This is a genomic window from Rarobacter faecitabidus, assembly GCF_006716265.1.
Classification (GTDB): domain Bacteria; phylum Actinomycetota; class Actinomycetes; order Actinomycetales; family Cellulomonadaceae; genus Rarobacter; species Rarobacter faecitabidus.
The window spans coordinates 115,344-173,014 of record NZ_VFOS01000005.1 but is presented as its reverse complement, the minus strand read 5'-3'; the positions used below and the strand labels follow the sequence as shown (position 1 = coordinate 173,014).

The following is a 57,671-nucleotide window of genomic DNA, read 5'->3' as shown; positions in this document are numbered from 1 at the left end:
CCGTCTGCGTCCAGCTCGATCACTGCGACATCCACCTGGGGCGTATATGCAGTGGTCGATTTCGTCTGGAAGTCGTAAGTCGAGTTGAAGTCCGCTTCTCGAGCGGCAGCGAGAACATCCGCCTCCAGATCAGTGAGCGTGCCGTCGGTTCCCGGGAAGGTCACCTCGGCGGGCTCGGCGTTCACTACGGATGAGGTGAGCATGCCTGTGGCTAGTAGGGCAATCACGGCGAACGGCGCGGCCCAACGAATGCGACGCAAGGTGCCCCTAGCGAGTGGGTTTGTTTGCAAGATGATCTCTCTCATGAGCAAGTGGGCGAACTGCCACGACGGGGTCATCCGCACGGCAGGACGGGCCGCTTCTGCAGGCGCCGCCTCTGGCAGACTAGGAGCCGATTTCGACCGTTTCGGCCGCGGCAACAACAAATTCGTAGGATGTTTACACGGGCGAAACGTTTCGTCACTTGTTTGGAAGCGACGCGACCTCACGCTCTCCCATTCGACTCTGATCTCCCGGGGCCGCGCATGCGGCCCTGCCGTCCCTACGCGGCAGTCACGAAGAAAAACACGCGACCGCCACTTCGCGCAGCGCCCCTCGCACCCCTCGCGCCCCTCGCGCCCCTCGCACAGACAATGCCAGTTCGCCGCCTGGCTTGGCAGGTCTAGGCTGGAAAGCGACGGAGCACTCGTCCGAAAATCACCGAAAGGGGCAAATCGCAATGCGCGCAACTATTTTCTACGGGCCTGGCGACGTGCGCGTCGCGGATCGCCCCGAACCCACGGTGCTGGACCCCACCGACGTGGTCGTGGAGGTCACGGCCGGCTGCGTGTGCGGCTCGGATCTGTGGGACTACCGCGGCGTGCGACCGACGGCGAAGCCCCGGCACATCGGGCACGAGCTGGTCGGAGTGGTGACTGACGCCGGCCGGGAGGTCAAAACCCTGGGCATCGGCGACTTCGTGATCGCGCCATTCGATCTGTCGTGCGGCCACTGTCAGGCGTGCCGCCACAGTTTCTACTCGGCATGCGATCAGGTGACGTTCGTGGGTGGGACGGACCGGCAGGGTCGCGTCGTTGACGGCGGGCAGGGTGAACGAGCGCGCCTGCCGTTTGCGGACCCATCGCTCGTGAAGGTGCCCGGGCCCATCGACCCCGAGTTGATCCCGAGCCTGCTGACGCTTTCCGACGTTTTCCCCACCGGGCACCACGCAGCCGTCAGCGCGGGCGTCGGACCTGACACCACTGTCGTCGTCGTGGGTGATGGCGCGGTCGGGCTCTGCGCAGTGCTCGCTTCTGCGCGGCTCGGCGCACCGCGGATTATCGCGATGTCCCGGCACGCCGACCGGGCGGCCCTGGCGCGTGAGTTCGGGGCCACGGACATCGTTGCCGAGCGCGGCGCCGAGGGAATCGCCGCCGTGCGCGACCTGCTGGGCGGCGACCTGGCCGACACGGCGCTCGAATGCGTGGGAACCGACCTGGCCATGGAGCAGGCGCTCGGGTCGGTGCGCGGCGGCGGACGCGTGGGATTCGTGGGCGTCCCCGCCGGCGGTTCACAGGTGCCCATCGGCACGCTGTTCTCCCGCAACATCACCATTGGGGGCGGAATGGCCCCGGCTCGGCGCTACATCCCCGAACTGCTCGAGGATGTCCTGGCCGGCACCGTCAACCCCGGCATGGTGTTCACCCAGACATTCGCGCTCGATGACATCGCCGCTGCCTACGAGGCCATGTCGAACCGCTCGGCGATCAAGTCGCTCGTGCTGCCCTAGGGAACTCGTCGGTCGCAACGCGAGCGGACATCCGGCAGCAGAGTAACGGCGCATCAACCGCCAGAGCTGGTATGCGCAGCATCACCCCTCGCGGTGCGGTAGGTGACCCTTGGGGGCCGGTTGAAGCAGCGCACTCCGGGGGCCAAACGCCGCCAAACGGAATGGGTGGGCCGACCCCCGGGATCACTCCCGGCGACCGGCCCACCCAGCAGTCGTATGCGAAACGGCTACTTCTTGACTGCCACCTTCTTGATCTTGCTCTTGGCCGCCTTCGTGACAGCCGATCCGGCATAGGTGGCGCGGACTTTAGCCTTGCCCTTCTTCAGCTTGGGCAGCTTGATGCTGACCTTGCCCTTCTTGAGGGCGACCGTCTTCACCTTCTTGCCGTTCACGCGGACCGTGACCTTGCCGCTGACGGTCTTGACGCCCGACGCCTTGACGGCGATGGTCGCCTTGATGCGCTTCTTGGTCGTCGTCTTCTTCGCGACCTTGAGAGTGACTTTCGCCCTCGTCTTGGCGACGGTGACGACCGCCGGAGTGGCCGTGCGGGCGGCGCCGTTCGAGGCGCCGGGCAGCAGTCGCGCAGTGAGCGAGTGTTTGCCGACGGCCAGGCCGGGCACCTTGATGGTCGCCTTACCGGCCGCCGGGATGGCCACTTCGGTGACGGCCTTGGCGCCGTCATACACGATGGCCGTCCCCGCGAGCGGCTTGCCGCCCGTAGTGGCGGCCACGGTCACACTCGCCACCGTGCCGTAGGTCAGTGACGCCTTCGCCGTGGAGATGGCGATGGACGAGTCTCCCGCCGTCACCGCGAGCTGCGCCGCGGCGGAGCCCGCCGCGACCTTGACGGTGCCTGCATAACCTGCCTCAACGAGGTGGGTTCCCACGCCGAGCGTCGAGGGCAGCGAGACAGTTGCCGAACCATCGACCAGCGTTCCGGTGATCGAGGTGCCATCGACCTTCACGGTGACGGTACCAGTGGGTTCGTTCGCGCTCACAACCTTGACCGTCGCCTTCGCTGCCGTGCCGAACTTGACCGCCGAACTGTCGAGAGTCAGCGACACGATCGAATCGGCCGGACCGGAGTACTGCAGCGCCGGGGCGTACTCGCTGTGGATCGCCGCCTGCGACTGCTGCTCGGCCGCGTAGCCGTAGCCGAGGATGCTCGCGTCATCCCAGGCGCGGCCGACGATCTGGACCGAGTTGGAGTAGCCCGCACTCGTCGTGGTGATCGGCAGGATGACGGTCGGGACACCGAAGTTCGATGTCAGGACACCGGTTGCCCGGTCGGAGCTGAGGGCTGCGGACGAGGCGTCGTTGTTGCCGACCTCGGAGATGAAGCCCGCGTACACGACTGCGTCGACGGGCTCCGCGTCGGCAGCTCCGCTGTCCATCCAATCGGCCACTCGTTCCTTGTAGACGTCACGACGCTGCAGGTAGAGGTCCGTATTGGCGTCGTCCATGCCCACCGAGGTGTAGTTGGAATAGACGTTGTATGGCAGGTTGTCCTTCGACTCGAGCAGTCCCTTGGGCGTCGCAAACGGGAATCCCGGGTTCTCCTCGATGTAACGCTCCCAGCCCTCGGCGCCGCCGCTGCCGACCGGGTTGATGCCCGTGCCCGACGTGGACGGAGCTCCGGTCATCGGCACGAGCGTGGCTCCAGCGGCCTCGAAGACCTCCCGTATCGCCTCGAAGGTCTCCGCTCCGGTCGTGTCATCGCTGAAGGTGGACGACTGGAACGATGCTGCCGAATAGCCGATGCGCTTACCCTGCAGCGCGTCGATGTCGAGCGCGGTCTTCCATTCGGTCGGACGCTTGGAGTTGTCCACGCGGCTGGTCAGGATGTCGTCCGGGTTGTTGCCCGTTTCCTGGGTCGCAGTGGCGTCGAGCAGCACTGCGAGGTCGGACACGGACTTGGCCATCGGGCCGGCGTAGTCCTGAGCCCAGGTGAGCGGCATGACACCGGAGGTCGAGGTCAGGCCGTCAGTGCCGCGGAAGGCCGCGATCGAGGCGCCGGTTGAGGGGGCGTACAGCGAGACACCGGTCTGTGAGCCCATGGCGCCGGCGGCGAAGTCCGCGGCGAGCGCGGTGGCGGAACCGCCGGAAGAACCGAACGAGCTCTTGGACGGGTACAAGCCGTTCCAGGTCTGCTTGAAGCCGGATTCGCTGAAGGAGCCCGAGTTGGCGAACTCGGACAGGTTGGTCTTACCGATCAGGACGGCGCCTGCGTCACGCAGTGCGGCGACCTGGAAGGCGTCCGTGGACGGCTGCCAGTCCTTGAGCGCGCGAGTACCGCCGGTGGTGATCTGGTCCTTGGTGTCGTACAGGTCCTTCAGGGCGATCGGAATACCGAGCAGATCGGAATCGGCGCCGTTCTTGCGCGCGGCATCAGCGGCCGCGGCCTGCTCGATGGCGTTGTCAGCGACGGAGATGAACGCGTTGAAGCCCAGGGCCCCAGAGTCGTACGCGCTGATGCGGTCCAGGTAGGCCTGGGTGATCTCCACTGAGGTCACCTCGCCTGCGCGCATCGCTGCCTGCAATTCCGTGATGGTCTTTCCCGTGACGTCGTAGGCGACGTCGGTGACGGCGGGGGCCTCGTCCTGCGCCGGAGGGAGGACGAGCGGCTCTGTGCCAGCGCAACCGGTCGCGCCCAGGAGGGCGGCCACGTCCCAGTTCTTGACGGTGCACAGTTCGTCGAGCGTCAATGCGCTGACGATGGGGCTGGCCGCGAGCGCCGCCGTGTTGGCCGCGATCGTGGTGGTGTCGTTCCGGTCGCCCACGACGACGTAGCGCAGCAGGGACTGGGTCTCACCGGGGGCGATGTCGAGGGATTCGACGAAGCCCGGGTAGTTCGCGGCGCTCCCGGCGGTCACGTAGTCGGTCGTGAACGGGTCGCGCTGCTGGTTGCCGACGCGGTCCGAGCCGGCATCACCGACGACGACGCCGACCGCGCGCCGGTTGCTGCCGCCCGCCGCCTGGGACAGGGTCCAGGAGTCGGTGGCGTCGATCACCTGATCACCGCTCGAGGTGGCGAGAATCGACGCTGCGGAGTTGGCTGTGCCGTAGCCGAGCGCGCCGCCGAAGGAGACCTCGACCTCGCGATCCCCGATGGCCGTGTTGGTGAAGGTGTCGAAGAAGGTCGCGACGTTCGTAGCGGTGTCCAGCGACAGTTTGCGGGTGACGAGGATGTCACCGAGTCGTACCGAGGCGGATGAGGTGTAGGTGGTGCCGGAGGTGGCTGTGAGGCCGAACCCGCGTAGCATCTGACCGTTCATACGCGGTTCGTCGGCGCCGCTGACCTGGGCAAATATGGAGCCGAACGCCTCGACGCTCGAGTTGGAGATGTTGCGGATGGACCCCGTGTCGATGCCGGGGCGGCGAGCGTCGTTGATGTTCCACGAGGCGCTGTCCGCGCCCACGGGAGTGGTGATCGCGGATGCACTCGTCCCCGCGACTACCGCGAGGGGCAGCGCTCCGAATCCTAGGGCCAGCGTGAGGGCACCTGCGGATGCCCGTTGCGCACGTAAGTGTCGTCTCATGTATCGATTCCTCTGAGTTGTGTCTGCTCGCGGGCCTACCAGGCCTAGCGATGAACGGAGCCATCGCCATAAGCATGGGATGTTTCCCGCCTCTCAGCCTGCCGTGCGCGGAGAAGCCGATTGGCGCATTTCCATCGCAATTTACAGTCGCGCAACAGGGGTTTTACTCGGGAATTTGCGGTGGGAGTCTAAGGCGCTCTTCACAATGCAGGGTGTAGTTGTGGTCTGAAGTCAAGTCTCAAGACATCGTGGACGGTTGGGTCTGCTGCACGGTTAGGTGACAGGTTGTAGTCACGCCGCCAGTGCGACGGTCGTGTTCATGATGGTCTCGAACTCGATGGGCGTCAAACGACCCAGGCGTGCCTGACGGCGTCGCCGGTGATAGGTTCGCTCGATCCAGGTGACGATCGCGATGCGAAGCTGCTCGCGGGTGGTCCAGGAGCGGCGGTCGAGGACGTTTTTCTGTAGGAGCGCGAAGAACGATTCCATGGCGGCGTTGTCCCCGCTCGATCCCACTCTTCCCATGCTCCCGACCATGCGGTGCCGGGCCAGGGCGCGGAGCATCTTCCGACTGCGGAATTGACTGCCTCGATCGCTGTGGACGATGCAGCCGGCGACGTCGCCCCGCGCATCAAGGCGGCGTTCTCGAGCGCCTGGACGGCCAGCCGGGACTTCATCCTCGAGTCGATCGAGTAGCCCACGATCCGGCCGGAGCAGGCGTCTTTGATCGCGCAGCAGTAGAGCTTGCCTTCCGCGGTCCGGTGCTCCGTGATGTCCACGAGCCAGAGCTGGTTCGGGGCTTCGGCGGCGAACACGTGCCGGGTCCTTCCGTCCTCGTCGAGGACCGCGCACAGGTCGTCGTGGACCGGCGGGCCCGGCTTCTTGCCGTTACGTCCCCGCTTCTTCCCGAACGCGGACCACCAGCCGTTTGCGGAGGCGATCCGCCACGCGGTCCGGTCCGACATCGCCTCGCCCGCGTCACGGGCCTCGCCGGCGAGGAGCCGGTGCCCGAACTCGGGGTCATCCTTGTGCGCGTTGAACAGCGCGTTCGCGCGATACGCCTCCACCACCTCGCTCTTAGTGATGGGGGCATCCAGCCACCGGTAGTAGGGCTGGCGGGAGAGCTTGAGCACCCGACACGTCACCGTCACAGGGATCCCTGCTTCGGCGAGCTCTGTCACGAGCGGGTAGAACCTTTTCCTTAGCTGTTCGCCTGCGACAGATACGCCGCCGCCCGCCGCAGAACCTCGTTCTCCTGCTCGAGCAACCGGTTCCGCTTCTTCAGCTCACGGATCTCGGCCGCCTCGGTCCGGGACTGGCCAGGCTTCGCACCCTCGTCGATATCAGCGCGACGCAGCCACTTCTGCAACGTCATCGGGTGGACCCCGAAATCTTATCCGACCTGCTCGATCGTGACTCCAGGTTCACGGTTCCGCGCGACGCGCACAACGTCGTCACGGAACTCGGACGGGTAAGGCTTGGGCACAGCAACATCCTTCCAGGCCAACCCCCAAGGGCAAGCCAGATCAGATGTCACCTACCCGTGCAGCAGTCCCCATCGCTCGTGAAGGTGCCCGGGCCCATTGACTCCGAGTTGATCCCGAGCCTGCTGACGCTTTCCGACGTTTTCCCCACCGGACATCACGCAGCCGTCAGCGCGGGCGTCGGACCTGACACTACTGTCGTCGTCGTGGGTGATGGCGCGGTCGGGCTCTGCGCGGTGCTCGCTTCTGCGCGGCTCGGCGCACCGCGGATTATCGCGATGTCCCGGCACGCCGACCGGGCGGCCCTGGCGCGTGAGTTCGGGGCCACGGACATCGTTGCCGAGCGCGGCGCCGAGGGAATCGCCGCCGTGCGCGACCTGCTGGGCGGCGACCTGGCCGACGCGGCGCTCGAATGCGTGGGAACCGACGTGGCCATGGAGCAGGCGCTCGGGTCGGTGCGCGGCGGCGGACGCGTGGGATTCGTGGGCGTCCCCGCCGGCGGTTCACAGGTGCCCATCGGCACGCTGTTCTCCCGCAACATCACCATTGGGGGCGGAATGGCCCCGGCTCGGCGCTACATCCCCGAACTGCTCGGGGACGTGCTGGCCGGCACGGTCAACCCGGGCATGGTGTTCACCCAGACATTCGCGCTCGATGACATCGCCGCTGCCTACGAGGCCATGTCGAACCGCACCGCGATCAAGTCGCTCGTGCTGCCCTAGGGGCGAGCCTGGGGCGACCGCGGCGCGGTCGGCATCGCGCCAGGGGCTTAGCGAGCGCGAGTGACCTTGAGTTTCAGCTTCTTCTTAGTTTTGGCTGATTTGAGAGTCTTGTTGCCCGAGTAGGCTGCGCTGATCTTGTATGGCCTTTGCTTTGCCTCGAGCTGGGGCAGTCTAAGGGTGACCACGCCCCTGTGTTTCGCCTTCAGCGTGCGCACGAACGTGCGTTTGCCGACTTTGAGCGTCACCTTGCCAGTAGGCCGCGCCACACCCTTGCCCTTAACACGGATCGCGACCAAGACTCGCTTCCTTGTAGTGGTCGTCTTTCGAGAGAACCTCACTTTGAGGGACGAGGCTACGGTGCCAGTTTTGACCTTGATGACGTAACGACTCTTGGCTGAACCCGCTCGGTTCGTCGCTATTACATCAAATTTGTAGGTTCCCTTGGTCGTCGGTTTGCCAAATATGACACCGGTTGATGACAGCGTTAGGCCTTCCGGAAGAACGCCAGCTTTCAGCTTCACCTTGGCAAATGGGACGCCGCTGATTGGAAGCCTATGCATATAACGACCTCCAACCACTGCTTGATGCGGCACTGAGGGGACGATCCTAGGTGGCGTTGGTGTTAGCGCTATAATTGCAAGAGATCGGTAATTACCTGCCTGTATCGCGATGACATATGAGCTATTCAACGTCGAGGCAATATCAGTTTGCCCGTATCCATTGTGCCCCCAAGAGATAATTTTTCCGTCAATCGTCAGTGCGAGTGAGTGCTCATATCCTGCGGAAATGGCAGTTATGGTCTTACCCTTCAGCGAGGAATGCGGTATTTGAATTCCGCCATTCAAGCGTCGCCATTCGACGACTTCTCCGGAACTCGTCAGCGCCATCGAATGTTCAAACCCAGCCGCAATGGCCGTAAAAATCTTGCGACGGAGAAGCCGCGGAAGGCCCTTCGAATCGACAATTCCTCTTCCCCACTCGGTTATACTTCCGTCGTTGGCAAGCGCCATGAAGTGGTAATCTCCTGCTGCGATGGCGGTAACTGTCTTGCCACCTAGCCTTGAGGGAACTTTGTCTCTTTCGGCGAGGTCACTTCCCCAGACCGCGACCTCTCCATCGCTAGTTAGCGCCATCGAGTTCTCGGCACTTGCCGCGATTGCGATTACCGCTTTGCTACTTAGCGATGAGGGAATGGTGCTCCGACGGCGGATATCGGTCGACCATTCAGTGACTTTGCCATCATTGGTTAACGCAAGGAAGTGGGAGTGGCCCACTGCGATTGCAGTGACCTTCTTGCTCTTAAGTGACACGGGAATATTGATCTGACCAGGCCCGATAGATTTCCATCCGATAACTTTGCCATCACTGGTGAGCGCTAGCGAATTCTCAGCGCTTGTTGCTACGGCAGTGATGGATTTGCCGGAAAGTAAAGCAGGGAGACTGTTGCGAACCTCGAAAGGGGATCCCCATTCCATGATTTTTCCGTCACTGGTCAGCGCCATGGAATAGAAGGAATTCGATGCGATTGCGGTTACCTTCTTGCCATTCAGCGATGCAGGGGGGAGCATCATATTCGAATACGAATTGCCCCATTGGATTACTTTGCCATCGATGGTCAGGGCGACGGAGTGGCACATCCCGGCGGCTATTTGAACCACGGTCTCGTCCAATAGTGACAACGGAGTGGTCGACTGTGAACAGTAGTTGTCGCCCCAGCCCAAAACCCTACCGTCTTTTGTTAGTGCGAGAGAATGACCGTATCCGGCGGCGATAGCCGAGATGACCTGATTGTTGACGGCATCGGGCACCTGTGTTTGCCCAAACGTGTCATCCCCCCATGCAATGACCTTCCCGTCACTCGTCAACGCCATGGCGTGATAATCACCCGCGCTGATTGCCGTGACTGTCTTGTTCCTTAGGTAGTCAGGAACGCCGATTTGCCCCTGCCCGTTGTTGTCCCACGCAATGACTTTTCCGTCTCTGCCAAGGGCGAGGTCAAAGTTAAAACCTGATGCAACAGCAGTAAAAGTCTTATTCTTCACGGCATTGGGCAATTCTAGCGGCAGATCATTTACCGCGTCCCACTGGGTAATTTTTCCGTCACTAGTTAATGCTAGAGAGTGAGAGTTTCCGGCTGATATGTCAATCACGGTCTTCCTGGCAAGAGATTGAGGTACGCCTGTATACCATGCATGCCCCCACCCCACAACTTTGCCATCCCTAGTTAAGGCGAGCGAGTGGCCGCTTCCGGCTGAGATTTTGACGAATTTTCCATTTCGAACACGGTCCGGCAACGGTCCCGATTCGACAATTCTGCCTCCACCGCCAGGAGGGATTTGAGGCTCGCCCGCATCTGCGGTATAAGTGGTCGGCGTGGCTAGTGGCGCCAGTAGCGCTATTGCGACGCATAGCATCGTCCAACACGCTCCACGTGTGTGTTCAAGCAGGGTTCGGGTCACGATGATGACGATCCCTCATATTTGGAGTGGTATCTACTGACTTCGCTATCATAGACGAAAGGACGTCTAGGAGCCTGAGTATTAAATATGGCTGTGGTGCGGGGACTTTCAGAGAACCTATGAATTCGGGATGGATCTGCCTACGATCGCTGGGGTTGATCAACAAAACCTCCTGCCAGAGCCCTTCGGGGAAACCGGTGAACCTTAGGATGTCCGCTCAACCGCCTCGTGGTGCTCGACCGCGTCGGGCACTTTCCGGTCGACGTCGTCCAGGGGCAGGTCGAACTGGGCGTTCACACGAGACTTTAGGCAATTCGCAGCTCACTTCGGCTGCCGCGAGTCCGGACCATCCGACGAGCGTCCGCGCGCCCACTCCGTTTAGCGAAACCACCCAGGCGCCACGTCAGTCAACCTGCGCGGCCGTGGATCGAATCATTTCCAGCATGGACTCGTCATCCGCGAGCGCAGTTTCCCAGTTGTCGTGCGTCACGACGACGGGCTCGATGGCGACGAGCGGCACCGGCGTCGCGAAGTCGCCCACGAGGGTGGGCAACTGGTTCGCCGTTCCTGACGCGAGGGCATCGAGGGCGCTCCCCACGCCCTCGACGAGTTTGGACGCGCTCACGTACACCGTTGCGCGGGCCTCGCTGCGCACCACCGATTCCACGCCGTCGAAGGTGCCCCCGAGCCCAACGATCGGCAGTTTCTCAGGTCCGTCATACATCAACCACGTGCTGGCAGAATCCGCGAGAACAATCCCGGCAAGATCGGCCTGCTCATCAATCCATCTGAGCGTGGCGGCCTTCGATGCCTTGGTCTCCTTCGCGGATTGGTAGTCGTGAACGATCACATCGCCGGCGTCGGCGAGCACACCGGCCTCAACCAATTCCGCGATCGCGCTCTCATTATCGGCGGCTCGGCGCACATCAGTCCCACGTTGCAAGTCCCCGTCACCCAGTTCCGCAGATGTGCCAATGTTCGCGATATGCCACGGCTTCGGTGTCCCGGCACCTTCCAGCATCTCAACCAGCGTCTGCAACTGGGCGCGCGCATAGGCGCCGTCCTGGACTCCGACGTGCGCGTCGACGGGCACCGATGGCGCGGGCCGTTTGACGTAGGAGATGAATCGAACCCCTGCCTCGCGCGCCTGAGCGACGCTGGCGGCGTCCTCGTCCCATCGCTGGGATTCCACGACGATGGCCGCCGCTCCCCGCCGCGCCCACTCGTCAATCTTCTCCGAGAAGGTCTGGTCCTCCGAGATGTTCCGAACACCTTCGAAATCGAATCCGCGCTCCCGCAGCAGGTCGCTGAGGAGCACCTCATCCTCGTCCCACGAAGTTGCCACGAAGGAGTACTGAATCACGCCCACGAGTGCGCCCTCATCAAGGGGCCGTGGGTCCGCCGCCTTAGGCTCGCCGACCGAGGTTTGCGGCGCAGGGTTTTGGCTTGATGTGGGAGCGGCCCCGCAGCCGGCGAGGATCAGCGCGGCGGCAACGGCGGTAGCGACGGCGGCGGCGCCCGCGAATGATGGTGAGAATCTCATTACCGAAGCCTAAGGCAACGATGGATCTCGCGTACCTAACTGTTGGCGACCCGCTTCGCCTTCGACATCACCTTCACGGTCGCGTAGCCCGTCTTCTTTCCGGCTACGCGCACCGCGATCTTGGCACCCCGATCCCGCTTCGTCACCTTGTATGTAGCCTTCGTCGCGCCCGTGATCTCCTTGCCACTGCGGTACCACTGGTACTTGAAAGTGACTCCGGGAGTCCACGCGCCGGTCTTGACGGTAAGCCGCGCCCCGCGCGTCGCTGCGCCCTTGATCCGGGGCGCCGCTGAGGCGAGCTTGCCCGGTACGATGGCGGCCGTCGCGGCCGACTTCTTGGTGGCGGTCCGGTATCCGGGTCGCGATGCGACAACAACCACCGAGAGCCGCTTGCCCTTGTCCGCGGGCTGCGCCAGGTACTTGCGGGTGGTCGCACCCTTGATCGGCGTCCCCTCGCGCCACCACTGGTAGTCGAGTGCGACGCCCTCAGGCCAGTCGGCCGCCGCGGCCTTCACCTTGGCGCCGACGCGCGCCTTGCCAGCCAAGGCCACGGTGCCCGCCTTGATCGCCAGCGGTTTCGTCACGGTCACGGTCCTGCTGCCAAGGAGCACCGCCCGTCCCGGCGTTCCGGTCACATTCTGTGCGTACACGTACACGGGCAGCTTCCCGCCCGTCTGGGTGTCGACGGTGACATCGAAGTCCACGGTGGCGGAGATCGCTCCCGTCGCGTCGTCGCCCGCGGGGATCCCGCTCGGCGAGGCCGGGTTGGTCGGCGAGCCCTGCGCCCCGTTAGCGCTCGGGGTGGCGGCGACGGAGATCTCGTCCGCAATCACACCCGCCCCACCCGCCGGCGCCCCCACGACGACGCGGATGCCCAACGGCGCCCCCGCGGAGTCGGGGTCGACGGCCCAGCCCGTCACCCGGATCTGCCCGCGCACGGGTGAGGTCGCGCCCGTCAGCGCGCCCGTCGGATTGCCGGCCGCGTCGGCAGTGAAGTGGATGAAGCCGCTTGGCCACACCGAGCTGGCGCGTTTGATGCGCTTCCAGTGGAAATCGCCGGACCAGTTGTCCTCGGAGATGATGACCTCGTCGTTCGAGACGACCTTCTCGACGTAGGCGACGTGGCCCGCCGAACCCATGCCGCCAGCGCCGCCGAGCCACCATGCGATCGCGCCGACCCCCGGGGCCTGATCCACGAGCTGCGGAACCGACGTCCCCCAGTAGGTCGCGTTGCCGCCGCCGCTCCAGGGACGAGTGGCGGGACCCCCGTCGCGAACGACCTTGTAGGCCGCGTAGTTGGTGCAGTTGTGGCCCGAGAACATGTTCCAGTACATGCTCGACCTGGCCTGCTTGTAGCCGTGATCGGGGTAACCCGCCGCGACGCAGCCGTCGTATCCGGTGCACAGAACCTCGTAGTTCGCGGCCCGGGCGGGGGAGGTGGCGAGGGCGGGAATGAGGACGAGGGCTCCGACGAACGCCAGGAGCCGTCGCCAGGCACGAAATGGCCGCCGAGCAAGGGGCCGTCGCCGTGTCGCATGCGGAGTGCACCCGGGTACGACGGTCCGATTGGATGCTGCAATGTCGGTGGGAACGAGAGTGCGCCGGGGCATGGCACCTCCTTCGCGGCTACGGCCATCGCGCCAGCTGGGGCTGGTGTGACAAAAGTGACAGATGATACGACTGTGATGACTCTATCGGCAGCAGCGACGCGCCACAATATGGCGGGTTCTCCTTGCAAGGTCCGGGTGATCGCGGACACATTGCCCATGGAGGTGATGGACATGGACGGACGTCAGGTCTGCACACGCTTCACGCCGGCGGCCTCCCATGTGAGCCACCGGCGTGAAGCTTTGTCGTCACTAGCCCGTCAGAGGCGGCTAGATCAGTCTCGCAGCGTCATGGTGCAGCACTTGATGCCGCCACCAGCCTTGAGGAACTGCGAGAGATCGAGGGGCACCGATACGAAGCCGAGTTCCTCGACGATGCGGCCGAACTCGCGAGCGGCGCCGGCGTGGAACACGTGCTTGCCGTCGGAGACGGAGTTCATGGCGAACGCCTCGGCGTCCTGCGCCGACACCTTTACGGCATCGGGGTACAGCCGCTCGAGCGTGGCGCGCGAATCGTCGTCGAAGGCCCCGGGGAAGTAGGCGATGAGCCCGCGCGCCTCGTCGAGCACGCACAGCGCGGTGTCGAGGTGGTAGAAGCGCGAGTCGACCAGGTGCAGCGACACGACCTCGCGACCGGCGGCTTCTTCGAGCTCGCGGTGCGACTCGATGGTCGAACGGAACCCGTAGCCCGCGAGAACGCGGTCGCCGAGCGCGATGTAGTCACCCTCGCCCTCGTTCACGAAGGTGGCCTCAACCACCTTCGTGGCGGTGTTCGCTCGCTGCCATTCCGCGTGCAGCGGTCCTTCGGCCTCGCGGAACTCGGTGGAGAACTTCGCGGTGTAGAAGATGCCGCCGACGCTGAGCCCGCCGTTGGCGGCGAACACCATGTCCGGGAGGCCGGGTACGCCGGGGATGATCTCTACGGTGTGGCCGTAGGCACGGTAGGCGTCCACGAGCGTGCGCCACTGAGCGAGAGCGAGTTCGCGGTCGGGGCGGTCCGTCGTGGCCATCCACGGGTTGATCTCGTAGACGACGTCGAACTCGGACGGCTCGACCATTGCGAAGTGATAGAGCGAGGGGGTGCGTTCTACGGCTTCGGCCTTCTCGGCCAGGGTTTCAGTCACGTGAGACTCCTCATGTTTTACAGGGCGGTTTTGCAGGTTTGCTTGGGGGTTGTCGTCGACGGGCTCAGCTAGCGGTCTCGTGACGCTTGGCGCTGCTCGGTGCTGGAAGGTGACAGGTGGGGTCAAGCGCGCAGGGCGGTCGTGACCGCGTCGGCGAGTCGCTCGACCTCGGCGGGAGTGACGATGAGCGGCGGCGCGAGCCGTACGGTTTGCCCGTGCGTGTCCTTTGCGAGGACCGAGCGCTCCATCAGGCGCATGCAGACATCGCGGCCCGTGCCGAGGGCAGGGTCAACGTCGATGCCGAACCAGAGCCCGGCGCTACGGATCGCCGTCAGGCCATTGCCGACGAGCGGGTCGAGTGCGGCGCGCAACTGGGCACCGCGCTCGCGAGCCGCCCGCTGGTGCTCGCCGGTCTCGAGCATTCTGACGACCTGGGTGCCGACGGCGGCCGCGAGCGGGTTTCCGCCGAACGTGGACCCGTGCTCGCCCGGGCGCAACACCCCGAGGATGTCACCGCGTCCGACCACCGCCGATACTGGGACGACGCCGCCGCCAAGCGCCTTGCCGAGGGTCATCAGGTCCGCCTGGACGCCCTGGCGCTCGGATTCGAGAGTGGCGCCGGTGCGCCCGAGTCCGGCCTGGACCTCGTCGCAGATCAGGAGCACGTTCCGCGCGGCGGTGAGTTCACGCACGTCGGCCAGGTATCCGGCCGGCGGGATCAGCACGCCCGCCTCGCCCTGGATGGGCTCGATCAGGACGGCGACGGTGTTCTCGTCCATAGCCTGCGCAATGGCCAGGGCATCGCCGTAAGGCACGCTGCGGAAGCCGGGCGTGAAGGGCCCGAAGTCGCGGTAGGCGCTCGGGTCGTCGCTGAAGCCGACGATGGTCGTGGTGCGGCCGTGGAAGTTGCCGTCCATGACGATGATGTTCGCCTGGTTCTCGGGCACGCCGCGCACCCGGTAGCCCCAGGCCCTCGCCACCTTTATGGCGGATTCGACCGCCTCGGCGCCCGTGTTCATCGGCAGCACCATGTCCGTGCCGGTCAGGTTCGTGAGCGCCAGGGCGAACTCGTCCAGGCGGTCGTTGTCGAAGGCGCGCGAGGTCAGCGTGAGCCGGTCGAGCTGCGCGTGGGCAACCGCGAGGAGTTCGGGGTTGGCGTGGCCGAAGTTCACCGCGGAATAGGCCGAGAGGCAGTCCAGGTACTCCCTGCCCTGCGAATCGGTGACCCAGGCGCCCTTCCCGCTGGTCAGCGTGACCGGCAGCGGGTGGTAGTTGTGCGCCAGGCGGCTTGCGCCCTCCTGCGCCGCGGGCATCGCGCTCTGCTGGGTCGCGGTTGAGTCGGCCATTTCGCCTCCTTGGTGTCGGATTCGTCCCTTCTATTATGGGGACGAGGCCTCCGTCACTTCATTGCAAAACAAGCAATAGGCATGCGAATAATTGAGATACACACAAAATGTTTGCTAATTTAACAAAGTGGACGCAATAGATCGCCGAATCGTGGAACTGCTCCGTGACGATTCCAGGACCGCTCTCGGGGTGATCGGCGCGCAGGTCGGCCTCTCGGCCTCCGCCGTGAAACGAAGGGTCGACAGGCTGCGGGAACTCGGCATCATCCGCCGATTCACCATCGTGGTCGATGAGACCGTCGCCAACGCGTCCACCGAGGCGTACGTGGAAGTCTTCTGCCGCGGCACCGTCGCGCCCGCCATGCTCAAGACAATGCTGGAGCAGGTGCCCGAGGTCGTCTACGCCGGAACGGTCACGGGCGATGCCGATGCCGTCGCCCTGCTGCGAGCGCGCGATATCGCCGCACTTGAACAAGCCCTCGAGAGGGTGCGGGCCATGCCGAATGTGGATCGCACCCGCTCCGCGGTGGTGCTCACGCCGCTCGTCCAGAAGTAGGCGACGAAGGCCGCGCACGGGCCGGGGCTCAACCTCGCCTCGAACAGTGGCGAGCGCCCGCGCCGCCACCCACCCTCAGAAAAGATCAGGTGGACCCCACCGCGCGTTCGCGGGGAGGCCCACCTGATTGCGAGATTGGGTGAAATCAGCCCAGCAGGAAGACGCGAGCAGCGTCGGAACTCGCTGACGCACCGATCACGATGATCGCCTTGGTCTTAGACAGGACGGTGACGGCCACGTCGCCTGCTGCAAAGTCCTCGCCGCTGACGCGCTTGAGTACCTTGACGTTCAGCTTCTTGCCCTTAGTCGTGGCGACGCGAACCTTCTGGCCCTTCTTCGCTTTCCAAAGTTTGCCCGCCGCGCTGTTGCCCTTCTTGACTCCCATCAAAACGATGAAACCCGCCTCGTTCACCGCCGTGCCCTTAACTTCAACGAAGCCCGCCTTCATAGCCTTCGCGGCCTGCTTCACGGTCAGCTTCTCGGGGTTGACCCGGCCCTTGGCCTTGACGACGATCGTCTTCGTCGTCTTCGCGGCGGCCACGGCGGGGGCGGCGGAGACGGCTGGACGAGGAGCCTCCGGGGAGGCCTGGGCAATGGGGGCGACGGCGGCGGCGCCGCTCGCTAGTGCTACCGCGGTCAGTGCCGCGGCGATCTTGTTGCGCATGAGTGCAGGGGCTCCATTCAGACGTGAGTGCCGATCTCCCTGACCATACTGGCGTCTAGGGACAAGCCAAAAGGATACCGGGCCGAGCGAACGCGCAGGCGGGACTTTTTCAGCCTTCGCCCTGCGCCTCGCCCGGCGGCCTGACGGGGGCCTCAACCGCTCGTTTGTCCGAGCTGGTGCGTAGGGTTGGCATGTGACGTTCTCCCGCGCGACGCAAGGCTGGCTCGATGCCTCGTTCGACGCGCCCACGCCTGCCCAGCGCGCGGCGTGGCAGACGATCGGCGAGGGCAATCACACACTCGTCATCGCCCCCACCGGCTCGGGCAAGACGCTCGCCGCGTTCCTGTGGGCCATCGACCAGCACGTTACTGCGGGCGATGCCCCAGCGCCGCAGATCCTCTACATCTCACCGCTCAAGGCCCTCGCTAGCGACGTCGAGCGGAACCTGCGTGCGCCGTTGATCGGTATCGCGCGCGAGGCGGACCGACTCGGACTCCCCATACCCGAGGTGAGTGTCGGCATCCGCACGGGGGACACCTCACCGCGCGACCGGCAACGCATGGCCAAGCAGCCGCCCGACATCATCATCACGACGCCCGAATCCCTCTTTCTCATGCTTACCTCCTCCGCGAGCGCGGCGCTCGAACGGGTGGGAACCGTGATCGTGGACGAGATCCATGCGCTCGCTGGAACCAAACGCGGCGCGCACCTGTCGCTCAGCCTGGAACGGCTCGACGCTCTACTGCCCGTACCGGCTCAGCGCATCGGTCTGTCCGCCACCGTGACGCCCGCGGAGAAAGTGGCCGAGTTCCTCTCCGGTGCCCGCCTGCCGGATGACGGCGGGCGCCCGACCCGCGTCGTCAAGCCACCGACGACGAAGCACATCGACCTCGGTATCGAGGCCGTGGACCCGACCGTTCGGCACCTGCGCGACGATGTGGCCGGCGGCCGGGACGGCGCCCTGCTGGCCGAGGGGCACGCCATGCGGCCGGCCGGCGCGACCCTGGGGCGAGACGATGCCATGCTGCCGGGTAACCTCGGCGAACCAGCGGGTGGGAGCTCAGCACGACGCTTCGCCGAGGAGGATCTCTCGGGCGACGCCAGCGGGGGCTATGGGCCCGGCGCCTACGAACCCGTCGCCTACGGGCAATCTCAAGCGGGCGCACCGGAGGGCTCGTCCTTGGATCCACGCGGCGGGGGTTCCACCTGGCCGGAGGTCGAACGCCGAGTCGTGGACCTGATCGAGCAGCATAGATCCACGCTCGTGTTCGTGAACTCGCGGCGCACAGCCGAGAAACTCACCGCGCGGCTCAACGAGGAATGGGCGCGCCGCACGGGCGCAACGAACGCGCTGGGCGACTCCGCGCTCGATAATACGAGCCAGTGGCCCGCCGCGATCACGGCGCAGGCGGGGGCGGCGCTGGGCATCGAACCGATCGTGGCCCGTGCGCATCACGGGTCGATGAGTCGCGTTGAGCGCACGCAGATCGAAGACGCCCTGAAGTCCGGTCGCCTGCCCGCGGTCGTGGCGACGTCGTCGCTCGAACTCGGTATCGATATGGGTGCTATCGACCTGGTGATCCAGATCGGCGCCCCGCCATCGGTCGCGTCGGGTCTGCAGCGGATCGGGCGCGCAGGCCACCAGGTCGGCCAGACCTCACACGGCGTGATGCTGACGCTCCACCGCGGCGAGCTGATCCCCGCCGCCGTGACCGCGCAGCGCATGCGCGAGCGGAAGATCGAGCCGGTCCACGACCTCACAAATCCCCTCGACGTCCTGGCGCAGCAGGTGGTCGCGGCGGTCGCCGTCGCCGACTGGCACGAGGGCGAACTCCAGGCGCTCGTGCGACGGGCCGCCCCGTTTACGGGCCTGGGCGATTCGACGTGGGCGAGCGTGCTGGACATGCTCGCCGGGCGCTATCCGTCGGAGGACTTCTCGGAACTGCGACCGCGCCTGACGTGGGATCGCGCGACGGGCATGCTCAGCGGGCGACGCGGCTCGGCGCTGATCGCCGTGACGTCCGGCGGCACAATCCCCGATCGCGGCCTGTATCCGGTGGTGCTCGCTGGCAGCGACGACGGGCCGCGCAAGCGCTCGAATCGGGTCGGCGAGCTGGACGAGGAGATGGTCTTCGAGTCGCGCGTGGGGGACGCGATCACGCTCGGCTCGTCCACGTGGCGGATCGAGGAGATCACGCCGCAGCAGGTCATCGTCACCCCCGCCCCGGGACAGCCGGGACGGCTGCCGTTCTGGAAGGGCGACGGACCCGGACGCCCCTTCCCGCTCGGGGCTGCCGTCGGCGCTTTCACGCGCCGGATTGATGCTGAGCGGCGCCGGGACGCGGTGGCCGCGCGCGGCTCCCTCGCCGAGCAAGGGCTGGACGAGTCGGCCACCGATCAACTGCTGGCGCTGCTGGCGGAGCAGCACGAATCGACGGGTCGAATTCCCGACGACAAGACCCTGATCGTCGAACGCTTCCACGACGAACTGGGTGACTGGCGCATTGTGGTGCATTCCCCGTTCGGCTCACGCGTGCACGCGCCGTGGGCGCTGGTGATCGGCGCGCGGATCCGCGAGCATTTCGGGCTGGACGCGTCCGTGTCGTATTCCGACGACGGAATCGTGCTGCGCATGCCGCCGATGGGCGACGCGGACGAGCCCGGGCTGCCGGTGGCCGATCTACTGATCGACCCGGCCGAGGTCTTCGCGGCCGTGCGTGAGCAGATCACGGGCTCGCCCATGTTCGCCGCGCGCTTCCGCGAGGCGGCGGCCCGCGCCCTGCTGCTCCCGCGCCGCAATCCGGGGATGCGCCAGCCGCTGTGGCAGCAACGGCACCGCGCCGCGCAGCTTCTCGCCGTGGCGGCGCAGTATCCAGATTTCCCTATCGTGATCGAGGCCGTGCGGGAGTGCCTGCGCGACGACTTCGACCTGCCCGCGCTCACGGAGATCATGGGTGCCGTGGAAGCGGGCCGGATTCGCCTGCTCGAGGTGACGACCGATTCGCCTTCGCCGTTCGCCCGGTCGCTGCTGTTCAGTTACACGGCCCAGTTCATGTACGACGCGGACGCGCCGCTGGCCGAACGCAAGGCCGTGGCGCTCAGCCTCGATCCCGTGCTGCTCGCCGAGATCCTCGGTGACGACGACGCTCCCGATCTCGCCGACCTGCTGGACCCCGAGGTTGTCCAGCAGGTGAGCGACGAGGTTCAGCGGACGGCACCGGATCGCCGGGTCAAGAACCTTGACGGGCTGTGGGACCTGCTGCGTTCGCACGGCCCGCTGACCAGGGCCGAGCTGGCAGCGCGGGTCAGCCCAGAGGTCGAAGGAGTGGACGAGTGGCTTCGCCGCGAATCCGGGCGGCTCGTCTTCTCGCTGCGACGACCACGCTGGCACGGCAACGCTCACGTGGCCGAGGGGGCGAACGGGGGTGACGGCGGCGGTAACGGCCCGGATGCCGACCAGCGCGCGGACGCGAGCGGGAATGCTCGCGCCGCCCTGAGCGGATACGGCGACGGCAACGATTCAGGGGATGCCGCTTCGGGTGAAGCTGGCGCGGATGATGGCCTCTGGTGGGCCGCGACCGACGATGCCGCCCGTCTGCGCGATGGCCTAGGTTTGCCATTGCCTGCTGGGATAGCCCAGGCCTTCCTGGAACCGGTCGACGACCCCCTCGGCGATCTGGCCCGGCGCTACGCCCGTACCCACGGACCGTTCACCGTGGCCGAACTTGCACGCGGGTTGGCGCTGGGCACCGCGCTTGCATCCGAGATCGTGCGCCGCCTGGCTGGGGACGGGAAACTCGTCCTTGGACCGGCCCGGCGAGTGGCCATTCCCGCGGACCCGGCGCCGACTGCGACCAACCCGGAAGCCATCGCTGAACCCGCCGATGGCCAAGGGGAGGGCTCGGCCGTGAGTTCGACCGAGCGCACGGCCACCTGGATCGATGCCGACGTACTGCGGCGTATCCGGCGGCGGACCCTCGCCGTCCTGCGCGGCCAGGTGGAGGCCGTCACGCCCGACGCGCTCGCCCGCTTCGTGCCGACCTGGCAACACCTGGACGGTACTCTGCGCGGAACCGAGGGAGTGCTGCAGGTAATCGAGCAACTCGCCGGTGCGCGGTTCCCGGCTTCGGCCCTTGAGACGTTCATCTTGCCCGCGCGAGTGGGGGATTATGAGCCGCGCTTTCTGGATGATCTCGCCGCCCGCGGCGAAATCATCTGGTGCGGCCATCAGTCGTTGCCGGGGGCGCGCGGCGATGGCATCATCTCGCTGCACCTCACGGAGACCGCCTCGCTGACCCTTCCGGTTGCACCATCCGGCGCCGATGCGGACGCGGGATCCGCCGACGACCCCGGCCTGGTGGCCGTGGTCATGAACGCTCTACGTCGTGGGGGGCAATTCTTCGATGCGCTACTCGCTGACGCGGGCGCGCCCGCGTCAGAGGTGGCCGATGTCGTGTGGCAATTGGCGTGGTCCTCGCGGGCGACGTCGGACTCGTTCGGATCGTTACGCGAGATGATCGGCGCCCGGGGTGGCGCTCACCGCAGCGCCAAGTCCGCTGGACGCCCCCGCCCGGGGCGCGGACTACGCGGGCTACGCGCACTGGCACACAGCGCGGAGATAGCCGCCGTGGCGCCGAGTCGCACCGCAGCTTCCGCGTCCGCAGCATCAGCCGCGCCTCCCGCAACGGACACGGCCGCGGGAGGCGAGCCAGCCGCGTCCCCCGCGTCCGCAGCGGCAACGACTGCGCATCACCCGGCGGCGGGCCCGGTCGATGCAGGCACGACGGCAGGATCGGGCGCGATCTCCGCGACGGCGGGGCCGGTAGCGTTCCACCCCACACCGGGCCCGCCCGCCCCTCACGCCCGCGCGGACCACTCGCCCACGGCGCTCCGGGATATCCTGGCGGCTCGAGCCGGCGGCCGATGGTCGGCCCTGCCGCTCCCTGACCCTGCCGATCCGGGTTACGGCACCCTGCGCGCGCACGCCGACATCACTGTGCTTCTGCAGCGCTACGGTGTGGTCGCGCGCACGCCAGGCTTGGCCGATCAGGTGACGACCGATGCCGCCACCATGTACCGCATCCTCGCGGAGTTCGAGCAGCAGGGATCGCTACGGCGCGGCTATTTCGTCGAGGGCCTAGGCGGCGCGCAGTTCGCCCTGCCGGGCGCCGTGGACGAACTACGCCGATTCGCCAGCGCTTCCGTAGTGCCCGATGCGCGTGTGATCGCTGCCACCGATCCTGCAAATCCTTACGGGGTGCTACTCGAGTGGCCAGCACCGATCCTCGCCATGACGGGCGGGGTGGATTCGGCATCCGCCGATGTCGGAGCTGGGGCAGCGCATGCCTCAAAGGCGCCGACAACGGCCTCCGCGAGCACCCATTCGAAGCCTGCGCTCGGCACCTCGCACCGACCCGGGCGTCGAGCAGGCGCTGTGGTCGTGCTGGTCGACGGGATCCCCGTGTTCTATCTCGAGCGAGGCGGACGCACTCTTGTGGTTCTCGCACGCGACATCAGTCAGCGGGATGTACATTCACATTCAGGCGAAACGTACTTAGATGCGACGAACCCACCGGCCTCACCGTTCGCGCACGCGGCCAAGGCGCTCGTGGACGCCGTGCGCGCAGGGACTGTTTCACGTGCAACCATCCGGCAAGTCTCTGACATGCCCGCCTTGGACGCGTTAGGACGAACGCGAAACCGGGACAACTTGGTTAGATCTCCGGTTGTTCAGGCCGTTCATGCGTTGCTTGCCGCCGGAGCCCAGGTGCACACGCAAGGCCTTCGACTCGAGGGCCCTCGTGCCCGAGGGTGACGTCCTGGCCCGCGTTGCCGATCGGCTCGGGCGCGCCTTGACCGGGCGCGCCCTCACCCTCGCCGAGTTGCGTTGGCCTGGCGTGGAGCCGGCGATGCTTCGCGGAAGTACCGTGGCGGAGGTGGCATCGTACGGAAAGCACCTGCTTCACCGTACGGATGAGGGCGGGACGCTTCACACGCATTTGCGCATGGACGGCAGCTGGCGCATTGAACGCTCCGGGACGCGGCAAGCGGAGAACCTCGCGCGTCGCCCCGCCACACGCGCTATCCTCGGCAACGAGCAGTGGACGACCGCCGGCCTGGATCTCGGCATGCTCGACATCATCCGCACCCGCGACGAACGCCTGATCCTCGCCCGCCTCGGCCCGGACCTGCTCGCGGCCGACTTCGCGGACATTGGCCTAACTCAAGTGCTCCAGCGCGCGACGGAGCGCTCGTCCTCCCCCATCTGCGAAGTACTGCTTGACCAGCGGGTGGCCGCCGGAATCGGCACCATCTACGCGGCCGAATCCCTCTTCGAGCGACGGATGTGGCCGTGGACGGCCACCGGCGAACTGGCCAGCGGCGAGCTGGCGGCGATCTACCTCACGGCGCGCAAGCTCATGCAGCGCGTGGTCACCGGGGGGTTCAATGCCCGCGTCAATCATGTTCACGCGCGCAAGGGCCTGCCGTGCCATCGCTGCGGAACGCCCATCGCGCGCGGCACGGCCAACCCCGCGCCCTACGAACGGCCGATCTTCTACTGCCCGAGGTGTCAGTCGGCGAGGCCAATCGAGTAATGTTCGAGAACGGCCTCTCTGAACGGAGTTCACCATGTCTAATTCGTACGTCTCGGGCCCGGCGCAGAAAAGCTTCGTGGCGACCTGGCTACTGGCGCTTTTCCTCGGTTCGCTCGGCATCGACCGGTTCTACCTGGGGAAGTTCGGCACCGGCCTTCTCAAGCTCGTCACGGGTGGAGCCTTCGGTATCTGGACGATTATCGACCTGGTCATCACCCTCTCGGGCGGCCAAACGGACAAGCAGGGACGACCGCTGGCGGGGTACGAGAAGAACAAGGCCGTAGCGATCGTGGTGACCGTGATCGTTCTGGTTCTGGGTGTTGCGAGCGGTGTGGGCGGCGGCTTGGCGAACGGATCTTAGTCGCCGGATTCTCCGCGATATTCGTTAGGCAACTCGGCCCGTTCCGACCGACAATGGACTGGTGACTACCCCGCTGGCTGGCCTGACCGGCAACCCGCTCGCATCGCCTTCCACCCTGCCCTACGAGCTACCCGACTTCTCCGCGATCGAGGCGTCACACTATCCGCCTGCCGCCAGGGCCGCGATGGCGAGCCAGCTCGCAGCGATCGAGGCGCTGAGCGCCGACCCGGCGCCGCCGACGATCGCCAGCACCCTCGAGGCCTGGGACGCATCCGGCAGGGATCTGTCGCGAATCGTGTGCCTGTTGCAATTGCAGGTTTCGGCGGATTGCAGCGATGAGCTCGAGCGCGTGGAGGCCGAACTCGCGCCGGAACTGGCGGCGCACCACGATGCCATCTACATGAATGCCGCCGCGTATGCACGACTCTCCGCACTCCGTGATCGCGCCCCCGAACTCGCTGCACAAGGCACCCCGCTCACCGCGCAGGACGAGTGGTACCTGAGCCGGATACTGCGAGACTTCCGGCGATCGGGCGTGGACCTTGATGAGGAGCACCAAGCTCGCCTGCGCCAGGTGAACGAAGAGCTCTCGGCTCTCGAGACGAACTTCTCGCGCACGGTGGTGGCGGCGACCAATGCGGGTGCGGTGCCGGTGTCCGACGCGGAGCAATTGCATGGGCTTCCGGAGGATCTGCGCGAACGGCTGCGGGACCCCGACGGCGCTGGCTGGACTGTGGAACTCATTTTGCCGACCCAGCAGCCCGTCCTCGAGCCCCTGACCGACCGCGCGTTGCGGGAACGTATCCAACGATCCGCCGAGACTCGGGGGCAGGGATTGAACGGCGCCCCGGACACTCGCCAACTCATCACGCAGATCGTCCGTCTGCGCGCCGAGCAGGCGCGCCTGCTCGGGTTTCCCAACCATGCCGCGTTTGAAGCTGAGGGACAGACCATCGGCAGCGTCGACCGGATCAACGAACTTCTTGATCGATTGACTCCCCCTGCCGTAGCGGCGGCACGCCGCGAAGGGCGGGAAATCGCCGCGCTGCTGGCGTCCGACAACGCCGGCAACGACGGCAACGGCGGACGGAACGGCGTAAGCGCCGACAGCCAGAGCGGAAACCACCGCGCGAGCGAGGCCAGCAGCACCGGCGGAAACCACCGCGGGAGCGATGCCGCCGGCACCGGCGGAAACGACCGCGCGAGCGAGGCCAGCAGCACCGGCGGAAACCACCGCGGGAGCGAGGCCAGCAGCACCGGCGAATCCACTGCCGCCAGCGCGGAGGCCGGACTCGAGTCGGTCAGCGACGCGAGTCCGCAGTTGCGTGCCTCCGATTGGTCGTACTACGCCGCCCGTGTCCGGCGCGAGCGCTTCGAGGTTGACTTCGCCGAGATGCGGCCGTATCTGGAACTCGAGACCGTCGTGCGCGACGGCGTGTTCTTCGCGGCCCGCGAGTTGTTCGGGATCAGTTTCGTCGAGCGGACAGACCTGGCTGGCTACAACCCCGATGTCCGGGTCTTCGAAGTGTTCGATTCGCCTACACCGGGAACGCCCGACGAAGGCCTGGGGCTCTTTCTCGCCGATTGGTATACGCGTCCCACCAAGGAGGGCGGCGCGTGGATGGAGAACCTGATCTACCAGAATCACCTCCTTGGCCAGCGGCCGATCGTGGCGAACAATCTCAATTTCGTGAAGCCGGCTGCGGGATCGCCCACGCTGCTGACCTGGGATGAGGTCATCACGCTCTTCCACGAGTTCGGGCATGCATTGCATGGCCTCCTGTCCGACGTGAAGTACCTGGCGTGCTCGGGGCCCGAGGTGCCGCAGGACTTCGTGGAGTATCCGTCGCAGGTCAACGAGATGTGGGCATGGGAACCGGCAGTCCTCGCGAACTACGCGAAGCATTGGCAGACGGGGGCGGCCATGCCTCGCGAGTGGATCGATCGGTTGATCGCCGCCCGACGCTATGGCGAGGGCTTTGGCACCACCGAGTACCTGGCCGCCGCGCAATTGGACCAGGCGTGGCATCAGCTCTCCGAGGACGAGTGCCCCGTCACTCCCGCCGAAGTCACCGCATTCGAGCAAGCGGCCCTGGCCGAGGCGGAAATAGACTACGACCCGGTGCCGCCGCGATATCGGAGCACGTACTTTGGGCACATCTTCGAAGGGCACTATTCGGCGCGGTACTACTCGTACATCTTCTCGGAGATCCTCGATGCCGAAACCGTGCAGTGGTATAGCGAAAACGGCGGGCTGACCCGGGAGAATGGGGAGCGCTTCCGACGCGAAATCCTCGCGATAGGCGGCTCACTCGATCCGCTCGCCGCATTCCGTCGATTCCGCGGACGCGACGCGCGCATTGAGCCACTTCTTGCCCGCCGGGGCCTCGACAGTTAGCCCGAACCCGCATCCAGATCCTCTCCGATGTGACTGTCGCTCCGGGCGCAACCGAACCTTCGAGCGGCGACGCAACGCACGTCGAATGTGCGCGTCCAGGCCCTCACGCCAATTTCCGGGCGACGACGCATCATCCAGGGCTGCCGCTTTAGGTTCGCAGGGGATACGTGGGCTTGGGTGGGAGATGCCTGACTCGAGGCACGCCCCGGATCATGGTGATCCGCCACGATCCGTTGTCGATCATTCTGTGATGTGCCCAGCAGAGCAGAACACCGTTGTCGACATGGGTCTTGCCGCCCAGCGAAGCACGCTGGACGTGGTGGGCTTCGCATCCGGCGGCGGGAATCGTGCAAGTGGGCACGAGGCAAGTATGTCCATCGCGCGCAGCGATCGCCCGCCGCTGTTGCGCCGAGAAGAACCGACCCGCGATACCGAGGGAGACGATCCTGCCGTTCGCCCCGAGTAGGACCTCTTGCGTTCCGCCATCACAGGCCATCTGCTCGATCACCGAGCGCGCGACAGGCTCGTTCACGATCCGACCTACCGATCCCGCGGGCCGACCGGTCGCGTCGCCAGAGATCGTCACCAAAACCGTTGGCGGCGACGCGAATGTGTCCGACGCCGCGATCGACGTCAACATCGCGGCGAACAAATCCGCACCTAGTTGGTCGCGGGACCGCGACTCAAGCCCGATACTCCCAGATTCATCGCCGACCCCACGGAGGGTGCCTTGGTCCCCACCGGTACTGGGGCCTGGCAATGCGACGTTCCCATTCCCCGCCGCGCAGTCGCCCCATGCAGCCACGTCGGCCCTTGTGCCGCTGTTAATCAAGGCGTCCAAGGCAGCGTGAAATCTAGCGGCCAGGTCCGGTGGAAGAGCGCCGGAGACTCTGTGGAGTCCATCTATCGCGCGGCGCGAAACTCTTAGCCCCCGCCTGCGGTGAGCTTCGTCCGCCCTGGGCTCTACCCCGTCGGGGTCGATGCGATCGCGCCACAAGCGCGCGGCATGTTGTACGAGGTCGCTCGGCATCACGGGCGTAGGCAGATCATCGGATGGGTCGCATTCGCAATTCGCTCTGTCAACGCATGCGCACAATTCGAGGCTCTCGCTGCCGCGACCGGTCGCTAGCTCGACGAGGCCGCGTTCGGCGGCCGCGAAATCGTCTACGCTGGCGCGCAGCCGCGCGGGACGGAGGGTTGAGACTATCGCCGACGCGCTCTCGATACTGATGAATCCGCGAACAAAAGCATCACCGACCGCCGAGAACTCGGGATCGATCGGCTGGCCCGTGAGCGAGGTCTTCTGCCGGGTCGCCTTCGCGACCGCGACCATCGTATGCGCGGTCCTCGCCTTGCATCCGACCACGCCCTCCACGAGGTCGACCGTCGTTCGGAAGCCGTGACGGCACGCAAGCGATTCATCGCTGCCGACCTCGTCACTCTCGGCAACGATCTGACCGATCACTGCGATCATTCGCGCCTCCAGTCGCCGAACGCCCTCGGCCAGTTCTGCGAGTTCGACCACAAGCGCAGAACCCCCCGCGGGAGGCCGGTCGAAGGAGTCCGAGCGCGGGCACGGCCTCGACTGGATCGGCGTCGTTCTGCCGTCCTTCTGCACTGCCCATCTGCGTGGTGCTCATAGAACAATTGTTCTACAAGCCTCGGACGTTCGCGACGCGAGGCGCCGTTATCCACAGGTGGTTGCAGAGGCATTCTGCAGCGAGGCATCTTTGAGCACCCTTGCGGGGTCGGGCACGGCCCTCAGCCACTGTCCCCTGGTAGCGCCGCATACGAGCGGCGCGATGAGCACAGGAAAGTGACGAAAGGCGTTCCCGCGCACGCGACCCGTCCGCGCACGCCCTATCCGTCGGCTAGCGCGGCAAATCACCCTCTGGCTATGCTCGCAATGGCGAGGCGCTCACGATCCGCGCCGCAACCCGGCCGGAACACCGGCCGACTTCACCTACAGCCGGGAGAACCCATGCTTCGCAAAGCCACCGTCGGCCTGATTGGCCTGGTACTCGTCCTCGGCGGCCTGCTCGCTGCTGGCCCCGCCACCGCCGCCACCTCTCACTCAGCGGACGCCGCGCCTGTTTCGGCAGCGCAGAAAATTACCAAGAAGCAGGCAAAGACCGCATTCAAGAAGTTCGCGAAGGCCGCAAAGTCAGGGTCGCTCAAAAAGACGCTCAAACTAGCCGCCACGAAGAAGGCCGCAAAGAAGGCGGTCAAGTACTTCGGCTACGTCACCAAGGGGGACATCGTCTCGGAGAAGAAGACGGTCAACTGCTACCAGGAGAGCAAGCGCATCGTCTGCTCGTACTACACCGAGCAGACCATCGCCGACGTGAGTTTCCCGATCATCCAGCAGGTCACTGCGGTCGCCAAGCGCAGCAAGGGAAAGATCGTCTTCACCAAGCTCTCCTACGCGAACAATCTGGGCTGACGCACCAACGACGTCCCGCAGCTACTAGCGGGATGCGGCAGCGCGCCAAACCCAGCGGCCGGCGCATGTACGGGATGCAACGCGGATCATGCGCGAGGTCAGACCGCGTTCACGTCAGCTAGCGTCTGCCGAAGAGAGTTCACGAGCCATTTCCCATCGGACTTGACCAGTGCGATCTCGTAGGTGCCGTTCTGCTCGGGCTGCGACGAACCCTTCATCGTGAGCGTGGCGGTCGCGGACGTATCGCCCTGCGCCACCTCGTCCACGGTGAGCTGGAAGCCGTCGGGGTTGGGCACGAAACTAAGGTCCGCACACGTCATCTGCTGCCCGCCACGGAACGAGGAGGTCGTGTCCTCGTTCACGATCTTGAGCACGGAGTCGTCGCACGTCTCGGCGGCCATATAGCCCCCTGCGAACCGCTCCGCCACGGCTTTGGCCGACGAGTTTCCCCATGCTCCCATCAACTGGAGGACCACCACTCCTGCCACCACGAGCGAGAGCAGGACTGCCACCGCGAGGATTGCGATGGTTGCGGGACGAAGACCTCGTCCTGGCTGACGCGAGCCGTAGGCCGGTCCAGCCAAAACCGGCTGTCCCTGAGGCGTGGCCCACGGAGGCGGAGTCGGCTGACCCTGCGTAAGCGAGCCCTGCGGTGAGGCCCATGGGGCGAAAGGGTACTGGTGACCGGGATTGACTCCGATCTGCGTCCGGCTGTCCCCCCCTCCGTGAAATCCGGGATGCGGCACCGCGGCCGGGTACGGAGTTACGCCTGGTTGCGAACCTGCAGCCGGATATGGTGCCGCACTGGCGAGGGAGCTGGTCGTCGCAGACGGCGCGGCAATCGAGGTGGAAATGGCCGCCGGATAAGGTTCGGCGGCGGGGGCAGGCGCGGCGGCGAGGTTAGGCGCCGCGACTGGGTAAGGCGCGGCGGCGGGGTACGCGCCGGTTTCCGGCGCCGCCGGATCGTGAGGGGGGTTCGCGCTTTGGCGCACTCCCGGAGGACCCGCAAACGGCGCCGAGTGCACGGTAGGGCCGGGTATCTGCGAAGCGGCCGGATACGGATGCGCGTGCTGCCCTGGTCCGGAGTCCGTGGCTGCCTGCGAGAGGTCAGCGCGCGCATCTTCGCTCAGCGCTCCGCTCGCCGCCGCTCCCGGGCCTCCGGCGGCCGGATCGTCACCGCGGCTCTGCGCTGATTCCATCACCAAGTTCTCCCATCAACCTCGACACGCAACAGGATTCGCGTCAGGACGGCGCCGGACGCAGCAGGACAATCATCCCCGGCAAGCGACCCCGTAGATCAATCATTCAACGCCGAGGACTTTAAAGCACGCTGAGTATCCGCTGACTCGCGACCGTACATCCGCTGGTGACGATCATATCGACGTGACCTATCGCGCCATTTTCGCCCTCCGGACGCCTCAAAATTCGACATATGACCAAAATCACATACCCGAAATCGCCTGAATATGTTTTGTGACTGAACTGCGGCGCCACCTCAGCCAATGCGATTCGAGTCCAGAGTTCTTTCGACCGCCCACATGGACATTGGGTGCCGATTCTTAGTCGCCGACTTCGATTCGTCGCGCGCAGGAGCCTCCCCGTCGCTAGGCTCAGCGTCGGTAGAGAGGTTTGACTTGCAGCGTTGCCGAGGACCTTCACGTCTGTCAGAGCCGCGAGCGCGTCGAGTGATCTGCTCCCCCAATCCGAAAGGTACTTCATGAAATCCCCCATGCATCGAGCATCCCTCGGCGACGACCGCCGCGGCCTGCACCTTGCTATATCGCTCGGCCTCGCCATGGCGCTCATCGTCACCCTGATCGCGCAGGGGTTCGCCGCAGTCACCCCAGCGCATGCCGCTGGTCCAGCGATGACCACCTCGATCAACACCGTCAACGCCTCAGTGCTCACCGGCGGGCGCGCCTCCTACAACGTGCGGATCGAGTGCTCGAACCTCGACCCGACGGGCTGCACCAAAATCAAGATCGAGATGACCCCGCCCACCAGCGCGGACGGCAGCGTCATTGCCACAGATCCGCAGGTCGATTCGAGCCACGTCACCGGCACGTCGTCCGATCCGGGGACCGGCAACTGGACGCTCTCACTGCGCGATATGGTCGCGGGCTCGTCCGTACAATTCCAGGTTTCATGGCAAATTCCGAACTTCACTACTCCGGATGGGACACAGCTCACCCTCGAAGCGACGACGACGTTCGACGGCCCGGACGGCAACCCCACCACGGTGATCGCCCAGGCTCCCTCTCCTGTGACCGCCGATGCCGCGCCCAAGGTACAGGTCAACAAGCGGATCATCGACCCGAGTGCCGCTAGCCAGGTCATGCCGGGCGACACTGCGACCTACGAGATTCGCGTGTGCATTCCGGAGAACGAACTGGGGCAGATCGCCATCGCGAATGCGCAGGTCGTCGACACCTACGATGCCTGGACCAATGGTGCGCAATCCGTGATCGTCGAAGATGCCGACGGCGGCACGATCAATCCCGCCAACCACACGATCACGTGGAACGAGACGGGCATCGACACCCAGCCGAACCAGCCGATCTGCGGATCCGGCAACGAACTCGTCTACACCGTCGTCTTGACCTACCCGGCCGCGATGATCCCCACCATTCCAGGGGGTGACGTGCAGGCGACCTACACATTCCAGAACCGGGCAGAGGCCACCGTGACCGCCACGAACGGCGAGACCGCGACCGGCTCGTCCGTCGTGAACCACGCGTTCTTCAACTACAACACGCCGCCCGGCCTGCTCGTCATCGCCTACAAACACCTCGGTGTGGGTGCCCCGATCGCTAAGACGGACACGAGCACCGAGTACTCGTGGTTCATGTCAGTCGCCTACCGGCGCGGAAACGACGTGAATCCGACAGAGCTGCGCAACGCCACCATCGTGGACCGCATTCCCTGCGTGCTCCCCGGCGGAGTCCAGAGCCTCGGTGTCACCAACAATGCCGCTAGCGCCATCACCAACTTCATCTACGCCCAAGACGGCGATCTCACCGGCTGGAGCGGCGGAGCTGAGGGCCTGTGCTCCACTCCAGCCTTCCGCACCAGCGTCATCGAGCTGACCGGCGACAACTCAACTGACACCCAACGATCGATCGACCGCCTGGACTACGTCTCAGTCAAGTACTACGACACAGCCACCAGCCTGTTCGGCCAGGCCATCTGGCGCGTCCCGACCGGAGTCACCCCGACCACGCGCATCTACGTCTACGACACCACCCAGGCGCAGACACTCGCCATTCCAGCGACGGCCGTCGTCACCGACCTGGTGGTCAACTTCGAGAACGTCCCGCTGGAGAACAACAACGGCAGCGGTCAGAAGATCAACGTCCACGGCACCAACACGACCGCGTTCGCGACTTCACCGCATCACGAGATCTCCAACGTGGAACGCACCTACGTCTCCAACGAGCAGACCGGCCCGGATCAGGGATTCCCGCTGTCACCGTCAGATGCTCCAACCGGCTCCGGACTCGCCGGCGCGAACACGGCAGGCGCGGGCCGCTCGTTCGACGACGAGGTCACCGACCTGACGATCGGCAAGCAGGCCGCGAGCAGTGTTGCGGCGCTTCGGCCCGGCGACATCGCCACCTGGTCGCTCACCGCGGGCCTCGGGGTGACCAACACCCGGCTGGGCATCGCGCCCAAGGTCGTGGACGTGCTGCCCATCGGACTCGAGTACGTCCCCGGATCGACCACCTGGACGCTCGGCTCTCATACCGCGCCGACGGAGACCGTCGAGACGTTCACGGACGGCGCGGGCTACACCCGCACGCGCATCGTCTGGCAGTTCGCCGCCGACTTCAACGGCGGCGATACCGTGACGGGAACCTTCCAGACGACCGTCACCCTGGATGCCGCAGAGGGATCGCATGCAGGCACGCTCAGCGCACAGACGGCCGCGATCTACGACGCCGACCGTTCGCGCAACGAAGGTTCGGGCGAACCCGACACGAACGACTGGGACGGAGACGGAGACGTCACCGAACTCGTGAAGACGGCCAGCGACGACTGGACGGTCGTCGCGCAGTCCGGCGCCCACGTCGAGAAGTTCGTGCGTGGATCAGCGGGCGACGGCACCTGGCAGACCGAGGACGTCTCACTCGCGGAACTCGCACACAATTCGACCGCGGCCACGGACGGCACCGACGTCGACTACCTGATCAGGGCCAGCAACGACGAGAACCAGTCGCTCCAGAATCTGGTGATCTACGACGTGCTACCCCACTTGGGCGATACTGCGATCGGTGCCGACCTGCGCGGTGATGCCCGTGGCTCCCAGTTCCAGGTGAACTTCGCGCAGTTGCTAGGAACGCTCCCGGCCGGGACGAGCATCCAATACTCGACGTCGAATAACCCATGCCGACCGGAGTTGTTCCCCGCCAACGATCAGGGCGCCTGCGCCAATGACTGGTCATCGACGCTGCCGACGGATCCGACCACTGTTCGCGCGCTGCGGCTGACGATCGATCATCTTGCTCCGGGCGATCAGGCGGAGGTCACCTTCCGCGGAACGGTCCCCCTGTTCGTCTTCGCACAAGGCGGCAACCAGGTGTGTGCCGCGTCGCGCACCAACCCCTCCATCAGGGCCTGGAACAACATCGCCTTCCAGGCGGAGCGCGTGACAGGGCCGGGCACCACCGAGGATCTGCTCCCGGCCGAGGCCCCGAAGGTGTCGATCCGAGAGGTCTGCGGACGCATCGGCGATTTCGTCTGGTACGACAAGAATCACGATGGCATCCAGGGCACCGATGAGGTCGGGGTCCCCGGAGTCACGATCCAGTTGCTCGACGAGAACGGCGACCCCGTGCTCGACGGTGCCGGTCAGCCCGTCACCACCGTGACGGACTCGGACGGCTACTACTCGTTCGAGGTACCGGTCGGCACGTGGACCGTTCAGGTCGTCAGCATCCCCGACGGCTACGTGTTCACCCTGCCGAACGTCGGCGATGACGCCAAGGACTCCGACGCCGGCGCGATCCTCACGCCTGCCGCGCCCGTGGTCATCACTCCCGCCGCCCTCGAGAACCTGACGCTCGATTTCGGCTTATGGCAGCCGAGTCCGCAGATCGACATCGAGAAGTACGACATCGACGGCAACGACGCGGACACGGCCGATGAGAAGGTTGCCCTTCCGCAGGGTTCCACCACACTGACGTTCACGATCAGGAACACCGGAGACGAGGCCCTCGTCGACGTCACCGTGACGGACACGATCACTGCGGGCCAGGCCACCGTTTCAGGCCTGACCTGCACGTTCCCGGACCAAACGACCGGCACTACGTGGGCGGGACCGTTTGCCATCGGTGGGTCGTTCGATTGCACCGCCCAGTTGACGGGCGTCACTGCGGGTGACGATCACGCCGATTCGGCGACCGTCACCGGGACGGGTGAGGGTAGCGGAAAGCCTGTCACCGACTCGGATGACTATCACGGTTACACACCGAGTCCGGCGATCGACATCGAGAAGCTCGACGTAGACGGCAACGACGCGGACACCGAGAAGGAGACGGTCGAGGTCGAGTCGTCCACCATCGGCCTCGATTTCATCGTGAGGAACACGGGCACCGAGGACCTCACCGAAATCAAGGTGAGTGACTCGCTGCTGAAGGGCAAGGCCAGGGTGAAGGGACTCACCTGCACCTTCCCGGACGAGTCCACCGGCACGACCTGGAATGGCGTCTTCAAGGTCGGCGCCTCCTTCACCTGCACCGCCAAGGTCACCGGCCTGGTGCCGGACGACCTGCACGCGGACCGGGCCTCCGTGACCGGCAAGGGCGTCTTCACGAGGACGTCCGTCTCGGATGACGACGACTACCACGCGAAGCGTCTCGTCATCGCGGACGACGAGGAAGAACAAGAAGAGGATCTCCCGCTGACGGGCGCCAACGCCGCACTGGCGGCGGCCCTCTCGCTCGGCCTGCTCGGGGCCGGCGCGCTGCTCATCGCAGCACGCCGCCGCCTGCAGAACTGAAGGTAGTTCGGCGCTAGGCAAGGAGGTGGGGCTCGGATAGAAGGATCCGAGCCCCACCGTCGTCCCGACTGCTAGCCGAAGAGTCCCTGCCCGATATATTCTCCCTCGCCGATCCCTGGCGGAATGGCGAAGACAGCGGTTCCCACATGCCGGATGTACTCGTTCATGGCGTCCGATTTCAGCGCGCGTTGAAGATCGATGAACTGCTGAGGATCGCGCTGGTACGAGATGAAGAACAGGCCGGCCGATAATTGTCCAAGGTCGTTGTTGCCCTCGACGAAGTTGAAGCCGCGGCGCAGTATCCGCGTACCGCCATTGTTGTCCGGGTGGGCTAGCCGAACATGGGAGTCGGCGGCAATCGCGAAGTTCCCGCTCCCGTCCACGGCGGCGAAGTTCGGCGGGGTGAACTCCTCCCCACCCGATAGCGGAGCCCCGTGGAACTTATCGCGCCCGATGATCGATTCCTGCTCGCCGAGCTGCGCCCGGTCCCAGCTCTCGATCGTCATCATGATCTTGCGCGCCACCAGATAGGTGCCGCCCGCGAACCAGACGGGACTCGAATCCCGGGGAGTCCACACCCAGCGGGCGAGTTCGGCGGACTCGTCCGACATGATGTTCGCAGTGCCATCCTTGAACCCGAAGAGGTTTCGCGGCGTCGACTGGCTGGTAGAAGTCACCGACGTGCGCCCGTATCCGAGTTGCGTCCACCGGATCATGGCCTTGCCGAACGCCAGCCGAGAGAGGTTGCGGACAGCGTGCACGGCGACCTGTGGGTCCTCGGCGCAGGCCTGAATGCACAGGTCACCGTGGGATTGCTCGTCCTCGATGAGGTCGAACGCAAAGGACGGCAGATCGGCCAGGGCGGTGGGCTTCCTCCCGGCGAGGCCCAGCCTCGCACCCTTCTCCCCAGCGAACAGCGATGGGCCGAATCCGAAAGTGATCGTGAGGGCGGCGGGCGGCAGGCCGAGCGCCTCCCCCGTATCGTCAGGTGGTCTCAGCGGGCCGCCGCCGACGGCGCCGCCATCGCTCACTTCCAGGCCTCGTGTCATGCGCGCCGCGGCGTCCGTCCACGTGCGAAGCAGTTCGATCAGCTGCTCACGCGTGGTCGATGAGGTCAGATCGAGGCTCGCGAAATACAGGTGCTGCTGCACCGGCGTGGTGATGCCGCTTTGGTGCGTCCCGTAAAACGCGTGCACTTTGCCCTCGGGGGGTGAGGACGAGCCCACCGCCGCCCCGGCCGCGTATCCGCCCGCGGCAAGCGCAGCGCCGGCACCCACGAGCCCGAGGAAGCCGCGGCGAGAGACGCCTGCGCGCGACCCCGGCTCCCCAGTGGATCCCCTCACGGAACGCTCCCGCTTGGACCCATCCGCCTGCGCGAGACGAGGCGCTTCCTCTTGCCGATCCCGGCGAGAGCCAGCCGCCTTCGCTGGCCGAGCCGGTCGGGATCCATCTTGACTGTCAGACATTGTCCTATCCTCTGCCATGGAGGCTGGAGTCGGTGACGCCTCAGCCCTCGCTGACGCCAAGCACCGTGTGAGTGAGCTGCGCCAAGGGCTCGCTCAGCGCGTTGAGCTGCGCGCCGAGTTCGTTGCGCTTGTCCTGCGCGACGGTGTCGTAGGAGACGAATCCGTCGTCGTAGTTACCGTAGGTGGCGAGCAGATCCTTCATGGCCTTGAACTGCGCGTCGAGTTCGGCGACGAGTGCGGCGCCCTCAGCGCCCTTGGCCTCCGCGATGTCGCGGACGGAGCCGAAAGCCACCTCCGCGCCCTCGACGTTGGCGTAGAAGTCATACAGGTCGGTGTGGGAGAACTCGTCCTCTTCGCCGGGCAGTTTGCCGTCGGGCGCGGCGACCTCGTCCAGCAGGCCGATGGCGCCATTGGTGATATCCCCCAGCGTCAGCACGAAGTCGGCCGAGTGCACCTGATCGTAGAGGGCCTGGATGTCCGTGTTGAGCTGGTCGGCGAGAGCCTCACGGCCCGTCTGATCGAGCAGCGGCACCTCGTCGTCGGGGTAGTTGAGGACGGCCTCGTCGTTCCACAGGTCGGCCTCGATGCGGTGGAAGCCGGTGAACTCCAGGCCCTCCGCATCGGCACCGGGCTTGCGGTAATCGATCTTCGGGTCGAGGTCGCCGAACTGCTCGGCGGTGGGCTCGATGCGCTCATAGTTGATGCGGGCGATCGGGAACAGCCGGCGGGCCTCGTCGTCATTCCCTGCGACGTATGCGTCGGTCAGCGCTTTGACGCCCATCACGAGCTCGCCGACCTGCGTCTTGGTGTAGGCCGTGTAGTTGGCCACGGCCTCCTGCGTGGCTTTCTCCTCGCTGGCATCGATGGCGATCTCATCGCCAGTCACGGTGAACGCCGTCTGACCGATGCCCTCGCCGATCATGCCAGGCTTGCACACCGTGAAGTAACTGCCCGGCTGGGCCTGGATCGTGAGCGCGCGGCTGGCCCCAACGGCGATGTTCTCGACCTCGCCGATGATGCGCAGGCCGTCGTCCGCGAGCACGTAGAACTCGGTGACCTGATCGCCCGAGTTCTTGACGTTGAACGAGATGTTGCCACTGGTGGCCGTCGCCGTGGCGACCTTGCACTCGGCGGCGGTCGACTCGACCGCGATCGCCTCGGCGCCCTTCGGGTTGTTGGCGACACAGCCGGCGAGGCCGATCAGGGCGACGGCTGAGAGGGCCGCAGCATAGGTGGTCTTCACTGGTCTACTCCTTGGGTGAAGCGGCGGCTGGCCGCTTTCGCTTGACGAGGATGGCTATGTAGGTGGTCAGGACGATCGCCACGTAGAGGAACCACGCGCCGACTTCAAGCTTGGTCATCTCGGGCGTGAAGCCGATGGTGCCCTTGAGGATGGCAGCGACGATGCCATCGGGCGGAAGGTGGTCGCCGATCTGGAATGCCCACGCGTCCGGGCCGTAGAAGCCGGCGACGAACGCGCTGGACCCCTCGGGCGCCGGGCCGAACGGACCGGGCAGGACGCGGGCCTCCTGCAGGTCGTGTACGCCGTAGGCGAGAATGCCGCCGGCGACGAAAATGAGGAAGATGCCCGTCCAGGTGAAGAACGTAGACAGGTTGATGCGCACGGCGCCGCGGTAGATGAGCCAGCCGAGGGCGACCGCGGTGAGTAGCCCGATCACCGCGCCGAGCCACGCGGTCGGCGCATCGGCGCTGGCGCGCACGGCCGACCAGAGGAACAGTGCGGTCTCCAGCCCCTCGCGGGCGACGGCGACGAATCCTATGATGACCAGGGACCAGCCCTTGTCGCCGATCAGCGCCCGGTCGATGTTGCTCTCGAGTTCCGTCTTGAGGGTGCGAGCGGCCTTCTGCATCCAGAAGATCATCCACGTGACCAGGCCGACCGCGAGGATCGACATGGTGCCACCGATGACCTCCTGAGCTTCGAAGGTAAGCCCGTATGCACCGAAGGTGAGAATCGCCCCGAGTAGCAGCGAACCCGCCACGGCGAGGGCGACGCCGACCCAGATACGCCGAACGACGTCGGGGCGCCCCAGCTTGTGCGCGTAGGCGATAAGGATGCCGACGACGAGCGCGGCCTCGAGGCCCTCGCGCAGGCCGATAATGAAGGTGCCGATCATTCGGTGTGGTGAACTCCAGTCAGATTCCGCTGATGCGGCGCATCGTCCGACGGACGTGTCACCGCGTTAGGTAAGCCTAATCTAAACCAGCAATTGACTGTGTGTCACCTGGGAAACATGTGATGCACGCCACGTCGCCCGCGCCCCTGCGGGGTTCGGTGACAGCCCGGTTCGCTGAGCTGGGCGCAGAGGACGTCAACTGCGATCTGGCGGGACACGATGGTGGGGTGGTCACACATAGCGCGTGACCACCCCACCAGGTGTCCTCTCAACCCCGCTAACCCGGGTCTGGCCCTACCGGACCGGCGTCATAACCCGAATCAGCAAGTCAGTAGGTCAGCGGATCTTGATCGTGACCGTCTTGGACGACTTGGCCTTGACCGTCTTCTTGGCCTTCGGCACGAACTTCGCCTTGACCTTGATCGCGGACCGGTAAGCCTTCTTCAGCGTCACCTTGACCTTGCCCTTGCGCTTGGCCGTGAGCTTCGCCGTACCGACCACTTTGCCCTTGACCCGGATCTGGACCTTGCCGGTCGCCCACTGCCCATTCGACAACTTGGCAACCTTCACCGTCACCTTCGGCTTCGACCCCGCCTTGAACCTCTTGCCCTTGACCGTCACCTTCTTAGCCGTCGCCTTGACGACCTTGAACACCTGACCCGAGGCCGAAGACGTCACCGTGGTCCCACCCGAGACCAGCGTCGCCACGATCCCGCGATACGACCCCACCGCCAGCTTCGCCGGCAGCACCGACGTCGCCACGTAGGCTCCACCAGACTTCACGACCTTGGCCGAACCAAGCAACTTCGACCCCGCCTTGAACGTCACCGACCCCGCCGTAGCACCAGTGACCACCACCGAAACCCGCGCCCGCTTGGACGCGATCGATCCGAACGCCTGGCTCGACTTACTGAACCGCGGCGCCGAGACCGACACCACTGCCGGATTAACCGGCTTAGCCGTCACCGTCACCGTCACCTCACCCGAAACCGACGGAGCACGACCCGCGTCCCCCAGGTACCTCGCGGTGAACGTGTAGACCCCAGGAACCAGCCCGGAGATCGACCTGGTCGCCACCCCGTCAGCAACCGCTGCAGTACCAACCGACTCACCAGAAGAGAAGAACTCCACCAACCCAGTCCCACCGGCACTGACCTGCGCACTCAAAGCCACGGCACCACCCTCAACCAGGGTCGCGACATCGCTCGTGAGCGTCGTCGACGTCACCACACGCCCCGCCACGGTGACGCCCACCGCCGCGGTCACGCTTCGAACCGAATCGTCGACCGTCACTGTCACAGTGGCGCTCCCGGCTGTCGCGAAAGCGTGTGGCGCTGAGATCTGTCCGCTGGCGGGAACGGTGACGGTCGAGGCAGCGGATCCGTCGCCCCAGTTGATCACCGCGGTGCGATCTGGCAGGCCGCCGGCGACGGATCCCAGGCTGAACACGCTGGAAACGCCCTCTGTCGCGCTCAGCCCGGACGCCCCGGTGAGCGTCAGCGGTGCGGCCTCGCCGGTTGCGGCGGAGCCGTCCGTCGCAACTGCGAAAACGTGCTGCCGCGCGAGCGATGACGTGTTGACCGCCGGCATTTCGAGCCATACGGCTCCGCCGTGGCCGGGCTGCAATGTGAGTGTGTTCGTCGCCCACAGCTTGAACTCGTTGTTGCCGGAGTTCACCGTGGTACTCGCGCCCTTCCAGCGTCCCCAGCTCGACGCCACGACGACGTTGCCGACGCCGATGCCGCCGGCTCCGGTCTCCGAATCCCAGTTGTTGTACTCCAGTGAGAAGTTCTGCGTCTGGCCAGAGTCGTAGATCACCTTGGCCTGCCCGGCCACGTTGTTCTCATTCGCCATACCTATGAACGAGATCTTTGTCGCGTCTCCCGGGATGTACAACCGCACCTTGCGGGCCTTCTCACCCGTCAGGTTGTCGACTTCGCCGGAGGCGATGACCGGCAGCCTGAACTTCAGGTCGGTGCCCGGCACGCTGTACTGCGTACCTTGCACCAACGCGGGCGCCGTCGACGTCTTGGTGCCGTCGGCGCTCTGCTTCGGCGAGACTGCGAGCGATTCCTTGCGGTAGCCGTTCGCATTGGTCGCGCCGTCGCACGCGGCGGGCACCCCGGCCTGGGTGAGGCAGGCGTTGTCGAAGTTGGCCTCGAAACGCTCGTCGCGCGTGGCCACGATCGTGCCCGTCGCCTTCTTTGTCTCCCCTCCGACGGTCGCGGAGACGACCACCGTGTAGGTGCCCGCGTGTGCGTAAGTATGATCCGCCTTCACGGCCGCGCCACCGAGTCCGCTTGCGGCGACGGTACCGGCGACCGGCGCGGAGCCGTCGCCGAAGTCGACCGTGGCGGTGGCCCCGGTCGCGGCGCCGCGGATGGTGGCGATCGCGCTGTCGATGGACGAGCCCGCCCGCGCTTGCTGCGTAGCCGGAATCGTCACGTCGAACTCGCCCGGCTCCAGCCCGGCGTTCGGATCGACCAGCAGTTCGAGTTCGGCGATTGCCGCCCCGTTGCCACTATTGGTATCCGTGATGACGAGACGGAAGCGGTCGAATGCCTCGTCCCCATCGACGGTGAATGGTCTGGTCTGCCGCTCCCACGCGAATTGCTCACCGGAGCGCTCGTCGAGCACCTGCCATGCGGTGCCGTTCCTCGATCCCTCGAGGCGCCACGCACGCGGCGCAGATCCGCCCGTTCCGGACGTGATCGTGTATCGGACCGGCGCGACCGGGCCAGCCCCGAGTGTGAAGTCCACCTTCGTGTTCGCCGTCAGCAGCGTGGCCTGGGTCAGCGAGCTGTTGTCGAACAGAGGTGCAGGGTTGCCCACTCCGGGCGATGTGACCGTTGCTCCCGCACCTAGAGCGTCCACGAGCGGCACGGGCACGGACTTGGTGGAGGTCCGTTCGCCCCAGGTCGACGGGCTGGCGCCCATCTGGAACGTGAGCGTGTGGCTGCCGCCACGGGTGAGGGCGTTCTGGTTCACGACCGCGGAACCGAGCGCCTGCCCATCGAGTGTGGCTGACTGGACGTAGACGTTCCGCGTGGAATTGCCGGATGCGTTGATCGTCAGCGTGCCGTCGCCGCCCAACGGGGTGATCGAGACCTTGTCGAACAGTGGTGAACCCAGCACGTACTGGCTCGATCCCACGACGAGCGGGTAGAAGCCCAGCGCGCCGTAGATGTAGTACGAGCCCATCGCACCGTTGTCCTCGTCGCCGGGGTACCCCTGCCCGATCTCCGAGCCCGCGAACAGGCGCTGCGTCGCCTCGCGGACGATCGCCTGCGTGCGGGACGGCTTGCCCGCGGCGGCGTACAGGTAGGGGATGTGGAACGAAACCTGGTTCGATCCTCCCCATTGGCCCATGCGGACATCGCGTGCCTCGATCGTCTCGTGGATCTTGCGCGTGTCCGCCAGTTCCTCCGTGTTGAAGAAGGTGTCGAGTTTGGCTACCAGTCCGGCCGTACCGCCGTACAGGGCGGCCATGCCGTCTACGTCGTGGCGCGCGTGGAAGGCGAAGTTCCAGCCGTCCGTCTCGGTGTAGAAGTGGAGTCCATTGATGGGAATACCGGCATCCCAGTCCTCGGGGTTGTAGACCGTGGACCGGTTGTTAGCGTCGTACTCCCCGGGTGCCATGACGAATGTGCCATCCGCATTGCGCGCGGTGAAGAAGCCGAGCGGGGTGTCGGTGTCGGTGGGGTCGCCGACGCGCGAGTCGAACAGGTTGACGTAGTCGTCGGCGCGCGCGAGCAGGTACGCGGCGTCCTCGAGGTACTTCTCGCGCTGGGCTTGGGTTGTGGACGATTCGTCCGCGAGCTTCAGCGCCATCTGGCCGATCGCGTAGTCGTTGATCGTCCCTTCCAGGCTCCAGGAGACCGATTGATCCTGTTCGACCGGGGCGTACCCCAGGAACGTCGAGGTGGCGATCGACTTGCGGCCGATCGCCTCGTTCGGCGGCGTGACCGTCGCATTCTTCAGCGCCGCGTCGTATGCCTCGCGGGCAGTGTCGACGGAGAGCGATCCCTGCAGGTAGGCGTCCGCGAACGAGGCGTCCGAGCTGGTGCCCGTCATCAGGTTCGCGTATCCCGGCGACGACCAGCGTGCGATCCAGCCACCCGCACGGTACTGCTCTACGAAACCGTCGATCAGATCGTCCGCGATGTCGGGATACAGGTACGAATACATGGGCCACGCCGTGTGATACGTGTCCCAGAAGCCGTTGTTCACGTACATCTTGCCGCTGCGGATCTGGGCGTTCGTGTCCGTGTCCGTGGTGGTGGCACTCCGGTCGTTGACGGGGCTCGCGTACTTGTAGTTCGGCGTGCTCGCCGTTCCGGTGTTCTCGAAGTACGAGTTCGGGTAGAGGTTCAGCCGGTACAGGTTCGAGTAGAGGGAGACCTTCTCCTCGTCCGTGGCGGTCGCCGAGGCGGTCAGATCGATGACCCCGAGTCGTTCCTGCCATGCCTGCTGCGCCGCCTGCTGCACCTGGTCGTAGTTCCAGCCCTTGTCCAGCACTTCGAGCTGAAGGTTCTTCTGCGCCTGTGACTGCGAGATGAACGACGTGGCGAGGCGGAACTCGACAGTCTTGTTGCTCGTGGTGTCGAAGCGTGCCCATCGTGCCGAGGTGCGGCCCGCAGCTGTCCCAGACGCTGCTGGCGCGCGGTTGAAGGTGCCGTAGACGAACATCCTCGTGGTGCCGTTGTTGTTGTTTCCATCGTCGATCCACCCCGTGACCGTGGAGCCGCTGATCGTCAGTTTGGAATTCGAAAATCCCTGGTCGACGATGACGGTACCGGTCGATGCCCCTGCGGGGTAGGTGAATTTGTAGACGCCCGCGTGGTCGGTTGGAGCGACCTTTGCCGCGATACCGTTGTCGAATACGACGGAGTACTCGTCCGGCTGGGCGATCTCGTTGTCGTGGCTGAATTCCAGGCGACGCGCGTCATGGTCTGCGTTCGGGGTGGCGTCGGTGGTGATGGACGGCATGACCATCATTTGCGTGCGGTCACTCATCCATCGGCTGGGTTCGTGGGAGATTCCGATACCGACCAGTCGCGGCTTGTTCGCGGACGAGTTCGACTGCTGCCACTTGTACAGGTCCCTACTGGATGCACCTTCGGTGAACGGGGTCCAGAAGTTGAAGCCGTTAGGCCACGCCGCCGCGGGGAAGTTGTTCCCGCGCGAGAAACCACCGGACGAGTTCGTACCGCGGCGGGTGTCGACGTAGTCGGTCAGGTTGCTCGCGTTCACCGGCTCTTCCGCTGCGATCTTGATGTCATCGAGCCAGCCGAGAGCTACGTCTGTTGCTTCGGCGTCATCCTTGGCGTAGTGCACGAGCACCTTGCTGACCTTCTTGCCAGTGAGCCCGGCAAGGCTGATGCGCACTTTGTTCCACTGGTCCGGCCAGAGGATCTTCGCTTCGGCCTGCTCCTGCGGACTAATTCCATAGCCGTACTGGTCGCTCAGGCCATTGATGCCCGAGAGCAGTCTCGGGTTGGATCCGTTCGGTTCGGTCACCTCGAGGTCGACCGTGACGTTCTGCCCCGCATACGTGTAGGCGTTGCCGTTGAGGTTCGGGAAGATCAGGTAAGACAGTTCGGAGTTGGCACCGATGGTGAGGTCGACGTTGTCGTAGATGGTGTTGATTGCGTGACCATCTCCGGCACCGAGCTGGTGCGCGACATAGCGCAAGGACTTGGTCCCCGTCCAGCCGACCTGCGTCTTGGCGGTCTCGGACCAGCGCGGACCCGAATCGATCGTCGTGGCAAGCGTCGACGGCGTGCCCGCGGTCCCGGTACCGATGAGTTCGAATTCCGACAGTTGCGTCAGAGTTTCGCCGTGGTTCGCCGTGATCCGCAAGCGGTAGTACTTGTAGGAGCCGCGCTTGGCTGCGGGAATCGAATACGCGCGTTCGGAGAACAACTGAGGGGAAAGATCCGCCATCGAGAACTGGTAGTCCTGGCTGTCGAGGTCGGTCCACGCGCTGGCATCGTTCGACGCCTGGAGCGTCCAGGTCCGCGGGTTGCGCTTCCAGGCGTCGTTGGCGGTGGTGATTCGGTATTCCGTCGCGGTGGTCGCCGCTGCGAATTCGTAGCGCAGGTCGGCGGACGATCCAGCGAACAGCCACTTGGTGAAGATGTCGCCGTCGAGCGCCTTCTGGCCGTTCTCCTCGACGTTGGGTTCCAGGGAGGCGACCACACCGGTCACGCTCCCCGACAGGGAACCCGCGGCACGGCCCACCGCCGAGACGTTCACGGGGGCGCTGTACTGCACTGAACTCAGCAGTCCGGCGCTGTCCTCGAACGACGTTGCCCACGGCGTCGCATCGGTGTCGGCACTGGCAACGGAGGCACCCGCCACCAGAGTCGTGCCGAGAATCGCGATGCTCGCAATGGCGGCGACCATCTTCTTGGCTGTAGCCGGGCGAAATGCCCACGTGTTCGTGCCAGTCATTTTTTCCTCCCAGGTGCGCGTCCGGCTCGGCAACGAGCGAGACGCGCTGACAACGTTGTCAAACTGCTGCTAAGGCTACCTAAAACTGCTAGCCCCTCGCAATAAGGGCGACACGATCGTCTGCGGGCGTTCCCATCGTTCGACGCCAATCGGACGCGCGCAAACGAACCGAATTCGCGCAAGCGATGGGACGCGAGGCAGAGGCCATCCGCGGACGGGCTCCGCCGGCCATCTTGCTTCGACCATCGACAAAAAGCAACGGCCGGGGCGCACCGCGAGTGCACCCCGGCCGTTGCCGGTTGAAGAGCGTCAGACGTTCGCTACCTCGCGGTTGCGCACCGCGCGCGTGGCGGCCACCAGGTTCTCCAGCGACGGAACCGTCTCGGCGTAGCCACGGGTCTTGAGCCCACAGTCGGGGTTGATCCACAGCAGGTTCCCAGGCACGCCCTGCGCCGCAAGGGCGACGAGCTCGGAGACCTCGTCCACGGACGGCACGCGCGGGGAGTGGATGTCGTACACGCCGGGCCCAACGCCGCGGGCATACCCGGCGGCGGCCAGCTCGGGCACGATCTCCATGCGAGAGCGGGCGGCCTCGATGGAGGTCACGTCGGCGTCAAGGCCGTCGATTGCGCCGATGACCTCGCCGAACTCCGAGTAGCACAGGTGCGTGTGGATCTGCGTCTCCGGGCGAACCCCGGCGGTCGAGAGGCGGAACGATCCGACCGACCAGTCGAGGTAGGCCGGCTGGTCCTCGCGGCGCAGGGGCAGCAGCTCGCGCAGGGCGGGCTCATCCACCTGGATGATCCCGATGCCGGCGGCTTCGAGGTCGTTCACCTCGTCGCGCAGGGCCAGACCGAGCTGGTTCGCGGTCTCACCCAGGGGGATGTCATCGCGCACGAAGGACCAGGCCATGATCGTCACGGGACCGGTGAGCATGCCCTTGACCGGCTTCGGGGTCAGGGACTGCGCATACGTGGCCCAGCGGACGGTCATCGGCTCGGGCCGCGAGACGTCGCCCCACAGGATCGACGGGCGGGTGCAGCGCGAGCCGTACGACTGGACCCAGCCGTTCGTCGTCACCGCGAAGCCGTCCAGCAGCTCGGCGAAGTACTGCACCATGTCGTTGCGCTCGGCTTCGCCGTGCACCAGCACGTCCAGCCCGATCGACTCCTGCAGTTCGATGACGCGCTTGATCTCGGCGCGCATCTCGGCCTCGTACGCCTCGGTCGCGAGCTCGCCGCGGGCGTGCGCGGCGCGAGCCCGGCGGATCTCGACGGTCTGCGGGAACGAACCGATGGTCGTGGTCGGCAGCTCGGGCAGGCCGAGCTTCGCGGCCTGCGCTGCGGCACGCTCGTCATAGTCGCCACGGCTGAAGTCGGCTTCGGTCAGCGCGGCGGTGCGGGCACGAATCGCGTCGACACGAACGCCAGCGGCGGCCGCGCGCGAAGCCAGCGCCTGCTGGGAGGCGGTGATCTCGTCCTCGATCGCCCCGCGCCCCGACGTCAGTCCGCGCGACAGCGTGACGACCTCGACGACCTTCTGGTCGGCGAAGGCGAGCCAGGCGTGCAGGTTGGCGTCGAGTTCGGCGTCTTCCCACTTCTCGTCCGCAGTGTCGTGCGGCACGTGCTGAAGGGACGTGGCTGTGGCAGCCGAGACGGCGCTCGCGCCGAGTTCGGTGAGCGCCTCGAGCTGCTCGAACTTGGCGCCCAGGTCGGCGGCCCAGATGTTGTGGCCGTCGATGACGCCGCCCACCAGGGTCTTGGTCGCAAGGCCGGGGGCCGCCGCAGGAACGCCGCCGTGGACGAGGTCAACGTGGATGGCCTCGACGCCGGTCGCGGCGAGGACCGGGAAGTTCTCTCGCAGGTCGCCGAACGGGGAGGTGACGAAGATGGCAGGGCGCTGGCCACCGGCCAGCACCTCGTAGGCCCGCGTGACGGCGGCGGACACGACGCCCGGCTCGACGCTGATGTTGTCGGTCACCAGGCCCGGCTCGTCGAGCTGGACCCACGGGGCGCCCGCGGCGGCCAGTTCGGCCAGCAGTTCGGCGTAGACGGGGAGGATGTCCTCGAGGCGGTCCAGCGGGTCGAAGCCCTCGGGCGCGCCGTCGGCGGCCTTGGACAGCAGCAGGTAGGTGACGGGGCCGACGATGGCCGGACGCGTCACGAATCCGCCGGCCCGGGCCTGCGTGAACTGGTCAATAATGCGGCGGGACGACAGCGAGAAGGCAGTGTCGGGACCGATCTCGGGCACCAGGTAGTGGTAGTTCGTGTCGAACCACTTGGTCATCTCGAGCGGCGCGATGTCGCCGATGCCGCGCGCGAGCGTGAAGTAAAGGTCAAGGCCCTCGAATCCGGCGAAGCGCGGCGGCACGGCACCGACGGCTGCGGTGACGTCGAGAACCTGGTCGTAGAACGAGAAGGTCTCCGGGATGGAGGCGTCGGTGCGCCCGAGGCCCAGCTCGGCGAGCCGTTCGCGCGTGGCCTGGCGCAGGCCGGAGGCGGTCTCCTCCAGCTCGGCAAGCGTGGACTTGCCGGCCCAGTACGCCTCGACGGCCTTCTTCAGCTCGCGCCGGCGCCCGATGCGCGGGTAGCCAACGATCGTGGCGACGGGAAATGCGGGGGTGGTCATGCGATTCAGCCTTTCACGACCGCGGGGGCGGTCACGGGTTCGGTGGGCGTTGAGGTTGTCGTGGTGTCGGTGGTCAGCCCGAGCCCGCTGAGAACGTCGAGCGCGGGGGTGGCCTTGTTGAAGGTGTAGATGTGCAGGCCGGGTGCGCCGGCGTCGAGGACGGCGCGCGCCAGGTCTGTCGTGGCGCGGACGCCGGCCTCGTGGCGCGCCTCGTCGGACGAGGCCTCCGCCAGCGTTTTCAGCAGTTCCGGCGGGGGTTGCAGGCCGGTGAGCTCGGCCACACGGTGGAGCCGTGCGGGATCGGTCGACGGAATGATTCCGGCAAGGATCGGCAAGTGAACGCCTGCGGCGCGGGCACGGTCGACGAAGTCGGCGTACGTCTCGGGCCGGTAGAACAACTGGGTGATGGCGAAGTTCGCCCCGGCCGCCTGCTTGACGAGCAGCCGCTCGATTTCCTGGTCGCTGGAGGTACCGGCCGACGGGTTACCGCCGGGAAAGGTCGCGACGGCGATCGTCAGGGGCTGCGCGGCGCCGCGCAGCGCGTTGCCTGGGTGGGCCGCGCAGCGCACCCGTTCGCGGTCGCGCAGCAGGGCGATCAGCTCCACCGACGAGTTCACCCCGCCCGGCGTGGGCTGCCAGTCGGGCTGGCCGGCGGGCGGGTCGCCGCGCAGGGCGAGGAATGAGCGGACGCCAGCACTGAGGAACTCGTCCACGACCTCGACGACATCGGCACGCGAGTGGCCAACGCAGGTGAGGTGGGCGATGGGCAGCAGGGGCGCGGATCCGATGAGTCGGGAGACAACCTGCCGGGCGGTCTGCCGGTCGGTGCCTGCGGCGCCGTACGTCACGGATAGGAAGTCGGGGCGGGCGCCGATCAGGCGGTCGACGTTGGACCAGAAGTTGGGGGCAATGTCGGGTCGCCGCGGGGGCATGACCTCAAACGAGATTGTGGGACGAAGTTGGGTGGGGTCCCAACAGTCGTGGTCCTTATCGGTCATGGCGAGCCTCCTGACGGCATTCCATCGCTCCTGGCGGTAGCACCGTGCCGGCGCTGTGCACCGGGGGGTTGCTGCGGCATCAACGAGCCAGGTCTCTCAGCCGCTCTGGATGGTCGCCTCATACTCTAATGGAAAGTTCTCATCATGGACACAACAACATCCAGCATGCGGACATGCGGGAGTCGCCCCACCGCCGGGCGCGACGGCGACTCTCGGGCTACAGTTCTCAACGTCCCAATATTCAAGGAGAACCCCATGACCGCATCCACCGGGCGGGGCCCATCGGCGCCAGATCGCGACGTCACGCCGGACGCGTCGCCGCTCCCGAGCGCGAGCAAGCCTCGCAAGCAGCCGGGCAAGTCAGATCGGGCACTGTCCTGGATCGGCATCACCTTGACGCTCATCGCGTATCCCGCGTTCTGGGCGCTCCTCATCTTTGGCGGCGATCGGTCCGTAGACGAGGTGCAGACTGCCTTGAACGTCGCGCTGTTCGGCGGTGCCGTTGGATTCGCAGGAGCGATCGTTTCCCTCATACAGATGTTCCGCTTCAGCCGGAACTTAGACCGCATTGGCGTGGCGCTCGCATTCCTGCCCCCGCTTATCGCGGTCCTCACCTTCGCCATCGCAGGATCGTAGTAGGACTATGCGTCCGGCCACGTTGAGTAGTGGCCGGGATATCGGCAGAGGCCCGGATATGCAGCGGCGGGGCTTCCTACTGCCTCGCACTTAGATTTGTCTGCCTCGAACCGCGCGCACGTCGTGACTTCATCGGCATCGCAAACACGGTGGCGGCGAGAGCAGCTTCGACCTCGAATATCCCCCGACTGTGTAACGAGTTGCTCACGGGTGGGCGCGGCGAAGGTGGCGAAGCGTGAGTGCGCGCCGGGGGCCGCACCATTGGCGGACCTGAGCGGCGCGAAACACGCGTCATTTTGAGACGCCAGTCCACGTTTCGAGATGCCCCATCCGCACATGGTGTTATTCTCGTGTACGCCAGTAGGGTTTAGCGGTGTAGTCGCCTTGATCGGCTATCAACGCATTTGTTTCGCACCAGCAAAGATCAAGAGGTACCCATGAAGCTCGCCCGTGCACGCCGGATCACCGCCGCAGTAGCGGCCATCGCCGCCACCTTGAGCCTGACGGCTTGCGGGTCGGGAGGTGGCGCAGAAAGCACCGAACTCTCCCTCGTCGGATTCGCCGTCCCCAAGGCCGGAAACAACGCCGTCCAAGCGGAGTGGGGCAAGACCGATGACGGAAAGGGCGTGACGTGGACTGAGTCCTACGGCGCGTCGGGAGACCAGAGCCGCGCCGTCGCCGGTGGTCTCAAGGCCGATGTGGTCCACTTCTCCGTCACCCCCGACGTCACGCGCCTCGTGGAGGCAGGGCTGGTCGATGAATCCTGGAACGCCGGCGCAAACAAGGGAATCGTGACCGACTCGGTCGTCGTCCTCGTCGTACGCGAAGGCAACCCCAAGGGCATCACCGGCTGGGACGATCTCGCAAAGGACGGGGTCAGCATCGTGACACCCAACCCCGGCTCGTCCGGCGCGGCCCGCTGGAACATCCTCGGAGCCTGGCAGCACATCATCGCCGGAGGCGGATCCGAGGACGACGCGAAGGAGTTCCTCGCCAAGATCCTCGGCAACGTAGCGGCATTCCCCGGCTCGGGCCGTGACGCCACGCAAGCGTTCCAGTCCGGCACGGGTGACGTCCTGATTTCCTACGAGAACGAGGCCATCCTCGCTCGTCAACAGGGCGAGAAGTTCGACTACATCGTCCCCGCCGACACCCTCCTCATCGAAAACCCGGCCGCAGTCACCAAGGACGCGAACGAGAAGGCACAGTCCTACCTCGACTTCGCGCTGTCCGCCGAAGGTCAGAAGATTTATGCCTCCAAGGGCTTCCGCCCCTTGGCCTCCGCCGGTGACGTCGAGATCGGCAACGTCGAAGGCGCCAACGATCCGTCGAACCCGTTCCCGGAGGTTCCGACGCTCTTCACCATCGACGGCGACTTCGGCGGGTGGAAGGAAGTCAACTCCAAGTTCTTCGACGAGAACGACGGCATCATCACGAAGCTGCAGAGTGAGGCGGGCCTGAGTTGAGCTTAAGCGCGGTGAGCCAGAAGACGGCCAAGCGAGCGGGCGTGCGCGTGCCCCGCCACAACCTCACCCGCCCGGCCGGAATCGGCCTGGGACTCACGGTGATGTGGTTCTCCCTGCTGGTCCTCATTCCGCTTGCACTCGTGATCGTGCAGGCAGTGGACGGCGGCTGGGACAACTTCGTGGCGACGCTGACCAACCCGCAGACCTCCGCCGCCATCTGGCTCACCGTGCGCCAGGCGTTCTACGTGACGGCTATCAACGCCGTCGCGGGAACGCTCATCGCCTGGGTGCTCGTCCGCGACAATTTCCCCGGCAAGCGCCTGCTGGAGGTCGTCATCGACATCCCGTTCGCGCTGCCGACCATCGTGGCCGGCCTGGTCCTGCTCAGCACATATGGACCCAAGAGCCCGCTGGGCATTGATATCGCCAACACGGAGGCATCCGTGTTCCTGGCGCTGCTGTTCGTGACGGTGCCGTTCGTGGTCCGCACCGTTCAGCCGGTGTTGCTCGAACTCGAGCCGGAGGTCGAGGAGGCGGCACGCTCGCTCGGCGCGAGCCGCCTCCAGGTGTGGACGCGCGTGGTCCTGCCGTCGCTCGTGCCCGCCATCACGGCTGGGGCAACGCTCGCGTTCGCCCGTGGCATCTCGGAGTACGGCTCGCTCGTCCTGCTGTCCGGCAACCTCCCCTTCGTCTCCGAGGTGGCCGCCGTCCGCATCTTCAGCTACATCGAGAACGACAACGTCGGAGCCGCCGCCTCGGTGGCACTGATCCTGCTCGTCGTGGCGCTCGCCGCCATCATCGCCCTCGACCTCATCTCCCGGAAGGTGGCGCGACGTGGCTAGCGGCATCACCCTCGAAGCGGCGCAGGAATCGTCCATAACCGGCGCCCCTGCACCCGCGCGCCGGCCAACCCGCCGCTGGCAGCGCAAGACAACCGGCACGTACGCGCGCCGCATCCTCGTGATCGTGTACCTGACCGCCTTGGTGATCTGGCCGGTCTCGCTCGTCGCGGTCGAGACGTTCAGCGACGGCAACTCGCTGCAGACGGCGCTCCAGGATCCGGCCGTGACGAAGGCGCTCATCCTGACCGTTCAGGTCGCCTTCTGGGCCGTCCTGATCAACACGGTGTTCGGCATCGTCGCTTCCCTACTGCTGGTCCGCTACAAGTTCCCCGGCCGGCGCGCATTCTCGACCTTGCTCGATCTGCCGCTCTCCGTCTCCCCGGTCGTCGTCGGCCTGGCGCTACTGCTCGCGTACGGCCCGCGCAATGGGCTGTTCGGGCCGGGACTGGAGAACGCCGGCATCTCGATCATCTTCTCCACGCCGGGAATCGTCATGGCCACGGCGTTCGTGTCGCTACCGCTCGTGATCCGCGAGCTCGTGCCAATCCTGCAGGAGATCGGCACCGACCAGGAGCTCGCCGCCCGCTCACTCGGGGCCGGCCCCTGGCAGACGTTCCGCCGCATCACGATCCCGTCGATCAAGTGGGCGCTGCTCTACGGCGTGGTCCTATCGCTCGCCCGCTCGCTCGGGGAGTTCGGTGCCGTCAAGATCGTCTCCGGCAACATCTCTCAGCGCACCCAGACGGCCACGCTCGTGGTCGAGGATAAGTACCTGGAATTCCAGCAGAGCACGGCGTACGCGACCGCGTTCCTGCTGACCCTTATCGCTGTCGCCGCACTCGTCGTGGTGACGTTCCTGCGCCCCAAGGAGGAGCAGAAGTGAGCATCGAAATCACGCAGGTGGGCAAGAACTTCGGCGACTTCGTCGCGCTGGCGGACATCAATCTGTCGATCCCGAGCGGCGGCCTGACAGCGCTACTCGGCCCCTCTGGCGGCGGCAAGTCGACGCTTCTGCGCATCATCGCCGGCTTGGAGCGCCCCGACACGGGAAGGATCGAGATCGAAGGTGCGGACGCAACCAATGTCCCGGCCCAGCGCCGCGGCGTCGGGTTCGTGTTCCAGCACTACGCCGCGTTCAAGCACATGAGCGTTGCCAAGAACGTCGCGTTCGGGCTCGAGATCCGCAAGAAGCCGAAGGAGGAGATAGCGGCGCGGGTCAAGGACATGCTCGAACTGGTGCACCTGAGCCAGTTCGCCGACCGCCTGCCATCGCAGCTCTCAGGCGGCCAGCGCCAGCGCATGGCGCTCGCCCGCGCGCTCGCGATCGAGCCCAAGGTGCTGCTGCTCGACGAGCCGTTCGGTGCGCTCGATGCGAAGGTTCGCAAGGAACTGCGCGACTGGCTGCGCCGCCTCCACGACGAGGTTCACGTCACGACCGTGTTCGTCACGCACGATCAGGAGGAGGCCCTCGAGGTCGCCGACAACATCGTGGTGATCAACAACGGCCGCGTCGAGCAGGTGGGCACGCCTGACGACCTGTACGACCGCCCCGCAAATGACTTCGTACTCGAATTCCTGGGGCCGATCACGCGCCTAGGCGGAGCAGCGATCCGCCCGCACGACATCGAGATCGCGTCCGTGAACGCCTCACCGGAGTCGGCCGCCGCCGACGTGACCCTGGGCCGGATCACCCGCCTGCTGCGCATCGGGTTCGAGGTGCGGGTGTTCGTTGAGCCGCTTTCCGGCACGGATGACACGGTGAACGTGACGCTCACCCGATCCGAGGCACGCGAACTCGGCCTGGAAAGCGGCCAGGTCGTGGGATTGCGCCCGCGGGTGGGAACGCTTATCGCGGCGCGGTAGCCCGCGGCCTTCCCCTTCCCGACCAGCGCACTGCCCCGGGTGGTAGGTTCGCAGGGTGAACACAGGCCGCAGCGCCCGCCCCGAGTTCGCCGACGATGCCACCGCAGCCGTCACGGTGAGATCGCTACGCGTGGAGCGCGGCGGAGCGCTCGTCCTGCCCGGAATCTCCCTGAGCGTGCCCGCGGGCAAGATCACCGGCCTTCTCGGCCCATCGGGCAGCGGGAAGACGACGCTGATGCGCGCCATCATGGGCATCCAACTGGTCGCGAGCGGCACGGTCACCGTGCTGGGCGAGCCCGCAGGCGATCCCGGTCTGCGCCGCCGTATCGGCTACGTGACGCAGGCACCGAGCGTGTACTCGGACCTGACGGTCCGGGAGAACGCCGACTACTTCGCGCGCATCGCCCTGGGTCGTGGCGGTGCACCCCGGCAAGCGGCGGACGACGTCCTCGAACGCGTCGGCCTGGCCGATCGCGGAAAGCAGCTGGTCGGCACGCTCTCGGGCGGACAGCGTTCGCGCGTGTCCCTCGCGTGTGCGTTGCTAGGCAGCCCGGACCTGCTCGTGCTCGACGAACCCACCGTGGGCCTCGACCCCGTGCTGCGCGCATCGCTGTGGGAGTTGTTCCGGCAGCTGGCCGGCTCGGGCTGCTCGCTGCTGATCTCGAGTCATGTGATGGACGAGGCCACCCACTGCGATCAACTGTTGCTGCTACGTGCAGGGGAACTCGTCTTCCACGGCCCGCCGAACGCTCTGCTGGAGCGCACAGGCGCCGCGAGTGCCGATGAGGCGTTCCTGCAGATCGCCAGTACGGGACGGGAGGGGGACGAGTGATCCCAACCGCTAAGCGAGTGCTGCAACAACTGCGGCACGACCCGCGCACCCTCGCCATGATCTTCGTACTGCCGTGCGTTCTGCTGTCGCTGCTGTGGTGGGTCTATGACGGCAAGGCGATTTTCGACGAGTTGGGCCCGGCGCTGCTCGCGATCTTCCCGCTGGTCGTGATGTTCCTCGTCACCTCGATCACGGTGTTGCGCGAGCGGCGCTCGGGGACCCTAGAACGGCTACTAACGCTGCCCATCTCCAAGGTGGGTTTCATCGGCGGATACGCGCTGGCGTTCGGCGCGCTCGCCATCGTCCAGGCGCTGATCGCGTCCGCGCTGCTGCTCGGCCCGCTCGGCGTCAAGCCCGCGGGACCGGGCGGACTGCTGGTGCTCATCGCCGTGCTCGACGCGCTGCTCGGGATGTCGCTGGGGTTGTTCGTCAGTGCATTCGCGCGCACCGAGTTCCAGGCTGTTCAGTTCTTCCCCGCGATCGTCCTTCCGCAATTCCTGCTGTGCGGACTCCTGGTACCGCGCTATCAAATGCCCGCCATCCTGCACGCCGTCTCCAACGTGCTACCGCTCAGCTACGCGGTTGATGCCATGCAACGCGTGGCCTCCGAGCCCTCCCCGCAGATCGTTGCGCCCGCGCTGGTCGTCGCCGTATTCACCGTCGGGATGCTCGTCCTCGGCGCGGCTACGCTACGGCGGCGCACCGCCTAAGGCGGATCGCATAGAAGGACCACCGGCATCATCCGCTCCGGACGATGCTCACAGCCACCTAGAAAGCAGACCCTTCGACACGGAGGGTGACGCTGATCCCGCCATCGAACTCAGTGAGACTCGCGCTGAGCGGTCGCCATCGAACCCGCTTGCTGAAGCCTTCCCAGGACGTTATCCCGAATGCATTCGGCGCCATCGCCATCGCCTCGGAGTCCTCCGTCAGCTTCCAGCCGGCCGCCAAGAAACGCTGGACCAGGCTGTCACGCTCTGTTGCGGGTAGCCGCTGGGAGCTGAATTCCTTCGGATCGCTGTCGCAGGCACCGCCGGAACCGCCGTCTTCCAGAGGCAATGTGGATACCTCTGCCCAAGCGGTTGCGATGATGCGATCGTTCTCCCGATCCTGCACGTCACAGGGTTGGAACTCGTGTCCGAAGCGCCACCAGAACGCGCCGGCGAGCAGCGAAGCAAAGACACAGAGCCCCAGCACCAGGATCAGGAACTCACGCCGTCGGTGCTTTCTGCGCCGCTTTCGCTGGTGCATTTGAGCGTCGGAAGGCTCGGAGGGGGAACTCGTCGCTTCTTGCTCATCCGTGCAATTCCCTGCAGGCGATTTGCATTGCAGCCTTGCGTGCTTATTAATCCGCTGCATCAATACCCGAATCCTCTTACAAAGATGTCGACGGACATCGTGTCATCGAGAGTGAAGATGTCCGCCTCCAGTGGACGCTGTCGAACGGTCTTCCGCAAGACCGTCATGTCTTCTGGCTCAGCTTCGTCATACTTGTATGCACCCTCTACGACTTTCCAACCAGCATCCACGAAACCTTGCACCAGTTGCTCCCTCGTCCCGCTGGGCATTTCAGTCGGCGAGTAGACCATCGGGTCTTCATCGCAGGCACCGATGCCGTACTCCTCATGCAAAGCCGTAGGAGAGATCTCCGCCCACGCCTCGGCGATGATCTGTTCGTTCGCCCGGTCCTGGACCTCGCAGGGTAGGAACTCGTGCGCATAACGCCAGATTAAGATCGTCACTACCGCGAGCACGCACGTCACAGCGAGACCGACGAGAACAAGGAGAATTCCGAGGCGCGTGCCCTTGCGCGGGTGCGCCTCGGCAGGAACCGTCATGGCACATGAGCCTATGGGAGCGCACGAGCCAGCACTAGAGCGCACACAGAAACTTCACGGCACGCCGACAGGATCGTCGCCGCGCCCCACGGGTGCTGAGTCACGTCAGAAGGGGAGCGTCGCCGGAAGGCTCGCGCCCATGCCGTAGGCGACCGCGTACCCGGAATGCGCGTTGATCCCCGCACCGCCCACCGCTCTCAGATGCCGCCAGACCGTCGGGATGCTCGTCCTCGGCGCGGCTACGCTACGGCGGCGCACCGCCTAATGCGGGCGGCATCGACGGGGTCCGCGCACCGTGACCGGCACCCACCGTGCCGCGCCCCGCGCCCCGCGCCCCGCGCCCCGCGCTCATCCTGCCGCGCCCCGCGCCCCGCGCCCCGCGCCCCGCGCCCCGCGCTCATCGTGCCGCGCCCCGCGCCCCGCGCCCGGTGCAGGCGGGCGTCAGCCCATCGCCCCGCATTCATACGCGAGGATGACCGCTTGGACTCGATCGCGCAGCCGCAATTTACCGAGAATCCGCGTCACATACGTTTTGACGGTCGCTTCGCTGAGGAAGAGGGCGGCGCCGATCTCGGCATTGGACATCCCCTTAGTGATCGCGTCGAAGACCTGGCGTTCGCGCTCCGAGAGGATCGCAAGGCGCTGGCCGGAATCATCCCCGCCGCCGTGACCGGCCACGTAGGAACTAACCAGCCGGTCGGTCACCGACGGCGCGAACATGCGGCGGCCCTCGTGCACGGCACGAATCGCATCGATCAGTTCCTCTGGTGGCGTGGTCTTCAGCAGGAATCCGCTGGCGCCTGCCTTGAGCGCGCGGAAGACGTAGTCATCCAGATCGAACATGGTCAGGACGATCACGCGGGCGGGACTGCCTGATTCCGCGAGCGCGGTGATTCCTTCCAGGCCGTCCGAATCAGGCATCTGCACGTCCATGAGCACGACATCGGCGCCGGTGGACGCGGCCAGCTTCGCCGCCTCAGCCCCATTGCGGGCCTGGCCCAGCACCTTCAAGTCCGGTTCGGCATCGATGATCGCCTGCAGTCCGGCACGAATGAGGTCCTGGTCATCGGCGATCACGATCCGAATCATTGCTACTCCAGTGCTCGACCTCCGGCTATTGGCAACCGGGCTTCAAGGGTGAATCCGCGACCACGGTCCTGCCCCGTGTGGAGCCACCCCGCACATCCCTGCACACGTTCGCGCAGGCCAGCGAGTCCGAACCCTGACCCGGGCGTGCCATTGTTCTCGGTGCCCTCGTCGCTTATTCGAACCATATAGGCGTCAGACTCTCGCGCAACCGATACGTCGACAGCAGCACCAGGGGCGTGGCGTGCCGCATTCGCCAAACTCTCTTGCACTATGCGGAAGATCGTCGAGGCCAATCGAGGATCGTCGGGCAGTTCGCCCAGGGCCACGGTCACCTCCATGTCGAACATGACTCGCATATCGGCGATGAGTCGTTCGAGTACGGCGCGCAGGTCGCCGACGTCGGCATAGGCATACCACAGCGGGCCGTATTCCGCGCTGTCCATGGCCGCCCGCAACTCGTCGATTCCCTTGAGGACGCTGTCCGCCGTGGCGACGACGGTGTCGAGTGCCGCGCGCGCGTCCTGCGGTGCGCGCGAATGCAGGGCAGTTGCGACGCTCGCCTGCATCACCATTGCACCGACCGAGTGGCTGGTGACATCGTGCAGTTCTCGGGCCAGCCCGATCCGTTCGGCCTGAACCGCCGCGACCGTGGCGTTGTGAATTTGGGCTTGTAAATCCTCTGATTCGTTGTTCGCGGCACGCAGGATGCGATCGCGCTCATGCCACGCGTAGCCCGCCAGCGCGGACGAGGCGAAGACGAGCAGTATGAACGCGACGCCTCGGGCGCCATAGTGGACGGCGACTGCCACGG

36 protein-coding genes, 2 pseudogenes and 1 riboswitch (2 of these 39 cut by a window edge) are annotated in these 57,671 nt (G+C 65.8%); of the genes and pseudogenes, 16 read left to right on the top strand and 22 right to left on the bottom strand.

The genetic code is table 11. The annotated features are described in order from the left end of the window. A protein-coding gene (locus FB461_RS11580) for an Ig-like domain-containing protein (RefSeq protein ID WP_170222750.1) crosses the window boundary here: on the bottom strand, positions 1-260 show its 5' end (the start). Its footprint begins 2,236 nt before the window's first position; the window shows 260 of its 2,496 coding nt (coding positions 1-260); it begins with the start codon at positions 258-260; the stop codon falls past the left edge of the window. 458 nt (positions 261-718) lie between these two features. On the opposite strand from FB461_RS11580, the gene FB461_RS11575 reads away from it, so the two are divergent. After that, positions 719-1,768 (top strand): zinc-binding dehydrogenase, encoded by a 1,050-nt coding sequence (locus FB461_RS11575; RefSeq protein WP_142122270.1) that lies wholly within the window; start codon positions 719-721, stop codon positions 1,766-1,768. Between the two features lie 227 nt (positions 1,769-1,995). Here the strand turns inward: FB461_RS11575 and FB461_RS11570 are convergent, their stop codons facing one another. Both FB461_RS11570 and FB461_RS11565 read right to left on the bottom strand, forming a co-directional pair. After that, positions 1,996-5,307 carry an amidase family protein gene (locus FB461_RS11570; protein WP_142122268.1) on the bottom strand — a complete coding sequence of 1,104 codons (3,312 nt, stop codon included), beginning with the start codon at positions 5,305-5,307 and terminating at the stop codon, positions 1,996-1,998. A 291-nt stretch (positions 5,308-5,598) separates the two neighbouring features. Further along, a pseudogene (locus FB461_RS11565) lies at positions 5,599-6,793 on the bottom strand (IS3 family transposase). Here FB461_RS11565 and FB461_RS11560 point away from each other — a divergent pair. Further along, positions 6,710-7,513, top strand: coding sequence for a zinc-binding dehydrogenase (locus FB461_RS11560; protein WP_142122300.1), 804 nt, complete (start codon positions 6,710-6,712; stop codon positions 7,511-7,513). The pseudogene FB461_RS11565 and the gene FB461_RS11560 overlap by 84 nt on opposite strands. A gap of 47 nt (positions 7,514-7,560) precedes the next feature. Here the strand turns inward: FB461_RS11560 and FB461_RS11555 are convergent, their stop codons facing one another. The 6 genes and pseudogenes from FB461_RS11555 to rocD form a co-directional block, all read right to left on the bottom strand. Beyond that, a complete protein-coding gene (locus FB461_RS11555) occupies positions 7,561-9,555 on the bottom strand; it encodes a putative Ig domain-containing protein (protein ID WP_246046240.1) in 1,995 nt (664 codons plus the stop codon). Positions 9,556-9,606: 51 nt separating this feature from the next. Beyond that, positions 9,607-9,927, bottom strand: a pseudogene (locus FB461_RS12560) (hypothetical protein); the annotation flags it as partial. 448 nt (positions 9,928-10,375) lie between these two features. Then, entirely contained in the window at positions 10,376-11,515 is a 1,140-nt protein-coding gene (locus FB461_RS11550; RefSeq protein ID WP_142122264.1) for a substrate-binding domain-containing protein, read from the bottom strand. A gap of 35 nt (positions 11,516-11,550) precedes the next feature. Next, positions 11,551-13,125, bottom strand: a complete 1,575-nt coding sequence (locus FB461_RS11545; protein WP_142122262.1) for a CHAP domain-containing protein — start codon at positions 13,123-13,125, stop codon at positions 11,551-11,553. Between the two features lie 272 nt (positions 13,126-13,397). After that, positions 13,398-14,246, bottom strand: a complete 849-nt coding sequence (gene ddaH / locus FB461_RS11540; RefSeq protein ID WP_246046238.1) for a dimethylargininase — start codon at positions 14,244-14,246, stop codon at positions 13,398-13,400. A 122-nt stretch (positions 14,247-14,368) separates the two neighbouring features. Further along, positions 14,369-15,592 (bottom strand): ornithine--oxo-acid transaminase, encoded by a 1,224-nt coding sequence (rocD, locus tag FB461_RS11535; protein WP_142122260.1) that lies wholly within the window; start codon positions 15,590-15,592, stop codon positions 14,369-14,371. A 127-nt stretch (positions 15,593-15,719) separates the two neighbouring features. On the opposite strand from rocD, the gene FB461_RS11530 reads away from it, so the two are divergent. After that, entirely contained in the window at positions 15,720-16,148 is a 429-nt protein-coding gene (locus tag FB461_RS11530; RefSeq protein ID WP_142122258.1) for an Lrp/AsnC family transcriptional regulator, read from the top strand. 145 nt (positions 16,149-16,293) lie between these two features. Here FB461_RS11530 and FB461_RS11525 read toward each other — a convergent pair whose 3' ends face one another. Continuing rightward, the gene (locus tag FB461_RS11525) at positions 16,294-16,812 is read right to left on the bottom strand and encodes a hypothetical protein (RefSeq protein WP_142122256.1); all 519 of its coding nucleotides are present in this window, start codon (positions 16,810-16,812) and stop codon (positions 16,294-16,296) included. A 193-nt stretch (positions 16,813-17,005) separates the two neighbouring features. Between FB461_RS11525 and FB461_RS12385 the strand changes: the two genes are divergently transcribed. The 4 genes from FB461_RS12385 to FB461_RS11505 all read left to right on the top strand — a co-directional run bounded on the left by FB461_RS12385 (position 17,006) and on the right by FB461_RS11505 (position 26,167). Beyond that, positions 17,006-22,627 (top strand): DEAD/DEAH box helicase, encoded by a 5,622-nt coding sequence (locus FB461_RS12385; RefSeq protein WP_246046237.1) that lies wholly within the window; start codon positions 17,006-17,008, stop codon positions 22,625-22,627. Next, on the top strand, positions 22,614-23,408 hold the full coding sequence (locus FB461_RS11515) for a DNA-formamidopyrimidine glycosylase family protein (protein ID WP_142122254.1): 795 nt from the start codon (positions 22,614-22,616) through the stop codon (positions 23,406-23,408). The genes FB461_RS12385 and FB461_RS11515 overlap by 14 nt, the downstream gene beginning before the upstream one ends. A gap of 34 nt (positions 23,409-23,442) precedes the next feature. After that, entirely contained in the window at positions 23,443-23,769 is a 327-nt protein-coding gene (locus tag FB461_RS11510; RefSeq protein WP_142122252.1) for a TM2 domain-containing protein, read from the top strand. 61 nt (positions 23,770-23,830) lie between these two features. Continuing rightward, the gene (locus tag FB461_RS11505) at positions 23,831-26,167 is read left to right on the top strand and encodes a M3 family metallopeptidase (protein ID WP_246046235.1); all 2,337 of its coding nucleotides are present in this window, start codon (positions 23,831-23,833) and stop codon (positions 26,165-26,167) included. 148 nt (positions 26,168-26,315) lie between these two features. Here the strand turns inward: FB461_RS11505 and FB461_RS11500 are convergent, their stop codons facing one another. After that, a complete protein-coding gene (locus tag FB461_RS11500) occupies positions 26,316-27,692 on the bottom strand; it encodes an HNH endonuclease (RefSeq protein WP_170222749.1) in 1,377 nt (458 codons plus the stop codon). Positions 27,693-28,148: 456 nt separating this feature from the next. Between FB461_RS11500 and FB461_RS11495 the strand changes: the two genes are divergently transcribed. Further along, positions 28,149-28,610, top strand: a complete 462-nt coding sequence (locus FB461_RS11495; protein WP_142122248.1) for a hypothetical protein — start codon at positions 28,149-28,151, stop codon at positions 28,608-28,610. Positions 28,611-28,708: 98 nt separating this feature from the next. On the opposite strand, the gene FB461_RS11490 is transcribed toward FB461_RS11495, so the two are convergent. Beyond that, positions 28,709-29,194, bottom strand: coding sequence for a hypothetical protein (locus FB461_RS11490; RefSeq protein WP_142122246.1), 486 nt, complete (start codon positions 29,192-29,194; stop codon positions 28,709-28,711). 1,133 nt (positions 29,195-30,327) lie between these two features. On the opposite strand from FB461_RS11490, the gene FB461_RS11485 reads away from it, so the two are divergent. Further along, complete coding sequence (locus FB461_RS11485) at positions 30,328-34,608, top strand: SdrD B-like domain-containing protein (protein ID WP_142122244.1); 4,281 nt, start codon at positions 30,328-30,330, stop codon at positions 34,606-34,608. 71 nt (positions 34,609-34,679) lie between these two features. Here the strand turns inward: FB461_RS11485 and efeB are convergent, their stop codons facing one another. The 6 genes from efeB to FB461_RS11455 all read right to left on the bottom strand — a co-directional run bounded on the left by efeB (position 34,680) and on the right by FB461_RS11455 (position 48,294). Then, complete coding sequence (gene efeB, locus FB461_RS11480) at positions 34,680-36,074, bottom strand: iron uptake transporter deferrochelatase/peroxidase subunit (protein WP_142122242.1); 1,395 nt, start codon at positions 36,072-36,074, stop codon at positions 34,680-34,682. A 40-nt stretch (positions 36,075-36,114) separates the two neighbouring features. Further along, on the bottom strand, positions 36,115-37,317 hold the full coding sequence (gene efeO, locus FB461_RS11475; protein WP_142122240.1) for an iron uptake system protein EfeO: 1,203 nt from the start codon (positions 37,315-37,317) through the stop codon (positions 36,115-36,117). A 4-nt stretch (positions 37,318-37,321) separates the two neighbouring features. Continuing rightward, entirely contained in the window at positions 37,322-38,212 is an 891-nt protein-coding gene (gene efeU, locus FB461_RS11470) for an iron uptake transporter permease EfeU (RefSeq protein WP_142122238.1), read from the bottom strand. Positions 38,213-38,548: 336 nt separating this feature from the next. Then, a complete protein-coding gene (locus tag FB461_RS11465; protein WP_142122236.1) occupies positions 38,549-44,668 on the bottom strand; it encodes a GH92 family glycosyl hydrolase in 6,120 nt (2,039 codons plus the stop codon). A 309-nt stretch (positions 44,669-44,977) separates the two neighbouring features. Then, a complete protein-coding gene (metE, locus tag FB461_RS11460; RefSeq protein WP_142122234.1) occupies positions 44,978-47,296 on the bottom strand; it encodes a 5-methyltetrahydropteroyltriglutamate--homocysteine S-methyltransferase in 2,319 nt (772 codons plus the stop codon). A gap of 5 nt (positions 47,297-47,301) precedes the next feature. Further along, positions 47,302-48,294, bottom strand: coding sequence for a methylenetetrahydrofolate reductase (locus tag FB461_RS11455; RefSeq protein ID WP_142122233.1), 993 nt, complete (start codon positions 48,292-48,294; stop codon positions 47,302-47,304). 18 nt (positions 48,295-48,312) lie between these two features. After that, a riboswitch (SAM riboswitch) is annotated at positions 48,313-48,410 on the bottom strand. Between the two features lie 139 nt (positions 48,411-48,549). Here FB461_RS11455 and FB461_RS11450 point away from each other — a divergent pair. From FB461_RS11450 to FB461_RS11420, 7 genes are all read left to right on the top strand, one after another. Further along, positions 48,550-48,930, top strand: a complete 381-nt coding sequence (locus tag FB461_RS11450; protein WP_142122231.1) for a hypothetical protein — start codon at positions 48,550-48,552, stop codon at positions 48,928-48,930. Between the two features lie 437 nt (positions 48,931-49,367). Beyond that, positions 49,368-50,396 (top strand): sulfate ABC transporter substrate-binding protein, encoded by a 1,029-nt coding sequence (locus tag FB461_RS11445; RefSeq protein WP_142122229.1) that lies wholly within the window; start codon positions 49,368-49,370, stop codon positions 50,394-50,396. Between the two features lie 11 nt (positions 50,397-50,407). After that, positions 50,408-51,238: a sulfate ABC transporter permease subunit CysT gene (cysT, locus tag FB461_RS11440; RefSeq protein WP_246046234.1), complete on the top strand. Its 831-nt coding sequence runs from the start codon at positions 50,408-50,410 to the stop codon at positions 51,236-51,238. Beyond that, entirely contained in the window at positions 51,231-52,121 is an 891-nt protein-coding gene (locus FB461_RS11435) for a sulfate ABC transporter permease (RefSeq protein ID WP_246046233.1), read from the top strand. The genes cysT and FB461_RS11435 overlap by 8 nt, the downstream gene beginning before the upstream one ends. Continuing rightward, positions 52,118-53,101 (top strand): sulfate/molybdate ABC transporter ATP-binding protein, encoded by a 984-nt coding sequence (locus FB461_RS11430; RefSeq protein WP_142122227.1) that lies wholly within the window; start codon positions 52,118-52,120, stop codon positions 53,099-53,101. The genes FB461_RS11435 and FB461_RS11430 overlap by 4 nt, the downstream gene beginning before the upstream one ends. A 55-nt stretch (positions 53,102-53,156) precedes the next feature. Beyond that, the gene (locus FB461_RS11425; RefSeq protein WP_142122225.1) at positions 53,157-53,933 is read left to right on the top strand and encodes an ABC transporter ATP-binding protein; all 777 of its coding nucleotides are present in this window, start codon (positions 53,157-53,159) and stop codon (positions 53,931-53,933) included. Then, positions 53,930-54,643 carry an ABC transporter permease gene (locus FB461_RS11420; RefSeq protein WP_211349917.1) on the top strand — a complete coding sequence of 238 codons (714 nt, stop codon included), beginning with the start codon at positions 53,930-53,932 and terminating at the stop codon, positions 54,641-54,643. Before FB461_RS11425 ends, FB461_RS11420 begins: the two co-directional genes overlap by 4 nt. A gap of 58 nt (positions 54,644-54,701) precedes the next feature. Here FB461_RS11420 and FB461_RS11415 read toward each other — a convergent pair whose 3' ends face one another. From FB461_RS11415 to FB461_RS11395, 4 genes are all read right to left on the bottom strand, one after another. Further along, positions 54,702-55,184 carry a hypothetical protein gene (locus FB461_RS11415; RefSeq protein ID WP_142122223.1) on the bottom strand — a complete coding sequence of 161 codons (483 nt, stop codon included), beginning with the start codon at positions 55,182-55,184 and terminating at the stop codon, positions 54,702-54,704. Between the two features lie 107 nt (positions 55,185-55,291). Beyond that, a complete protein-coding gene (locus tag FB461_RS11410; protein ID WP_142122221.1) occupies positions 55,292-55,771 on the bottom strand; it encodes a hypothetical protein in 480 nt (159 codons plus the stop codon). A 441-nt stretch (positions 55,772-56,212) separates the two neighbouring features. After that, positions 56,213-56,860 (bottom strand): response regulator, encoded by a 648-nt coding sequence (locus FB461_RS11400; RefSeq protein WP_142122217.1) that lies wholly within the window; start codon positions 56,858-56,860, stop codon positions 56,213-56,215. Between the two features lie 2 nt (positions 56,861-56,862). Beyond that, positions 56,863-57,671 carry the final stretch of a sensor histidine kinase gene (locus FB461_RS11395; protein ID WP_170222748.1) on the bottom strand. Its footprint extends 1,051 nt past the window's final position, so the window shows 809 of its 1,860 coding nt (coding positions 1,052-1,860); its start codon lies beyond the right edge, outside the window; the stop codon is at positions 56,863-56,865.

Bases quoted from the DNA above. Each gene is read 5' to 3' on its own strand.
- FB461_RS11575 (WP_142122270.1), top strand. From the start codon at position 719: ATGCGCGCAACTATTTTCTACGGGCCTGGCGACGTGCGCGTCGCGGAT.
- FB461_RS11570 (WP_142122268.1), bottom strand. From the start codon at position 5,307: ATGAGACGACACTTACGTGCGCAACGGGCATCCGCAGGTGCCCTCACG.
- FB461_RS11550 (WP_142122264.1), bottom strand. From the start codon at position 11,515: ATGAGATTCTCACCATCATTCGCGGGCGCCGCCGCCGTCGCTACCGCC.
- FB461_RS11545 (WP_142122262.1), bottom strand. From the start codon at position 13,125: ATGCCCCGGCGCACTCTCGTTCCCACCGACATTGCAGCATCCAATCGG.
- rocD (WP_142122260.1), bottom strand. From the start codon at position 15,592: ATGGCCGACTCAACCGCGACCCAGCAGAGCGCGATGCCCGCGGCGCAG.
- FB461_RS11525 (WP_142122256.1), bottom strand. From the start codon at position 16,812: ATGCGCAACAAGATCGCCGCGGCACTGACCGCGGTAGCACTAGCGAGC.
- FB461_RS11510 (WP_142122252.1), top strand. From the start codon at position 23,443: ATGTCTAATTCGTACGTCTCGGGCCCGGCGCAGAAAAGCTTCGTGGCG.
- FB461_RS11495 (WP_142122248.1), top strand. From the start codon at position 28,149: ATGCTTCGCAAAGCCACCGTCGGCCTGATTGGCCTGGTACTCGTCCTC.
- FB461_RS11485 (WP_142122244.1), top strand. From the start codon at position 30,328: ATGAAATCCCCCATGCATCGAGCATCCCTCGGCGACGACCGCCGCGGC.
- efeB (WP_142122242.1), bottom strand. From the start codon at position 36,074: ATGTCTGACAGTCAAGATGGATCCCGACCGGCTCGGCCAGCGAAGGCG.
- efeU (WP_142122238.1), bottom strand. From the start codon at position 38,212: ATGATCGGCACCTTCATTATCGGCCTGCGCGAGGGCCTCGAGGCCGCG.
- FB461_RS11465 (WP_142122236.1), bottom strand. From the start codon at position 44,668: ATGACTGGCACGAACACGTGGGCATTTCGCCCGGCTACAGCCAAGAAG.
- metE (WP_142122234.1), bottom strand. From the start codon at position 47,296: ATGACCACCCCCGCATTTCCCGTCGCCACGATCGTTGGCTACCCGCGC.
- FB461_RS11455 (WP_142122233.1), bottom strand. From the start codon at position 48,294: ATGACCGATAAGGACCACGACTGTTGGGACCCCACCCAACTTCGTCCC.
- FB461_RS11450 (WP_142122231.1), top strand. From the start codon at position 48,550: ATGACCGCATCCACCGGGCGGGGCCCATCGGCGCCAGATCGCGACGTC.
- FB461_RS11445 (WP_142122229.1), top strand. From the start codon at position 49,368: ATGAAGCTCGCCCGTGCACGCCGGATCACCGCCGCAGTAGCGGCCATC.
- FB461_RS11415 (WP_142122223.1), bottom strand. From the start codon at position 55,184: ATGCACCAGCGAAAGCGGCGCAGAAAGCACCGACGGCGTGAGTTCCTG.
- FB461_RS11410 (WP_142122221.1), bottom strand. From the start codon at position 55,771: ATGACGGTTCCTGCCGAGGCGCACCCGCGCAAGGGCACGCGCCTCGGA.
- FB461_RS11400 (WP_142122217.1), bottom strand. From the start codon at position 56,860: ATGATTCGGATCGTGATCGCCGATGACCAGGACCTCATTCGTGCCGGA.